At 42.9% G+C, this 56,796-nt stretch carries 61 protein-coding genes (2 of these 61 only partly in view); 23 read left to right on the top strand and 38 right to left on the bottom strand.

From position 1 onward, the window contains the following. Positions 1-830, bottom strand: the 5' portion of a protein-coding gene (locus SLH55_RS08205; RefSeq protein ID WP_320323152.1) for a lipoate--protein ligase. It extends 157 nt beyond the left edge of the window; only the first 830 of its 987 coding nucleotides appear in the window; it begins with the start codon at positions 828-830; its stop codon lies beyond the left edge, outside the window. An 11-nt stretch (positions 831-841) separates the two neighbouring features. After that, entirely contained in the window at positions 842-1,576 is a 735-nt protein-coding gene (locus SLH55_RS08200) for an MBL fold metallo-hydrolase (RefSeq protein ID WP_320323151.1), read from the bottom strand. A gap of 196 nt (positions 1,577-1,772) precedes the next feature. On the opposite strand from SLH55_RS08200, the gene yhfH reads away from it, so the two are divergent. Next, positions 1,773-1,907, top strand: coding sequence for a protein YhfH (gene yhfH / locus SLH55_RS08195; protein WP_079533738.1), 135 nt, complete (start codon positions 1,773-1,775; stop codon positions 1,905-1,907). Between the two features lie 61 nt (positions 1,908-1,968). Here yhfH and SLH55_RS08190 read toward each other — a convergent pair whose 3' ends face one another. From SLH55_RS08190 to SLH55_RS08180, 3 genes are all read right to left on the bottom strand, one after another. Beyond that, positions 1,969-2,721, bottom strand: a complete 753-nt coding sequence (locus SLH55_RS08190) for a FixH family protein (RefSeq protein ID WP_320323150.1) — start codon at positions 2,719-2,721, stop codon at positions 1,969-1,971. A gap of 140 nt (positions 2,722-2,861) precedes the next feature. Further along, positions 2,862-5,060: a YhgE/Pip domain-containing protein gene (locus SLH55_RS08185; protein ID WP_219167027.1), complete on the bottom strand. Its 2,199-nt coding sequence runs from the start codon at positions 5,058-5,060 to the stop codon at positions 2,862-2,864. Between the two features lie 123 nt (positions 5,061-5,183). Next, a complete protein-coding gene (locus tag SLH55_RS08180; RefSeq protein ID WP_219167028.1) occupies positions 5,184-5,756 on the bottom strand; it encodes a TetR/AcrR family transcriptional regulator in 573 nt (190 codons plus the stop codon). A gap of 188 nt (positions 5,757-5,944) precedes the next feature. Here SLH55_RS08180 and SLH55_RS08175 point away from each other — a divergent pair, with 188 nt between their 5' ends. Next, positions 5,945-7,351 carry a LysM peptidoglycan-binding domain-containing protein gene (locus SLH55_RS08175; RefSeq protein ID WP_219167029.1) on the top strand — a complete coding sequence of 469 codons (1,407 nt, stop codon included), beginning with the start codon at positions 5,945-5,947 and terminating at the stop codon, positions 7,349-7,351. A 72-nt stretch (positions 7,352-7,423) separates the two neighbouring features. On the opposite strand, the gene hemY is transcribed toward SLH55_RS08175, so the two are convergent. From hemY to hemE, 3 genes are all read right to left on the bottom strand, one after another. Further along, positions 7,424-8,821, bottom strand: coding sequence for a protoporphyrinogen oxidase (hemY, locus tag SLH55_RS08170; RefSeq protein WP_226676861.1), 1,398 nt, complete (start codon positions 8,819-8,821; stop codon positions 7,424-7,426). A gap of 117 nt (positions 8,822-8,938) precedes the next feature. Continuing rightward, complete coding sequence (gene hemH / locus SLH55_RS08165) at positions 8,939-9,871, bottom strand: ferrochelatase (protein WP_320323149.1); 933 nt, start codon at positions 9,869-9,871, stop codon at positions 8,939-8,941. 89 nt (positions 9,872-9,960) lie between these two features. After that, on the bottom strand, positions 9,961-10,992 hold the full coding sequence (hemE, locus tag SLH55_RS08160) for a uroporphyrinogen decarboxylase (RefSeq protein ID WP_320323148.1): 1,032 nt from the start codon (positions 10,990-10,992) through the stop codon (positions 9,961-9,963). 275 nt (positions 10,993-11,267) lie between these two features. On the opposite strand from hemE, the gene SLH55_RS08155 reads away from it, so the two are divergent. Together SLH55_RS08155 and SLH55_RS08150 are read left to right on the top strand one after the other, a co-directional pair. After that, a complete protein-coding gene (locus tag SLH55_RS08155; RefSeq protein WP_219167032.1) occupies positions 11,268-11,774 on the top strand; it encodes an antibiotic biosynthesis monooxygenase family protein in 507 nt (168 codons plus the stop codon). A gap of 146 nt (positions 11,775-11,920) precedes the next feature. Continuing rightward, positions 11,921-12,496 (top strand): cysteine hydrolase family protein, encoded by a 576-nt coding sequence (locus tag SLH55_RS08150; RefSeq protein ID WP_320323147.1) that lies wholly within the window; start codon positions 11,921-11,923, stop codon positions 12,494-12,496. A 105-nt stretch (positions 12,497-12,601) separates the two neighbouring features. Here the strand turns inward: SLH55_RS08150 and SLH55_RS08145 are convergent, their stop codons facing one another. Genes SLH55_RS08145 through liaF form a run of 3 tightly spaced genes read right to left on the bottom strand, consistent with a single transcriptional unit; the run spans position 12,602 to position 15,149 of the window. Next, the gene (locus SLH55_RS08145; RefSeq protein WP_307513410.1) at positions 12,602-13,255 is read right to left on the bottom strand and encodes a response regulator; all 654 of its coding nucleotides are present in this window, start codon (positions 13,253-13,255) and stop codon (positions 12,602-12,604) included. A gap of 20 nt (positions 13,256-13,275) precedes the next feature. After that, positions 13,276-14,304 (bottom strand): sensor histidine kinase, encoded by a 1,029-nt coding sequence (locus tag SLH55_RS08140; RefSeq protein WP_257474847.1) that lies wholly within the window; start codon positions 14,302-14,304, stop codon positions 13,276-13,278. A gap of 32 nt (positions 14,305-14,336) precedes the next feature. After that, a complete protein-coding gene (gene liaF / locus SLH55_RS08135) occupies positions 14,337-15,149 on the bottom strand; it encodes a cell wall-active antibiotics response protein LiaF (RefSeq protein WP_219165663.1) in 813 nt (270 codons plus the stop codon). A 245-nt stretch (positions 15,150-15,394) separates the two neighbouring features. Here liaF and SLH55_RS08130 point away from each other — a divergent pair, with 245 nt between their 5' ends. Then, positions 15,395-16,792: a hypothetical protein gene (locus SLH55_RS08130; RefSeq protein ID WP_219165664.1), complete on the top strand. Its 1,398-nt coding sequence runs from the start codon at positions 15,395-15,397 to the stop codon at positions 16,790-16,792. 40 nt (positions 16,793-16,832) lie between these two features. Here SLH55_RS08130 and SLH55_RS08125 read toward each other — a convergent pair whose 3' ends face one another. Continuing rightward, positions 16,833-17,426 carry a phosphatase PAP2 family protein gene (locus tag SLH55_RS08125; protein WP_219165665.1) on the bottom strand — a complete coding sequence of 198 codons (594 nt, stop codon included), beginning with the start codon at positions 17,424-17,426 and terminating at the stop codon, positions 16,833-16,835. A gap of 97 nt (positions 17,427-17,523) precedes the next feature. Here SLH55_RS08125 and SLH55_RS08120 point away from each other — a divergent pair, with 97 nt between their 5' ends. Next, entirely contained in the window at positions 17,524-18,726 is a 1,203-nt protein-coding gene (locus SLH55_RS08120; protein ID WP_307513413.1) for a M20 family metallopeptidase, read from the top strand. A gap of 39 nt (positions 18,727-18,765) precedes the next feature. Here the strand turns inward: SLH55_RS08120 and SLH55_RS08115 are convergent, their stop codons facing one another. The 4 genes from SLH55_RS08115 to SLH55_RS08100 form a co-directional block, all read right to left on the bottom strand. Next, positions 18,766-19,173 (bottom strand): DoxX family protein, encoded by a 408-nt coding sequence (locus tag SLH55_RS08115; protein WP_219165666.1) that lies wholly within the window; start codon positions 19,171-19,173, stop codon positions 18,766-18,768. A 129-nt stretch (positions 19,174-19,302) separates the two neighbouring features. Continuing rightward, positions 19,303-20,007, bottom strand: a complete 705-nt coding sequence (locus SLH55_RS08110) for an EcsC family protein (RefSeq protein WP_219165667.1) — start codon at positions 20,005-20,007, stop codon at positions 19,303-19,305. 67 nt (positions 20,008-20,074) lie between these two features. Next, complete coding sequence (locus SLH55_RS08105) at positions 20,075-21,304, bottom strand: ABC transporter permease (protein ID WP_320323146.1); 1,230 nt, start codon at positions 21,302-21,304, stop codon at positions 20,075-20,077. Beyond that, positions 21,294-22,037 (bottom strand): ABC transporter ATP-binding protein, encoded by a 744-nt coding sequence (locus SLH55_RS08100; protein WP_219165668.1) that lies wholly within the window; start codon positions 22,035-22,037, stop codon positions 21,294-21,296. The genes SLH55_RS08105 and SLH55_RS08100 overlap by 11 nt, the downstream gene beginning before the upstream one ends. Positions 22,038-22,868: 831 nt before the next feature. Here SLH55_RS08100 and SLH55_RS08095 point away from each other — a divergent pair. Continuing rightward, positions 22,869-23,291, top strand: a complete 423-nt coding sequence (locus SLH55_RS08095) for an HIT family protein (protein ID WP_219165669.1) — start codon at positions 22,869-22,871, stop codon at positions 23,289-23,291. Between the two features lie 172 nt (positions 23,292-23,463). Further along, on the top strand, positions 23,464-24,000 hold the full coding sequence (locus tag SLH55_RS08090; protein WP_219165670.1) for a tryptophan transporter: 537 nt from the start codon (positions 23,464-23,466) through the stop codon (positions 23,998-24,000). Between the two features lie 58 nt (positions 24,001-24,058). Here the strand turns inward: SLH55_RS08090 and SLH55_RS08085 are convergent, their stop codons facing one another. Beyond that, on the bottom strand, positions 24,059-24,253 hold the full coding sequence (locus SLH55_RS08085) for a hypothetical protein (protein ID WP_219165671.1): 195 nt from the start codon (positions 24,251-24,253) through the stop codon (positions 24,059-24,061). Between the two features lie 166 nt (positions 24,254-24,419). Here SLH55_RS08085 and SLH55_RS08080 point away from each other — a divergent pair, with 166 nt between their 5' ends. Together SLH55_RS08080 and SLH55_RS08075 are read left to right on the top strand one after the other, a co-directional pair. Continuing rightward, the gene (locus SLH55_RS08080) at positions 24,420-24,791 is read left to right on the top strand and encodes a YtxH domain-containing protein (RefSeq protein WP_219165672.1); all 372 of its coding nucleotides are present in this window, start codon (positions 24,420-24,422) and stop codon (positions 24,789-24,791) included. Between the two features lie 353 nt (positions 24,792-25,144). Next, complete coding sequence (locus SLH55_RS08075) at positions 25,145-25,720, top strand: HTH-type transcriptional regulator Hpr (protein WP_219165673.1); 576 nt, start codon at positions 25,145-25,147, stop codon at positions 25,718-25,720. Position 25,721: 1 nt separating this feature from the next. Here SLH55_RS08075 and SLH55_RS08070 read toward each other — a convergent pair whose 3' ends face one another. After that, a complete protein-coding gene (locus SLH55_RS08070; protein WP_219165674.1) occupies positions 25,722-26,051 on the bottom strand; it encodes a DUF1878 family protein in 330 nt (109 codons plus the stop codon). Positions 26,052-26,235: 184 nt separating this feature from the next. On the opposite strand from SLH55_RS08070, the gene SLH55_RS08065 reads away from it, so the two are divergent. Both SLH55_RS08065 and SLH55_RS08060 read left to right on the top strand, forming a co-directional pair. After that, positions 26,236-26,772 (top strand): DUF3267 domain-containing protein, encoded by a 537-nt coding sequence (locus SLH55_RS08065; protein WP_219165675.1) that lies wholly within the window; start codon positions 26,236-26,238, stop codon positions 26,770-26,772. 212 nt (positions 26,773-26,984) lie between these two features. Further along, positions 26,985-27,164, top strand: coding sequence for a hypothetical protein (locus SLH55_RS08060; protein WP_034763303.1), 180 nt, complete (start codon positions 26,985-26,987; stop codon positions 27,162-27,164). A 329-nt stretch (positions 27,165-27,493) separates the two neighbouring features. Here the strand turns inward: SLH55_RS08060 and SLH55_RS08055 are convergent, their stop codons facing one another. The 3 genes from SLH55_RS08055 to SLH55_RS08045 all read right to left on the bottom strand — a co-directional run bounded on the left by SLH55_RS08055 (position 27,494) and on the right by SLH55_RS08045 (position 27,974). Further along, complete coding sequence (locus SLH55_RS08055; protein ID WP_079534381.1) at positions 27,494-27,589, bottom strand: YjcZ family sporulation protein; 96 nt, start codon at positions 27,587-27,589, stop codon at positions 27,494-27,496. Positions 27,590-27,717: 128 nt separating this feature from the next. After that, positions 27,718-27,801: a YjcZ family sporulation protein gene (locus tag SLH55_RS08050; protein ID WP_032089274.1), complete on the bottom strand. Its 84-nt coding sequence runs from the start codon at positions 27,799-27,801 to the stop codon at positions 27,718-27,720. Positions 27,802-27,887: 86 nt separating this feature from the next. Then, positions 27,888-27,974, bottom strand: coding sequence for a YjcZ family sporulation protein (locus SLH55_RS08045; protein ID WP_034763301.1), 87 nt, complete (start codon positions 27,972-27,974; stop codon positions 27,888-27,890). Between the two features lie 187 nt (positions 27,975-28,161). Here SLH55_RS08045 and SLH55_RS08040 point away from each other — a divergent pair, with 187 nt between their 5' ends. Next, positions 28,162-29,115 (top strand): peptidylprolyl isomerase, encoded by a 954-nt coding sequence (locus tag SLH55_RS08040; protein ID WP_219165676.1) that lies wholly within the window; start codon positions 28,162-28,164, stop codon positions 29,113-29,115. Between the two features lie 51 nt (positions 29,116-29,166). Here SLH55_RS08040 and SLH55_RS08035 read toward each other — a convergent pair whose 3' ends face one another. The 7 genes from SLH55_RS08035 to SLH55_RS08005 all read right to left on the bottom strand — a co-directional run bounded on the left by SLH55_RS08035 (position 29,167) and on the right by SLH55_RS08005 (position 38,686). Beyond that, the gene (locus SLH55_RS08035; RefSeq protein ID WP_219165677.1) at positions 29,167-29,346 is read right to left on the bottom strand and encodes a sporulation YhaL family protein; all 180 of its coding nucleotides are present in this window, start codon (positions 29,344-29,346) and stop codon (positions 29,167-29,169) included. Between the two features lie 118 nt (positions 29,347-29,464). Beyond that, positions 29,465-30,406, bottom strand: coding sequence for a 3'-5' exoribonuclease YhaM (gene yhaM / locus SLH55_RS08030; RefSeq protein WP_219165678.1), 942 nt, complete (start codon positions 30,404-30,406; stop codon positions 29,465-29,467). A gap of 200 nt (positions 30,407-30,606) precedes the next feature. After that, a complete protein-coding gene (locus SLH55_RS08025) occupies positions 30,607-31,836 on the bottom strand; it encodes an MFS transporter (protein WP_374939746.1) in 1,230 nt (409 codons plus the stop codon). A 112-nt stretch (positions 31,837-31,948) separates the two neighbouring features. Further along, positions 31,949-34,918: an ATP-binding protein gene (locus SLH55_RS08020; protein WP_320323145.1), complete on the bottom strand. Its 2,970-nt coding sequence runs from the start codon at positions 34,916-34,918 to the stop codon at positions 31,949-31,951. Next, complete coding sequence (locus SLH55_RS08015) at positions 34,915-36,123, bottom strand: metallophosphoesterase family protein (protein ID WP_219165681.1); 1,209 nt, start codon at positions 36,121-36,123, stop codon at positions 34,915-34,917. The genes SLH55_RS08020 and SLH55_RS08015 overlap by 4 nt, the downstream gene beginning before the upstream one ends. A gap of 420 nt (positions 36,124-36,543) precedes the next feature. Then, a complete protein-coding gene (locus SLH55_RS08010; RefSeq protein WP_219165682.1) occupies positions 36,544-37,794 on the bottom strand; it encodes an ABC transporter permease in 1,251 nt (416 codons plus the stop codon). Next, on the bottom strand, positions 37,787-38,686 hold the full coding sequence (locus SLH55_RS08005) for an ABC transporter ATP-binding protein (protein ID WP_320323144.1): 900 nt from the start codon (positions 38,684-38,686) through the stop codon (positions 37,787-37,789). Before SLH55_RS08005 ends, SLH55_RS08010 begins: the two co-directional genes overlap by 8 nt. 173 nt (positions 38,687-38,859) lie before the next feature. Here SLH55_RS08005 and SLH55_RS08000 point away from each other — a divergent pair, with 173 nt between their 5' ends. Then, positions 38,860-39,045: a YhzD family protein gene (locus SLH55_RS08000; protein WP_219165684.1), complete on the top strand. Its 186-nt coding sequence runs from the start codon at positions 38,860-38,862 to the stop codon at positions 39,043-39,045. 98 nt (positions 39,046-39,143) lie between these two features. Here the strand turns inward: SLH55_RS08000 and SLH55_RS07995 are convergent, their stop codons facing one another. From SLH55_RS07995 to SLH55_RS07970, 6 genes are all read right to left on the bottom strand, one after another. After that, a complete protein-coding gene (locus tag SLH55_RS07995) occupies positions 39,144-39,938 on the bottom strand; it encodes an enoyl-CoA hydratase (RefSeq protein ID WP_219165685.1) in 795 nt (264 codons plus the stop codon). Positions 39,939-40,056: 118 nt separating this feature from the next. Continuing rightward, entirely contained in the window at positions 40,057-41,670 is a 1,614-nt protein-coding gene (locus SLH55_RS07990; RefSeq protein ID WP_320323143.1) for a long-chain fatty acid--CoA ligase, read from the bottom strand. 189 nt (positions 41,671-41,859) lie between these two features. Continuing rightward, entirely contained in the window at positions 41,860-43,356 is a 1,497-nt protein-coding gene (locus SLH55_RS07985; protein ID WP_219165687.1) for a coproporphyrinogen III oxidase, read from the bottom strand. 125 nt (positions 43,357-43,481) lie between these two features. Beyond that, on the bottom strand, positions 43,482-44,354 hold the full coding sequence (locus SLH55_RS07980) for a Cof-type HAD-IIB family hydrolase (RefSeq protein WP_320323142.1): 873 nt from the start codon (positions 44,352-44,354) through the stop codon (positions 43,482-43,484). 435 nt (positions 44,355-44,789) lie between these two features. Then, positions 44,790-45,143: a YlbF family regulator gene (locus tag SLH55_RS07975; protein WP_034763247.1), complete on the bottom strand. Its 354-nt coding sequence runs from the start codon at positions 45,141-45,143 to the stop codon at positions 44,790-44,792. 86 nt (positions 45,144-45,229) lie between these two features. Then, positions 45,230-46,369, bottom strand: a complete 1,140-nt coding sequence (locus tag SLH55_RS07970; protein WP_320323141.1) for a DUF445 domain-containing protein — start codon at positions 46,367-46,369, stop codon at positions 45,230-45,232. Positions 46,370-46,501: 132 nt separating this feature from the next. Between SLH55_RS07970 and SLH55_RS07965 the strand changes: the two genes are divergently transcribed. Genes SLH55_RS07965 through SLH55_RS07950 form a run of 4 tightly spaced genes read left to right on the top strand, consistent with a single transcriptional unit; the run spans position 46,502 to position 51,481 of the window. Then, positions 46,502-47,815: a YheC/YheD family protein gene (locus SLH55_RS07965; RefSeq protein ID WP_320323140.1), complete on the top strand. Its 1,314-nt coding sequence runs from the start codon at positions 46,502-46,504 to the stop codon at positions 47,813-47,815. Positions 47,816-47,829: 14 nt separating this feature from the next. Then, positions 47,830-48,921, top strand: a complete 1,092-nt coding sequence (locus SLH55_RS07960; RefSeq protein WP_219165691.1) for a YheC/YheD family protein — start codon at positions 47,830-47,832, stop codon at positions 48,919-48,921. Continuing rightward, complete coding sequence (locus SLH55_RS07955) at positions 48,921-50,294, top strand: YheC/YheD family protein (RefSeq protein WP_219165692.1); 1,374 nt, start codon at positions 48,921-48,923, stop codon at positions 50,292-50,294. Before SLH55_RS07960 ends, SLH55_RS07955 begins: the two co-directional genes overlap by 1 nt. Further along, positions 50,291-51,481 (top strand): YheC/YheD family protein, encoded by a 1,191-nt coding sequence (locus SLH55_RS07950; protein WP_219165693.1) that lies wholly within the window; start codon positions 50,291-50,293, stop codon positions 51,479-51,481. Before SLH55_RS07955 ends, SLH55_RS07950 begins: the two co-directional genes overlap by 4 nt. 37 nt (positions 51,482-51,518) lie before the next feature. Here the strand turns inward: SLH55_RS07950 and SLH55_RS07945 are convergent, their stop codons facing one another. Beyond that, positions 51,519-51,917, bottom strand: coding sequence for a ferritin-like domain-containing protein (locus SLH55_RS07945; RefSeq protein ID WP_060670520.1), 399 nt, complete (start codon positions 51,915-51,917; stop codon positions 51,519-51,521). A 126-nt stretch (positions 51,918-52,043) separates the two neighbouring features. Between SLH55_RS07945 and SLH55_RS07940 the strand changes: the two genes are divergently transcribed. Both SLH55_RS07940 and SLH55_RS07935 read left to right on the top strand, forming a co-directional pair. Next, entirely contained in the window at positions 52,044-52,253 is a 210-nt protein-coding gene (locus SLH55_RS07940) for a YheE family protein (protein ID WP_206852824.1), read from the top strand. Positions 52,254-52,333: 80 nt separating this feature from the next. Then, on the top strand, positions 52,334-52,513 hold the full coding sequence (locus SLH55_RS07935) for a hypothetical protein (protein ID WP_219165694.1): 180 nt from the start codon (positions 52,334-52,336) through the stop codon (positions 52,511-52,513). A gap of 293 nt (positions 52,514-52,806) precedes the next feature. On the opposite strand, the gene SLH55_RS07930 is transcribed toward SLH55_RS07935, so the two are convergent. Beyond that, positions 52,807-53,067: a metal-sensitive transcriptional regulator gene (locus tag SLH55_RS07930; protein ID WP_206852827.1), complete on the bottom strand. Its 261-nt coding sequence runs from the start codon at positions 53,065-53,067 to the stop codon at positions 52,807-52,809. Positions 53,068-53,215: 148 nt separating this feature from the next. Here SLH55_RS07930 and SLH55_RS07925 point away from each other — a divergent pair, with 148 nt between their 5' ends. Both SLH55_RS07925 and SLH55_RS07920 read left to right on the top strand, forming a co-directional pair. Then, positions 53,216-54,133, top strand: coding sequence for a PucR family transcriptional regulator (locus SLH55_RS07925; RefSeq protein WP_219165695.1), 918 nt, complete (start codon positions 53,216-53,218; stop codon positions 54,131-54,133). A 97-nt stretch (positions 54,134-54,230) separates the two neighbouring features. Next, complete coding sequence (locus tag SLH55_RS07920) at positions 54,231-55,328, top strand: ABC transporter ATP-binding protein (protein WP_219165696.1); 1,098 nt, start codon at positions 54,231-54,233, stop codon at positions 55,326-55,328. Positions 55,329-55,376: 48 nt separating this feature from the next. On the opposite strand, the gene SLH55_RS07915 is transcribed toward SLH55_RS07920, so the two are convergent. Next, positions 55,377-55,556, bottom strand: a complete 180-nt coding sequence (locus tag SLH55_RS07915) for a hypothetical protein (protein WP_206852833.1) — start codon at positions 55,554-55,556, stop codon at positions 55,377-55,379. A 364-nt stretch (positions 55,557-55,920) separates the two neighbouring features. Between SLH55_RS07915 and SLH55_RS07910 the strand changes: the two genes are divergently transcribed. Continuing rightward, entirely contained in the window at positions 55,921-56,139 is a 219-nt protein-coding gene (locus SLH55_RS07910; protein WP_034763234.1) for an alpha/beta-type small acid-soluble spore protein, read from the top strand. A 99-nt stretch (positions 56,140-56,238) separates the two neighbouring features. Here the strand turns inward: SLH55_RS07910 and fumC are convergent, their stop codons facing one another. Further along, a protein-coding gene (gene fumC, locus SLH55_RS07905; protein ID WP_219165698.1) for a class II fumarate hydratase crosses the window boundary here: on the bottom strand, positions 56,239-56,796 show its 3' end. 828 nt of this gene lie beyond the right edge of the window; the window shows 558 of its 1,386 coding nt (coding positions 829-1,386); its start codon lies beyond the right edge, outside the window; the stop codon is at positions 56,239-56,241.

Here is a 56,796-nt window from a genome sequence, read left to right as displayed (position 1 = left end):
CCGTAGATTTTACAGTTTTCGATTTTACCCTTGTTCACTTCAAGACGGACATCAATGGACCCGACGGGGAATCTGTGAGAGTGCTGAAGATTAAATTTCGGGGATTTACCATAGTTCCAATCCCAGTTTTGATAGCGCTCTTTTGAAAGTGCATGGATGTTCTTCCAATCTTCTTCCGTCAGGACATATTCTTCTACGTCGCTACCGTCAAAGATAAAATCGAGAAGGGTAGAGCGGAACTCTTCTATCGTCATTTTTTCTGAAAGGAATTCCGAGATATTGGCCACGCGGCTGCGGATCGATTTAATCCCTTTTGATTCAATCTTGTCCTTTTTCACCCGCAAAGCTGACACGACGTTTTCCATTTCAGAATCAAATAGGAGCGTTCCGTGACTGAACATGCGACCTTTCGTGGAGAACTGGGCGTTACCGGAAATCTTCCTGCCTTCAGCGATAATATCGTTACGACCGCTAAGCTCTGCCTTTACTCCGAGCTTATGAAGAGCTGTTACAACAGGCTCAGTGAATTTTTTAAAGTTGTGGAAGCTCTCTCCATCATCCTTCGTGATGAAGCTGAAGTTCAGATTCCCTAAGTCATGGTAAACAGCTCCCCCACCGGAAAGGCGGCGAACGACATGGAGTCCTTGTTTCTCCACATAATCCGTGTTGATTTCCTCAACTGTATTTTGATTTTTCCCGATGATGATGGACGGTTCATTGATATAAAATAATAAATAACTCTCATTAATATCTAAGTTCTTCAGTGCATATTCTTCAATAGCAAGGTTGATCCTTGGATCCGTGATTCCTTTATTATCGATAAATAACATCTTTCTTCCTCCTATATCTCTACTACCATATCTTTTTTCGCTAACAGTACCTCACCCTTATAAAGGGTACTCGCTTCCGTTACCAGCTGATCCAGCTCTCCGAAATGGGGTAAATGGGTCAGTATCAGCTTTCGTGCATTGGACTCTTGAGCTAGGTGACCTGCGTCAAGACTCGTCATATGACCAGCGTTTGAAGCATCCATTTCCCCATAAAAATTACACTCACACAGAAGTACGTCTGCATCTTGACCGAATGAAACAAACTCCTCACTAAAGGCAGAATCTGCAGTGTAGAACAAGACTTTTCCGTCTGCTTCGATCCTCATTCCGTAGCATGGAACGGGATGCCTGGTCTTCACAAATGTTACTGTGAAGGGGCCAACCGATAATGAAGAATCTTCCTTATATTCATGGGCTTTCATTAAATCTTTATATGTAATCGTTTCAAAGCCCCGTTGATCTTCTCTGTGGGCATATACCGGTAGTGTACCTTTATTCTTCCCAAGGAAGTATTGAATCAACAAAGCGTGTTGTAGTACACCGATATCTGCCACGTGATCCGGATGATAGTGGGATACGAGGATCGCATCCAGGTCTGTTGCCTCTACGTGATGCTGCAGGTGGGACAGTACACCACTGCCACAGTCAATAAGCAGGTTATAGCCATTATGCTGGAGTAAGTACCCGGTGCTTGCTTCTCCTGCCTTCGGATAGCCGCCCCATTGCCCAATTACGGTTAGCTTCATGTTTGAACCTCGCCTTTCACATTAGTATGTACCCCTACTATACTTCATTGTGCCTATTTTTTCATTTTTTTCGCCCATTTTAGAATTAATTGTTGACGAAACTCATACTGTTATAATACAATAAAATAAATTAACACATCAGTTATATAACACGAACAATTGATGGGTGAATACAAATTTACGGAGGGTGATGAACATGGTAAAAAATATTGTTGAGTTCTTTCGAAATTTGCCGCCTAAGTCTTGTGCACAGTGTGGAGATACAATTGAGGAGCAGCATGAGTGCTACGGCATTTATTGCGAAAAATGTACGACTGACTACGAATATTAAGAAGCTGGTTATCAAGGGGTAATAAAAAGGATGCTCTTCATAAAGAGCATCCTTTTTATGTTTATTGTACTTCTACTGTTTCCATTGTGTGTTCGTGAATTTCTTCTCCCTTGGTGACATGCACCTGTACATTATATGAACCTTTTTCCGGGAAAGTATAGGAGCCACTGTATTTGCCGGCCTCACCTGGAGTCAGATCCACCCACTCATGTTTCTCCTGGTCTTCTTGATAAATTTCAAATCGAACTTTGGCATCTTCCAATGGTGCTTCTTCATTTTCAACATGCACCATCATTTTTGCTTCTTCACCTGCTGTAATACTGTCAGGCTTCATCAGGTGAATGGACACTTTACTTTCATGGTCGCCATGGTGGTGATCGTCCCCGGCTTCCTCATGTTCCCCTGCTTCTACTTCGCCGATCGCAATTTCTGTTTTAGGCATCGTATGCATGTCTCGTGCGGTCACATGAACCTGTACGGTATACATGCCGTCTTCTTCAAACGTCTTCTCAGCCTTGTATACACCACCTTTATCGTGCTTCGCTTCGATCATTTCACTTTCTTCTTTGTGATCATTTTTCCAAATTTCATATTTCACTTCACCGGCATCCTCGACGTTCTCATCACCTTGTGTGACCTTCGTGGAAAGAGAAACGGTTTGACCCTTCTCCCCCTTTTCAGGTACGTCTAATTTTGCCTGTATTGGTTCTAATTTCTCCTCGTCCTTCGCTCCGTTATCCTCATTTGAATTACCGCATGCAGCGATAAATAATGCAAGAAGCCCTATAAGCATAAACAAACTTATTTTTTTCATGATTGATCCTCCTCATATCTTTCAGTGTATAACCATTATGTACCTCTCCCCAATTAGTATACACGTTCATGTTTAAGAAGGGTTTGTCCATTTTATGAAGAAAAAACGGTAGATGTGTGTGACATCTACCGTTTTTTTCCTTATGCTTCTACTGTTTTTGTATATTGTTTCTTGAACAGCCCTACAAAGAACACTGCCGTCAATGCGACGAATACAATGAAGTATCCCAGCAGGATGAAGAGGTTTTGCCACATGAAGGCAAAGTCTCCGCTTGAAATGACCGCTTTGAACGCTGATACCGAATATGTCATCGGTAACAGTGCACTGATTGGTTGCAGTGCAGTCGGAATTAATTCGAGTGGGAATGTACCCGCACTCGTTGTCAATTGCAGAATCAAAATGATGATGGCTACGAATCGTCCCGGATCACCTAGTATTGTAACCAGCATCTGAATTAACGCCAGGAATGTGAGACTCGTAATAATAGTAGAAAGTAAGAATAATGGTACACTTTCCACTTCTAGACCCAATCCAAAGAGTAAGATCGCCGCTGCAATGAGTGATTGGATGATCCCTACTGTCGTAAGGACAGTAAATTTACCCATGAACCAGCTTACTCCGCTTGATGGGCGGTCGGATGGTTCTCGGAGCGGATACACAATTGAGATCAATAGTGCTCCTACAAATAGTCCAAGAGACAAGAAATAAGGAGCAAATCCTGTTCCGTAGTTTGGAACATGATTGATTTTCTCGTTTTTCACATCAACCGGTCCAGCCATCATGTCGTACGTATCATCATCGGCTTTGACACTGTTGGCTTCTTTGGCTGCGTCCTTTAATTTCGATTCGTATTCCGTTGTACCGTCAGATAGTTTCGTTGTTCCATCCGCAAGCTCTGTTGAACCATCCGCAAGCTTTCTGGAACCGTCGGCAAGCTTAGTGGAGCCGTCATATACCTGGTTAAGACCTGAGCTTAGTTCATTCGCCCCTGAAGCGAGACCTACCGTTCCCTGGTATACGTCTCCAAGTTTCTGATTTAATAAACCGTAGTTTTCCACCACTTTATTTTGACCGGCTACAAGCTGATTAGAACCTTCATCCAGCTGAGCTGATCCTGTTACAAGCTGATCGACCCCACCTTGTAGTTTCTTTTGACCTTCGTTTAATGCACCAATTCCCCCGGCAAGAGAATTCGCTCCTTTTTGAAGCTCAGTGGCACCATTGCTTAAAGCTCCAGTACCTGTTTGAAGTCCCGATGCACCCTGCTTGATTTGATTGATGGCAGCCTTTAGTTCGGCCTGCTTTTCTTCAGGCAGGCTTCCCATATATGGAGCCAATTCATTCTCAAGCTTAGTGGCTCCTGCTCCGATTGCCTGAGCCCCGGCTTGTGCACTGTCCGCTCCGCCTTTCAGGTCACCAATCTTTTCAGCCAAGGTTTGAGACCCTGCCTGCAGTTTGGCTGTATTGTCTACTGCACTATCAAGTCCTGCATCCACCTGTTCCAAACCGGCCTTGCTTTTATCGATTCCGGCAGCAAGGGAATTCAACCCGGTTTGAACATCCTGCGTTCCTTTATATAATTGCTGTGATTTATCCTTCATGACCCCAACACCGTCAGATAGTTCCTGAGAACCTTTTGCGAGTTTCTCTGCACCGGCACGGGTCTTTGCCACACCGTCTGTCATCTCGACGTTCTTTTCAGCAAGGACTGCTAAATTGTCTTTTAGCTTTTTGGCACCTTGAGAAAGATCAATGGCACCATTGTTGATTTCGCCCGCTTTATCGCTGGCGGTCTGGAAACCATCTCCCATTTCCTGAATCTTCTCAAACATCGTTTCAGCATATGTTTCTGAAACGGATTTAGAGAGACTGGCTTTGATTTCTTTCATTGCCGTATCCCCTATTTGAGCAGATAAGAAATTAAAGCTTTCATTTGGCACATATTTCAGAGAAAGCTTCTTAGGACTTTCTTCTAACAATGTTGTACCATTTTCAGAGAAATCCTCTGGAATCTCCACAAGCATGTAATAGTCCTGCTTCTCCAGATTCTTATAACCTTCCTCTTTATCTACGAAGTGAAAATCGAATTGATCGCTATCCTTCAACTTATCTACAAGATCCGATCCGATATGCAATTCCTTTCCGTCAAACTCCGCGCCCTGATCGCTGTTGACAACGGCCACGGGAAGGTCGGAAAGCTGCTCGTATGGATCCCAGAATGCCCATAGGAACATGCCGCTGTATAGTACAGGAATAAAAAGAACGGCTAGTATTGGAATGAGCAGCTTCTTGTTGCGAAAAATCGCTTTGAATTCTGAACCAATAAATGATTTCTTCATGTTTACCTCCTACTAATTTTTAAAATGGAACTATTGACCAATAAGTTCAAACGGTCATAAAGGAGTAAAAATAAATGACTATATTATTCAAATGGTCATTTATTACCAAAAATGAAGGATTATCTAATTCGATAACCCCTTTATGATGTAAAGTTCAAACAAGTTGGCAATTTCATCTTTATCCAGTGGACCATGGGTACGTTCCCAATCAAATATCAAGGAAACATATAGCTTTAGTAGTACAAATGCAGTCATTTCCGGATTGCATGGCTTGATCGCTTCTGAGGCAATGGCCTTTTCTATCCGGTGACTAAGGAATTTGATCACTACTTTCTCCATGCGATCGATCACTTCGGATACTGCAGGCGTCCCCATTTCGCGGGCTTCCTGGTATAATTTAATGGTGAGCTTATGCTCTTTTCTAAATTCGAGCAAACGAAATAGTGCAGCATGAACATTTTCTGAGAATGTTGCATCTGGATCGATGACTTCTTCTGCTTCATGGGTCATTTCCTTAATGAGCGATGAGACAATCTCATCGAATAATTCTTCCTTGTTTTTGAAGAACGTATAAATGGTGCCCTTTCCGACGTTTGCCAGTTTAGCTACTTGATCCATCGTCGTGGCTTTATAACCAAACAAAGAAAAAGAATTGGTAGCAGCCTCGAGAATTTGTTTCTTGCGATCAATCGCCATGACTTCACTCCTTCATATGACCGTTTGACCAAATTTGTTATTTAGTCATTTTGTTAACATTGATAAATTTATCACATCTTTAATCATTACACAAGAGATATTTTTCAGTTTCTAAAGCCAAGGATCCTTCATATCGAATGAGCCCTCTTGAATAGGCTATAGGTATAAGGTTTGTAAGGAGGTGCAACATGAATATTTACGTAGTGAAAAGCGGCGATTCACTCTGGTCGATATCGTCAAAGTATGGTGTGGATGTAAACCAGATCGCTTATGGAAATCAGTTGAAGAACCCGAATCTACTTATTATCGGACAAAGTCTTCTCATCCCTGAACCATTAAAGGAGTATATTGTGCAGCCTGGGGACACGTTATATAAAATCAGCCAAAAATATCAAATCAACATGGACGAATTAGAAGCATTCAATCAAATCTCTGACCCGGCGGCACTCTTTGTCGGACAGTTGATCGTGATGCCGGCATTCATTCATAAAGTCAGACCCGGCGACACTCTTTACACCATTTCTTATAATTATAAAGTCCCCATGCAGCAGATATTAAATGCAAATGCCATTTCTAATCCATCCCTTATTTATCCCAACCAGGAAATTAAAATTCCGAATATGAGACCGATGATTGAGGTAAATGCCTATACGACCAGAACGGATGGGCAAGGTATAGCTGAAGTGAATGGATTGGGGAGCTATTTCACTTATCTGGCTCCATTTACCCACTCCATAACGAGTGAAGGCTCTATCACAGAATTGAATGATACGGGTCTTATTTCAGCAGCCAATAATCAAAACGTTGAGCCACTATTGGTATTGACAAATTATGTGGATGGAAAATTCAACTCTGATCTCGTCGCAAAGGTATTGAGAAATGAACCTCTGCAGAACACATTAATTTCGTCCATCGTGAAGAAAATAGAAGAAAAGGGGTATAAAGGTCTTAACATTGATTTTGAATACGTTTATCCAGAAGACAGGGAAAATTACAATTCCTTTTTAAGAAGGACCGTAAAAGTTTTAAAGCCTAAGGGCTATTCTGTTTCAACAGCCCTTGCACCCAAAATTAAGGGCGACCAAAAAGGGTTGTTATACGAAGCCCACGACTATAAAGCTCACGGAGAAATCGTAGACTTTGTTGTCCTCATGACGTACGAATGGGGTTGGGCTGGGGGTAAACCATGGGCGATCGCTCCCATCAATGAAGTCAAAAAAGTACTGGACTATGCCGTGACCGTCATTCCTCGTAAAAAAATCCTCATGGGGACACCCCTTTATGGACGTGACTGGAAAGTACCATGGGTTGATGGAACCTTCGCAAAAACCGTCTCACCCCAGGGTGCCCTGGATTTGGCGAGCAAATATGGTGTACGCATTCAATATAATGACCAGTATCAATCCCCCTTTTTCAATTACTGGGATGAAGGTGGTCAGCAGCACGAAGTTTGGTTTGAAGATGGAAGAAGCATGCTGGCAAAGCAAAGAGTACTTGACGATTATGGGTTAAGGGGTCTAAGCTACTGGGTTCTCGGTTCAGCCTTCCCACAGAATTGGCTGCTCCAGCATTCAAGGTACCAGGTCAGGAAGTAAGATCCCTCATTCTATGAATAGTACCCTCATACCACAAAAGACAAAAGACCACCAGTTTCCCGGTGGTCTCGTTCATTTTAAATAATCCAGCACTTTTAAAACGGTCTTTTCTCCCTGACCGATACAATCAGGTATGCTTAACCCGTCATAAGAACTACCGGCGATAAATACTCCCGGGAGACTCTCTTCTGCTTTATCATACATTTCCCGGATCCGCTCCCGGTGGCCAACCGTATATTGCGGCATGGAGTTTTTGTATCTGGTGACGATTGTGAAATCCGGCTGTCCCTCAATATCCATTATCTTGCTCAAATCATCCATGACGATTTGCTCGATGTGATCATCGGATAAATCCACGATGGTTTCGTCACCGGACTTACCAAGGTAGCAACGCAATAGTGCTTTTCCTTCCGGAGCCGTATGTGGCCACTTTTTATGCGTCCATGTCCCAGCAGTCAAAGAGTAATCGCTGTTCCTTGATACAAGAAATTCTGTACCGGCGATATCCTTTTTTATAGCCTCCTGAGAGAAGCCCATTGCAACAGTAGCAACGGATGTAGCCGGCATGGCCTTTAAGAATGATAAGAATGGATAGGATGAAAACATGGATTGTAATACATGATGCGGGGTGGTGACGATAACGCTGTCGGCTTCCATCTGCTCCCCATTTGTAAACGTAATCGTATAATCATTTTGGGCTTCTTTATCTATGCTCGTTACTTTCATGCTTTTGTAAACCGTATTCGGTTCAAGCTCTTCTTCCATGGCATCGATGAGGGATTCGAGTCCTCCGGTAAAGGTCAAAAAGTTACCTTCGATGTTAGAGTCTGCTCCTTGTCCGCTCTTTTTGATGCCGGCAATCAGGCTACGATGTTTTTGTTCTATTTCATAGAGTTGCGGGAATGTTGACATTAAGCTTAATTGATCGATATCCCCTGCGAAAATACCTGTTAAGAGAGGTTCGATCAAATGGTCGACGACTTCATCTCCCATTCTCCTTCTGAAGAATCTTCCCAGGGACTGATCTTCACTGTCTTGTGAGCGGGGAAGAATGAAATCTGCTGCAGCCCTCATTTTTCCTGATAGTGAGAATAAACTTGTTGTGATGAAAGGGGCGATTTGAGTTGGAATCCCTACAATGGATCCACCTGGTATGGGATACAGCTCACCACCGGCTATCACATAGGACGTGCCCTTGCGATTTCGAACGAGTGTGTCCTCTATACCCAGCTTTCCCGCCAAGCGGGAGAGTTCCGATTTGCTCGATAAACAAGAGTCCGGCCCTTTTTCGATAACATAGCCGTCCTTCTTGAAAGTCTGGACCTTCCCACCCAGTCGATGGGTGGCTTCTACAAGCTTCAATTCAATGGGAAGATTCCTTTCTTTGATTTCTTGTTGCAAATAGTAAACCGTCGTTAATCCGGTGATTCCCCCACCAATGACTACGACCTTTTTGGTTTGTGGTTCCAACACGTTCATCGCCTTCTTTAACAAAATATCTTTAATCCCGTTAATAGAGAAGGACTAAAGCTGTGAGCATGCACCCAATTGCTTCAGTCCTTCCTGTGTAGCCATAAAAAAGAGAAATTATTTAGTAAGGTGTTTCAACACGACTTCTGCCATGGCATCAATGAATTCAGGTTTGGCATTTGGCATTCCAGGGCGATAGTACGAAGCTCCAATTTCATCTGTCACGACTTTGCACTCATAATCATTGTCATAGAGAACTTCAAGATGATCAGCAACGAACCCTACCGGTGTGTAGACAAAGGTAGTATATCCTTTCTCCTTATGAAGGTCCCTTGTCAGGTCCTGCACGTCTGGGCCGATCCATGGATCAGGGGTGTTCCCCTCACTTTGCCAGCCTACAGCATATTCTGTCACACCCGCTCCCTCTGCAATCATCTTTGCTGTTTCCTCTAATTGCATCGGATACGGGTCACCTGATTGCAGAATACGTTCAGGCAAGCTGTGAGCAGAAACAATCAGGACTGCTTTACTGCGCTCATCATCGGACATTCCTGCATACGTTTCTTTCACGCGATCCACCCAATATTGAATGAATTTGGGTTCATCGTACCAGCTTTCAACAGAAGTAATCTGAGGTCCTCCCAGCTTTTCAGCCGTTTCTTTGGCGCGGCCATTGTACGATTTAACACTGAACGTTGAAAAATGCGGGGCCAAAACGATGGAAATCGCTTCTTCAATGCCGTCCTTATGCATCTGCTCGACAGCGTCTTCGACAAAAGGCTCGATATGCTTTAAGCCCAGGTACATTTTGAATTCTATGTCATCTTGAATACTGTTCAAATGTTCTTCGAGACTCTTCGCTTGATCAAGGGTGATTTTCGCCAGAGGGGAAATCCCGCCGATTGCTTCATAGCGCCCACGGAGATCTTCAAGCAGTTCACTGGAAGGGACTCTTCCGTGGCGGATGTGTGTATAGTAGCGTTCCAAATCTTCTTCTTTATATGGCGTTCCATAGGCCATCACCAACAGGCCCATTTTTTTCTTTGACATATACTTCACCTCATTATCAGTTTCATACATTCCATTATTGTGCCATGTTTTCCTGATAGAATCCATGTACAGGCTGTTGTGAATGTGCTCTATCTGGCACTGTATTCATGTACGAAGGCTGCCAGGCGCTTTAATGTATCCGGATTCACTTGTGGGAAAACCCCATGCCCCAAGTTAAAGATATGACTAGGAAGCCCCATCCCCTGATCCAGGATTTCTTTGGCTTTTTCTTCAATCACATTCCACGGAGCCAACAATATCGCAGGATCAAGATTCCCCATGACCGTTTTCGAGATACCTCTGTCCCTTGCTTCTGTAATAGATAGTCGCCAATCAAGGCCAACGACATCAATCGGAAGATCATGCCATTCATTCGCCAAGTGACTTGCGCCTACACCAAACATGATCAAAGGAACGTTCTCTTCCTTCAGTTCATTAAAGATTCTTTCCATAACAGGCTTGATGAACGTACGATAATCCTGCACATTCAACGCACCGACCCAAGAATCGAAAATTTGGAAAGCAGATGCCCCCGCTTTGATTTGAGCTTTCGCATACGTAACGGTCATTGCTGCCAATTTATCCATTAAAGCAAACCAGGCTTGAGGTTCTGCATACATGAATGCTTTTGTTTTATTATAATTCTTGGAAGGGCCGCCTTCAATCATATAGCTTGCCATTGTAAACGGGGCACCGGCAAAACCGATTAACGGAACGGATAACTGTTCCTGAGTCAATAATTTGATCGTGTCCAGTACATAAGGGACATCCTGTTCAGGATTGATTTCTCCCAGTTTTTCAACATCTGCCGTGGTACGGATCGGGTTGTCTATGACAGGGCCGATACCTGATTTAATCTCTACATCCACCCCAATCGAAGGGAGCGGTGACATGATGTCTTTATAAAGAATCGCAGCATCGACGTTATATTGTTCGACCGGCAGTCTTGTGACATATGCACAAAGTTCGGGTTGATGCGTAATTTCAAATAGAGAATATTTCTCCTTGATTTTACGGTATTCAGGCTGTGAACGACCCGCTTGTCTCATATACCAAACCGGAGTATAGTCCGTATTTTCTCCCCTTGCCGCTCGTAAAAAAGTATCATTCATCTGTTTCATACCTTTGTTCGTCCACCTTTCTATGTAACTCATTATTCCCATTGTAAACTAATTTGAGTAGATTCTAAAATTGTCTTATTTATAATATGACCGTCCGAATTGTAACCCTTTTAAACTATAGACGTTTTAAGGAGAATTGTATAGCTATCATGGGAAAATGTCATAAATTTGCCGATTTTCGAAGAAGGAAGAAAAAATATCCATGAATCATGTTACATGAGAGAAAGAAAAGGGAAGAGTATAATAGAAGTGACTAATTTGTTGAGGTGATTTGGATGAAGTTATATATGACGACGGGTACACATGATTTCCTTCAAAAAATAATGGATCAGCATCCTGAAGAAACAATGATGTTGATGCAGGGGGAAGATGCACTGCTTTTACACGAAACAAGCGGAGAAAGTGTGTTTGAGTCTCCTCGAAGCTATGAGGTTGTCGACCAATCCGGCACACTGGAAAGCAAAGGGTATGTTGTATTCAACAATATTCCTGTATCAGACGAAGGCAGACCGCTTTTTGAATACCGCTTTAAAAACCGGGCCGGTTTAATTGAAGAAGTTGAAGGCTTTACAGCGATTCGAGTTCTTCGCCCTTTGGACAGCGATACATATGTAATCATGACCCTGTGGGAGGATGAAAGAGGTTTCCTTGGATGGCAGGAATCCAAGCAGTACGAGAAAGCCCACGCTAAGCGGGGGACAGAAGAAGGAATTGATAATCAAAAGGACATCTTCCCACGTGCTTCCTATGTAAGTAAATATTATGTTTCAGGTCAATCCTGAAGAAAAAGCTGCCTGACATTGGGCAGCTTTTTCTTTTTTCAATCTTTACAATTGCAGTGAGGGTGTACATACATAATTACAAATAATTAACAGTATACTTTATCGTATTGGTCATGGGCATCCTGAATGAAAGGAGAGGAGTTCCAATGAGTCAAACATGTCTGCTATTAATTGACTTTCAAAAGGCTTATAGAGATCCTTCATTAGGAAAACGAAACAATCCGAATATGGAAAAGAATGCATATCAACTGCTTCAAGGCTGGAGAGAAAAAGCCTGGCCGATTGTGCACGTTCAGCATTCTTCTCTCGATATGGAATCACCATTGCATTCAAGTTCCGCAGGATTCGATTTCATGGAGAATTTCCACCCTTCCCGGAATGAAAAACACATCATCAAGCATTTCACCAGCGCCTTTATCGATACGGATCTGGATTTATATTTAAAGCGGGAAAAGTATGAATCTCTTGTAGTCATGGGGTTCACCACCAATCACGGCATATCCAGTACCGTTAGAATGGCAAATGACCTGGGCTATGATGTAACCGTTCCTTTTAATGCTACTGCATGCTTTGAAACATACTCGTTTGACGGTTCGTTATTTTCAGCTGAAATCGTTCACGGCCTGTCACTGGCAAATCTCCACCATGAATTTGCCACCATCTCTTCCACCGAATCTCTGTTGTCAACGCGTTTAAAATTAAGCAAGCCGGTTATTTTTTAATTTTCGTATCTGTTCTTGCAGAAGGGGCTTGGTCAAAGGGAATGATATCATTCCCTTTGACCAAGCCCCTTCTGCATTACTTAATGATTCATCACTCAACACTGCCTACTCTTTTGCTTCCGACTTATACAATATCCCGTTTCGATTTGCATAGATGGCTGCCTGGGTGCGATCTGCAACCCCAAGCTTACTCAGAATATTACTCACATGGGTCTTGACGGTCTTGATCCCGATAAATAACTCTTGAGAAATTTCCTGATTCGTCATCCCTTCGCCCAAACATTTTAGAACATCCATTTCCCTTGAGGTAAGATCTTCATGAGGCATCTTTTCCTGAGGACGAAAACGATTCATCATTTTATCGGCTACTTTTGAGGCAATAACGGATTCACCTTTTACCGCTTTATAAACCGCTGCTGCTACTTCTTCGGCACTAGCCGTTTTCAATAAATAACTATGGGCACCCGCTTCAATGGCGGGAAACACTTTTTCATCATCATAATAGCTTGTCAGGATGATAATCTTACAGGATGGATGAAAAGATAGAATCTTCTTTGTAGCTTCAATTCCATTGCCATTCTCCATTAGTAAATCCATTAGTACTACATCAGGCATATAAAGCTTAGCAAGCTGGGCAGCTTCATTTCCACTCTTCGCTTCTCCAAGAAAGTCGATTCGTTCTTCAGTCAACAGATAGGTTTTCATACCCAAGCGCACCATTTCGTGATCATCTACAATCATAACTCCTATCTTATCCAATTGTGCTCTCCCCCTTTAAGTCAAACCGGAATCCTCAGATCGATATACGTTCCCTCTTTTTCTTTAGATCGAATCTGAAATAATCCTCCTATTTCCTCAGCCCGTTCCCTCATCGTCTGTAGACCGTAGGATGTCATCTTGCTTTCCTTCAAATCAAACCCTTTCCCGTTATCGCTTATGTACAGTGTAATATATCCTCCCTTTTTCTCCGTGGCAATCTTCACCTTTGTAGCCTCTGAGTGACGAAGGATATTAGAAAGGCTCTCCTGGATGATCCTGAACATATGCGTTTCGGTCCCTTTCGACAGATCTTCGATTCCCTCGAGGGTGGCATCGATTTCGATCTGCGTTTTTTCCTTCAATTCCTTTATCAATATGGATAACGCTTCCGCAAGACTTTCACCTCTTAAGTCGATGGGACGCAGATGAAGAAGAAGTGCTCTCATCTCACCTTGTGCTTTCCCTGCAATGTCAGCTACTTGCTTCACAATGATTGCTACTTTTTCAGAATCTTTACCAATGCTTTTTTGTGCCGCGGAAGAAAGCATATTTAACGCAAATAATTGCTGACTGACGGAATCATGCAGGTCCCTCGCAAGCCTTTGACGTTCTTCCATGACCGCAGCCTGATGGGCCTGATCAGCAAGTTCTGATTTTTCATCAGCTAGCCTCTGAAGTGATTTCACCTGTTCCTGAATGAATACGGCGAGCTGGTTCAACTCATCCGATAAAATCCCAAGCTCATCATGCTCAAACCGATCGACCCTTGCGGAGAATTTCCCACTTCGGAGTAGCGTGACGAAGGTAGATATATCATCGATCCTGCCTTTGAACGTATAGCCTGTACGAAATCCGAAATAAATGCTTAAAAACAGTAGAATGATTCCCATCCAGAGGGTCATATAAATCGAGAGTTCGAGAGATATACTCGGATCCTCTGATAAATACAGATAGACTTGCAGTGATATAAAGCACAATAGAATGGCCATGACGGACATCATTAAAAAACTTTTGAAGATCCAATTTCGAATATTTGAGGACTTTTCCAAGCTCTTCCCTCCTTATTACGAATTCGCTATCTCTATATACGGGTAATCCGTATCGACCCGATTTTCACATCGATAGATAGTTTGATTTTTTTACTTGCCTCTTCATATTCCGGTGAACGGTAATACAATTCTGATCGTATATCGGCAGATTTCTGATCAAACAACTTTACATCCCCCACCTGGACCTTAAGGGTGATTTCCACCGGTACATTTTCCGGTATGATCATCTTCACATCACCAATCCACCCTTTGATGCTAATAGGCGTTTCCCCTTCCGGAATGAAAGCCTTACTGAAATCGAAATAGTAATCTCCTATGGCATTATAAAGTCTCATATTTTCAAGAGGCCAATTTGGTTCGGCAAAGCGTACATCACCGACGATGAACCCCCTGTTGATTTTATTTTTCTTCTGCAGGATCTTCTCTCCCAACGGTTGATGTTCATCGTGTACTTCCGGGATCTCATCGAAAGGATACTCACTACTTATACTTACTTTGATCGGTTTATTCCTTACAACCCTGTGAATGGCGATGGCGATAATGAAAATCGGCCAAAGTTTCCACCAGTTTTCATAATCGAATTCGACCAAATCATACGCGTCCAGGATGATTAATGCCCCCAGCGCCAGACTAAACAACCCAAATAATAATTTTCCGAAGCTTTTCTTCAGAAAGCTGTCCACTGTCCACTTCAATCCCAGCAGTATGAACAAAATAGGAATAATATTGACAAATATCTGCGTTATTTCCAAGGAAATGACACCTATATTCAATAGTAATAACAACAACCCTATCACCATTAACAAAAATGAGAAAAACCATTGTTTTCTTCCTTTATACCTCATACGAGCACCACCTTCACATCACTTATTAGATTCGCTATTGTCCTTTGCAATTCCTGTTATTCCTTTCATTATAAAGTCATTCCCCCGATCGTTTGACGAGCATGGGCATGATTTCACCTCAGTCCACAGACGGAAAAATGTTTTCTTACTGAATCACACCTTACCTCCCTTTTCATAATCTATAGTACAGATCAGGGCAAACGCCTAAGGTTTGAGGAAGGATATATAGAGGAGGTTTTTTTCTGATGGGGATTGATCTAACGGCTCTTCATTGGATTTATTTGGTTTTCATAGGATTGATCATACTTTTTATGGTTTTCCGTAAAGACACAACGATTGTATGTATTCTGGGGATTTTTAGTATTGCCTTAGTGGCAACGGGTTCCTTAAGTGGATCGATCAGCAGCATATTTAATAGTTTCATATTTGCCATCACTGAATTGCTTTCTACGATTCTCGTCATTTCCATCATCGTTGCCATGAGTAAAGGACTGACGTCAACCGGGATAAATGATGTAATGATTCGGCCTTTCACCAGGTTCATTCGAACCCCTGCCCTAGCCTACTGGACCATTGGCCTGGTCATGATGTTCATCTCCTGGTTCTTCTGGCCATCTCCGGCAGTCGCTCTCTTAGGGGCTGTGTTGGTACCGGTCGCCTTGAGGGTAGGATTACCGGCACTTGGCATTGCCATGGCGATGAACTTATTCGGTCACGGAATCGCCCTTTCAGGGGACTTCGTCATACAGGCTGCACCTAAGCTGACTGCAGATGCTGCAGGTATTCCTGTTTCAGAGGTTATATCGGCAAGCATCCCTCTCATTATTGTCATGGGTGTCGTCACCACTGTTACGGCATTCATTTTCCTTAAACGGGATATGAAAAAAGGGATACTCAAGGTCGATCCCAGTTCACTGACGACTATTGAGCAAGGACAGGATTCTGCACTTGACCTGTTATCATCAGGATGGAAAAAGGTCATTGCGATTCTTATTCCGGTTTTGTTCGCCCTTGATATTACAGCCATGGTCCTCTTTGATCTTCAAGGCGGGGATGCAACAGCCCTCATCGGCGGAACGTCTATCGTCATTCTTCTCTTGATTTCATTGGCTGCGTATAAAGGAAAAGGATTGGAGAAAACTACCAGCTTCATGATAGACGGATTTCAATTCGGCTTCAAGGTATTTGGTCCAGTGATTCCGATTGCTGCTTTCTTCTATTTAGGGGATTCCGGATTCCAAACAATCATTGGCGATTTCCTCCCGTCGACGTCACATGGAATCGTAAATGATCTCGGGGCATCCCTCGCTGCCGCTGTCCCACTCTCAAAGGCAGTTGGTGCCATCACCCTGACATCAGTCGGTGCCATTACGGGACTTGATGGGTCGGGGTTCTCGGGAATATCTCTTGCTGGTTCCGTAGCCAATCTATTCGCAGAAAGCATCGGGTCCGGTATCGCCACTCTCACTGCCCTTGGGCAGGTGGCAGCCATCTGGGTCGGTGGTGGCACCCTTGTCCCATGGGCACTAATACCTGCAGCCGCTATCTGCGGAGTCGACCCATTCGAACTCGCCAGACGAAACCTGCTCCCCGTTGTCATCGGTTTAATCGCCACTACAATCGTGGCTATGTTTTTAATCTAAATATTAAGGGACGGACCTTGGGTTTAAAGGTCCGTCCCTCCTAGTTTCCTGGTCTCTTCTCGTATAGGAATATACATAGTACAAAAAAGGAGTATCCAAGCAGGAAACCGGCGGCAACATCCGACGGATAGTGGGCCTGTTCCACTACTCGGCTAAAGCCTGTAAATAGAGAAATGATCACTGCAAAGGTGAAAATCATAATCTTCATTCCGACTGAAGAAAGCTCTTTACTGATGAAATAAGCGATAACCAGTAAGAAAACCAACCCAACCATGGCATGACCGCTCGGAAAGCTGAACCCCTCTTCTCCATGAGAAAAAGGCGGTCTTTCACGTCCCATCAAGCCTTTGATCAGTTTATTCAATACGTTGCTTCCCGCTACCAACACTACAACGGTGATGATTCCGACAAAGTCCTTCTTGACCCACCAAAGAAATAAAATTAATGCAATGGATCCAATACCTATGACCATCTCAGTTCCAATCACTGAAAACAGTTTCAGAAAATGCAGTTTGTTCATATTCGTCAGCAAGTACTCTTCTCCGATTATGTCCATTTCGTGATAAACAAAATGAGCGATGGTCATAAACAATACAAATGAGATAATAGCTGTTATGTAATGTATTTTCTTCATCAAATTCCCCCTTATTTCATTATAATTAATCACTTCTACCTGCATGATTAGTGTTATAATATTCGTAATATTCACCAAACATTAGGAGGTTCTGCACTTGCTGAATGAATTATATCAGAAATTAGATGAACGTTGGATTGAAATGGTTAAAATCAGGAGATTCCTTCATCAACATCCGGAATTGTCCTTCCAGGAAAAAAACACGGCAAAGTATATTGCAGATTATTACAAAGACATCGGCATCCCCGTTAAGGAACAAGTCGGCGGAAACGGTGTCGTAGCGAGGATTGAAGGTGCTCTCCCAGGCAAGACCGTAGCTCTCCGTGCAGACTTCGATGCCCTTCCCATCCAGGATGAAAAGGATGTGGAATATCGCTCCACCGTCCCGGGCGTCATGCATGCTTGTGGACACGACGGACATACTGCCACACTGCTTGTACTCGGGAAAACCCTTCATCAAATGCGTGATACCCTATCAGGAACGGTGGTCCTCATTCATCAACACGCGGAAGAATATGCGCCAGGCGGGGCAAAGTCCATGATCGATGCAGGCTGCCTTGACGGAGTGGATGTCATTTTCGGAACCCATTTATGGGCTACAGAACCGCTTGGGAAGGTACTTTACCGGACAGGTCCGATCATGGCTGCAGCCGACCGTTTTGAAATCGTGATCAAGGGATCCGGGGGGCATGGGGCACAGCCTCATAAAACAAAGGATTCCATTGTGATCGGTTCTCAAATCGTTTCAGAGCTCCAGCAGATTGTCAGCAGAAGAGTGAACCCAATTGACCCTGCCGTCGTGACGATCGGCTCATTTATGGCCGATAATGCATTCAATGTCATAGCTGATTCAGCTAAGTTGATCGGTACCGTCCGCACTTTTAATCCGGAAGTAAGGGACTTTATCGAAGAAGAAATCGAGCAGATCCTGAAAGGTGCGTGCATTTCTGGCCGCTGTGAATATGAATATGTGTATGACCGTGGGTATCCTGCGGTTGTCAATCATTCCGAGGAGACGGAACTATTCATCCAAAGTTCCGATTTAGTGGATGAAGTCCATACCGTGGAAGAAATCGAAATGCAAATGGGCGGTGAAGATTTCGCTTTTTACTTGGAACATGTGAAAGGTACCTTCTTCTTTACAGGAGCCAAGCCTGATCATGTGGATGTTGCCTTCCCTCACCACCATCCTAAATTCGATATCAATGAAAAAGCGCTGTTGATTGCTGCAAAGTCACTTGCAAGTGCCACACTTCACTTTCAAGAGAAACATGCCGTATCAGAAACAGTGCAGAAATAACCCAAAAAGGAACGGGCACATGCACCCGTTCCTTTCTTCTTAATAAAAACGATGGTTCTGTTCAATTTTACTGACTACCAATACCCACCAGATCAAGAGTGGCTGGAATAATAATCTGATCCAAAGCAGCAGTTGATTCGCTTCTTCCTGTCCAGGTGCAGGAATGCCTTTAATCGCTGCGTATATATTTGCAGGAAAGACAAGGACTAAGTATATTGCCGTTACAATTCCTGTTTTTTCACGGGTTTTAGGAATCAGTAATAATACAGCCAGGATAAATTCAATGATCCCTGTGATGTAAACAAGCTCTTCTCTTAAAGGAATGAAAGCTGGGATCATTTCCGCAAATCCCCGAGCTTCGATAAAATGAAATACGCCTGCTAAAAAGAAAAAGAAGGAAAATAATATGAGCCCAGCGATCTTCAGTGCTTTTTTCTTTTTATTCATCTATTACTCACCTCACAATGCAACTCTACTTTTTCACTATACACGAAGTTATGCCGAAAATAAAAAAATGGATCTGACATCGGCATGAACAAAAAAAATCGACCATGAAGGCCGACCTTCTTTCCGATACTATTCTAATTCATTAAAGAAGCGAATCCGATAAGCAAATTTTGCCACCTCACCAAGCTGATCCAACAGCTGATAATTCGCATAAGCTCCCACCACTGCCCCGACGCCCGGGATGAGCTGGAGCATTTTCACAAAATCGATGTAATCCCGGTATTCCTGTTGAAAGGTTTTCCAATCAAGTTCCTTCAGCTTTTCTTTTTCTTCCTCCCAATTTTCTATTATACGAAGAACTTCCTTCTTGTGAGAATCACTTGAAAATGCAAGCTGAAAGACATACAGCAGGAATAAACGTTCCTCGTATTGTTTCGGGTCATACCCATGGATCAGGGAGCATTCGCTTAAGAACTTCATTTTAATGGATAAGAGCAGCGGAAAATCTGCCAATCCAAGGAAGATTCCGCCGGCACCGGTACCTGCCCCTTCAATCGTTGCAGCCTTCCGGTAAAATTCCAATCGCTCTTTCATCAGAGCTTCCCGTTCCAAAAGGCCCGGCATACACGCAATTGTGTGGAGGGAAACCCATTCGCTCCCTTTTAACGTTACCTGCACCATTTTCTTGATGCTTTCGGTTACCACTTTATGGGCTTTTTCGGGTATCCATTGATTCACTTTCGTTTGCGCCTGTTTGGAGACCCTCTGAAAAATGGACGATTTCCTTATATATCTACGTTTCCAGGACTCGAGTTCTTCTCTTTCATGGTTCACTTTAGAACCACCATCCTTTTTTATTTGCCTTCACTCATTATACGTTCATCTTACTGCTGCCGTTTCACTAAAACAGGGTTTCCTCCATTTTCTTTAACCGCTGCACCACGTAGAAGTGACTGAAGAAGATGGAAAAGGTCAAACCGGCAAGCAGTGTGATCAGCCCCGGAAGCCATTCTCCTCTAATAAAGAGTGGCAGAGAAAAGATAATTGCCTGAATCATCATCGACTGACTCATGATTTTCTGAAAGGATGTTTTTTTCAATTCTCTTGATACAGGATAAATGAGAACCAATATCTTATAATCAAAACGTTTGAATAAAGGGATCATTTGAAAAGCCGTCAAATATAGAAACACCAGGGCCGTAAGAATACTGAAGATGAATGATGCATTTGAATAAATCAACAATACTCCTATAAGGGTCAATCGAATATATAGACCTGAGTATTCACTTGTTCTTACAAGCGCCCGAAGATATAAATAGCGATACGTTGACGCTTGCGAAAATGGAGCCTTCACAAGCCAATCAAGCCATTTTCTTCTGTGGACCTTCCCTTTCAGTTTCGGTACATCTGTAAACATATTGGCAATCCGATATAAGATCAGCATACGCTGCTCTTCAAGATTGATCAACAAGTCCCATTTAAGATTTTTTTCCTTCGTGGATTGATGAAAATAAAATGCATATACGAGCATCAATATTGCCACAACGATGGTCATCCATAGGACAGCTCCTGATAAAACAAGGAAAACAAGTGTACTGCTCAACAAAAAGCGGACCAGACTATCGATCCAATGGGCTTCCTTTTCTTGAAACTTTAGCATGAACCAGCGAACATAAAGGTTCCACACCTTAATGGCCAGGATTAGGGCAAGCAATGGAAAGAAGCTTGAGAAGCTACTGCCTGATACCGCAACATACATAGGCATGAGAGCTGCCAGCACTAGCAATTGTATATATGATTGAAACATGAAGCTAATCCAGATGCATTTGTTAAAATAGCTTGTTAATCGTCCCTCCAAAGGCAATAGAAATACAGCATCCGCTTCCCGGAGGAATGTGTATACCGGACTCCAAGCCAATAAGAGCCCAAGTACGAGAGCCATGATCAAAGGTGCAGGAAAAGTGGGATCAAGAGTCTTCACCCATTGATTATATGTAAATGCCGCACCTCCCAAAGCAAAGATCAGCACGAATAACAAATGGTCATTGAACATGTACTTCAAATACTTCTGAAGCTCCTGGTTATACTCTACAACCCGTTTCTTCCAGATGCTTTCCACATTATTCATCATGGGTTTCTTCCTTTGTCAGCTGGATATAGATATCATCTAATGTTGCCTCAGGCATGGCAAACTCCCTCTGAAGCTCATGAAGCGTACCCTTTGCCCGGATTTCCCCTTCATGAAGGATGATGAAAGAATCGCAATATCTTTCTGCCGTTGCGAGTATGTGGGTCGACATAAGGATGCCTGCCCCGTTCTTTTTCATTTCCTGCATCCAGTCAAGCAATGACTGAATCCCGAGTGGATCCAAACCTACAAAAGGTTCGTCGATAATGTAGAGTCTTGGCTCGATAAGAAACGCGCACATGATCATAACCTTTTGTTTCATCCCTTTTGAAAAATGGGCAGGGAACCAGCTCATTTTCTTCTCCATCCGAAAAGCCTTTAGAAGCTTATCGATTCTTCCTTTATATTCGGACTCTGACAGCCCATATGCCATCGCCGCAAGCTTCAAGTGTTCCTCCAGTGTTAATTCATCATATAAAATCGGTGTTTCAGGTATGTATGAGAATTGCTTGCGGTATTGGTCGGCATCCCGCTTCAATGTATGTCCATTGATGGAGACCTCACCTTGCTTTGCCTCCATCAGACCAATGATATGTTTAATGGTCGTACTCTTCCCCGCTCCATTCAACCCGATCAACCCGACAATTTCATTCGATTGTATCGAGAATGAAATATCCTTCAATACCGGCTTCCTTGTATAACCGCCGACAAGATTCTTGATTTCTAATAATGACACGAGCAGCAACGTCCTTTCTCTTCAACGTATTATTTCTATTTTACCAAAATTTCAGGGTGAAGGCATGTTTTAATAAGGCTGTTTTCGTAACCATTGTTGCTTTTGGATGTAGCGAGTGGCGGTTGATTTCCGATATGACAGAGCAGAGCACCCACAAACCTCTGTCCACAAGAATTTATGCGAAAACAGCCTTTAAATAAAGTAACTTTCCATATTTTAGAATTCATAACCATCCTGCCTTCTGCACAACATAATATCAGAAGGGGCCAGCAATAAGAAAAAGGGGATGGTTGTTAAAGACCAGCTAACCGATTTCACTATTGTTTGCGACTTGAAGGATTCGTCGTCTTCTATAGTGAATGACACACTCACCATATTCATTTGATCAAAAAATTGATAAATGAGGTGTTTGTTAAAGCACATTTTGACTGAATCAACTTACTTTAGTAGCTTACCTTAGCTTATTAGATAAGGGGATGGTCAGTTTGCACAGAGTCATTCATGTTACCAGCGATTTACACATATCATCCTTATAGCAAATGAGGTGTTTGTCCAAGACGGCATACAGATTCTATTGTCTTAATTGCTTAAATAGCGAAAAGATAAGGGGATGGTCGCATTGAACAATTTTCATTCTAACCCAGAATGGTACACTTTTCGAAGCTACTAGCGAATGAGGTGTTTATCAAAGAGAATGAAGCCTGACATTTAAACCTTTACAGTATTACCCCTTCTAAGAAGAGAGGCAGGAAAATCGTTCCTGTCTCTTCTTCATTTATTGTCCTATTAATGATAAAATACATACACCATTACTGAAAGGTGGAAATGATTATGAGTGATTGTATTTTTTGTAAAATCATCGATGGAGAAATTCCGGCAATGAAGGTCTACGAAGATGATCACGTCCTTGCTTTTCTTGACATCAGCCAGGTGACGAAAGGTCATACTCTCCTTATTCCTAAGGTACATAAAGAAAATGTATATGAACTGACACCGGATATCGCAAGCCACCTCTTTTCTGTTGCACCGAAGATCGCAAACAGCATCAAGGCTGAATTCAATCCGGTTGGAATGAACCTGTTAAGCAATGCAGGTGAAGAAGCGGGACAATCCGTCTTCCATTTCCACATGCATTTCATTCCACGCTATGGAAATGGCGATGGCTTCGGAGCCGTTTGGAAAACCCACAATGACGATTACAATCAAGAAGATTTGAAAGAGATTGCAGATTCCATCGCACAGCACCTATCATAAATTCGACAGCCCGCACCCTTATCGATGAAGGATGCGGGTGTTTTTTCAGAAAATTAAATCTTTGACACCCATTCACTATGTGTTATAATGTACCTATCTTTTCGCTGATGGCAACAGTGCACATCAGGAGAAGCAAAATACAAAGTATAGTTTAGTTGAGGAGAGATGAGAAATGAATACAAAAACACTTGTATCCCTATCCTTATTAGTAGGGATCGGGGCTGTCCTGCACACAGTGATCCCGGGAATTTTCTTAGGAATGAAACCGGACATGATGCTGACGATGATGTTCTTAGGCATTATCCTGTTTCCGGCAAAGAAAAACGTATTGCTATTAGGTTTATTAACAGGAGTCATCTCAGGACTGACAACACAGTTCCCTGGAGGATTCTTACCAAACCTGATTGACAAGCCGGTTACGGCATTCGTTTTTTACGGATTATTCCTTGCTACAAAGAAGATTACCCGTTCATTAGTAGGCGCTTCTGTTCTAACCGCTATCGGTACACTCGTATCAGGAAGTATATTCTTACTTTCTGCATATATCATCGTTGGTCTGCCTGGAGCTTTCTTCGCTCTATTCGCAGCTGTCGTACTTCCGGCAACACTTGTGAATGCTGGAGCGATGTTCGTTGTGTATCCGATCATCAACGGTATCTTAAAACGTTCATCCATTCGGGAAGCTGTCACAACCGAACAGCTATCCTAATAGAAATAGAAAAGCCCTCCGGCTTGTGCATTGTCACTGGCCGGGGGGCTTTTTTCTATTAACCTGCCGCAAACCAGAACAGGATTCCTATCAGAAAGGTGATCAAGCCACCGGAGCCCATAATGGTAGCGCGTTTTTTCAAAATATTCTTAGGAGGATACATACCAGGTCTTTGGATACTGACAAAGTTATACACCATGCTTAAAAATAAGACGACACTGAGAGCAAAGAAACCAAAGATTATTCCGTCCATTCTTTTAGAACCTCCCCCTCTCACCACTCCTTACCTTTATTTTTATGCTGTCAAGTGGAGGGTTATGAACCGACTTGTTTCAATCTGCTTCAAAAGGGAAAAGGAAAATACATACTGATTGTAGAAGTATAGTATTATAGAAATAGAAGAACGAGGTGAAAACATAATGAACAAAAAATCCTTAGCATACGGATTATTGATCGGCGGGGTGGTCGGAGGAGTCGCTTCTCTTCTTACATCTCCCTCATCCGGTAAAGAGATCCGTGCACAAATCAAAGACAAGAAAGACGATTGGACGGGAGTCATCGAAGAAATGAAAGTCCATATCAGTGAATTGAAAGAGTCCATTGGGACATTGTCCCAGGAAGGAAAAGAAACCGTCCTTCAGCTTTCCAAGGACCTTCAGGCATCCTTCAAACAGTGGCAGGCTTCAACTGAGCCCAATAATCAACGTCTTCAGGAAGAAATCCAAAGTATCCAGAAAACCATTGAAGAGCTGGAAAATTCCATTAACTCAGCCAATACTCCGAATCAATAATGGTATCCCCCGTTTAGCCTCACTCCATTTTGGATGAAAGGCTTGCGGGGAATTCTTTTTTTATTAACTATGATTTTTTTCAATATAGTGATTCCCCCTTTAAATCCCGTCCTTACAGCATTCGAACGTCTTTCTCTTTCTGTTTTACGATAGATACACCCACCAGAAATTATATACTTCGAAAAATTTTGTCAATTTAGCCTTTATTAATTATTACTTTATTGGCATAATAAAATATAAGCGCTTTCTTTTTTGATAATCGTTAAGGCGTATCCTTTGGAACTGCTTACAACGGGACAAATTCAGAACAGCTTATATTAAAAAAAGATTTTCTAGCAAAGTGGGTGAATGAGATGAAGGAAAGAGAATTTACTTTGAAAGAGGCTATGCTCTTCAGTCAAAGAATGGCCCAGCTTAGCAAAGCGTTGTGGAAAGCCATTGAAAAGGATTGGCAGCAGTGGATCAAGCCATATGACCTGAATATCAACGAACATCATATTCTCTGGATTGCGTATCATTTAAAGGGAGCTTCCATTTCAGACGTGGCTAAATTCGGGGTAATGCATGTATCAACAGCTTTTAACTTCTCAAAGAAATTAGAAGAACGGGAACTTCTGGAGTTTTCCAAACGGGAGAATGATAAGCGGAATACGTATATTCAACTGACGGATAAAGGGGAGAAAATCCTCCTCGATTCAATGAAGAATTATCAGCCTGAAAGTCACTCTATCTTCCAGGGGGTGTCTCCTCTACGGGAGTTATACGGAAAGTTTCCTGAAATGATCGAAATGATGACCGTCGTCCGGAATATTTACGGAAATGACTTTATGGAAATATTCGAAAAATCTTTTCACAATATAGAAAATGATTTTTCTGATGATAATGGTAAGCTCAGTGAACTTTTTGAAGATGAGGAAGAACTGGCTTAAATTATAAGCTCTTCCTCAATTGGTACATCAAAGTGGGGTAAATGTTTTGAACAAGGCAGCTTTGGACAACTTCATGCACATCGAGCTTTGCATGAAGTCCTTCTTCAAATTCCTTAAAAAGCGGAGTATTGTACACGAATCCTTCCGCTTTTTGTTTTTTAAGCTTCATGCTCAATCTATCACAAGTAACGAAGAACTCCCCCACTTCCTTCTCCGACAGTCCGCTACGGATAATTAACCTGTGAAAAGGGAATCCATTTTCAGGTATCATTTCAGCCATCAACCTTTGATGATACTCAAGTTTCTCTAGTCGTTTCATTAGTTCGTCCATATTCATCACCCACAAAATTTCTCATACTCTTATTGTACAAAACTATAACATACCTGTCGCCTCAAATACCCCTCAAAAAATAAGAAAAAAACCTTCCAAAATGTATTGATTTTTTCCGGCAATCGTAATAAAGTATGTAAAGCACTTAATTAACCACTATTCGTCTAATGGAGGCGATTTTTTTATGCATTGCTGGAAAACAATCAATCTGGAAAAACAATTTGGGTTTTACCGAGTCTTTTTACTTTCTTCCATTATCATGATGATGGTATTCTCATTAATATACGTACCAATTAATTTACTATTTCCGAGTTCATTCTATGATAATCACTTCCTTGGATTCTTCGTGGGATTGATGAGCATATATCCATTGCATAAATTTTTTCACATCGTGCCAATACTGCCCTTTGTGAAGAAAATAAAATGCAAATGCAACCGTAAAATGTATTTCTTGCCGATCCTGTCGATTAGAGTGGATCAGCCGATATCAAAATACCGTTACCTGGTCGCGCTGGTGGCCCCGTTCTTTGTCTTAAACAGTATATTGTTATATGGGTGCTTTCATTTTCCACATTACTCGCATTACTTTACGATGCTCCTTGCCTTTCATTCAGGAATCTGTGCCATTGACTTTATTTATGCAAGGCAATTGATGAACTCACCTAAGAATGCATTGATCGAAGAAAATGAAGACGGTTATGAAATATTGATTTATCAGTAAGGATGATGGATGGCCATTGAGGGGCACTCTCGATGGAAGAAGTCATCCTTCTCATTTTTTATGACGCATTCACACTTGGCCGCTTCTTCCGGCGTGAATCTTGTATATGCGAAAAAAGCTTCATTTACAAGAACCAGGCAACACTCTTGCTACCATTTAGGGAAATAATTTGGTAATGTATAGTCTATAGGAGATAACGGGGAGGGGTTTGGATGATCTCCATGTTTTTAGTGTTTGCAGTTTTCATCTTATTTTATATAAATAAAATGACAAACGCATTATGTTTACAAAAAGAAATACCTGAAGAGCGCCAACCTAAGGTGTTTAGAACCATCAATATCCTAATCACCATACTACTGGTCTCTTCGTATATAGAAATTCTGTTTACATAGAAGGAAGAAAAGCGGAGGCGGCTTGGGCAGCCCCGACAAGCATAACTGGGAAATCCCTGAAGGCGCTCTTTGCCTTTGGGGATTTTTCAGTTATGACCTCGAGGGGCTAGCCGCCGGAGCTGGACAATCAAAAGCGGAGGCGGCTTGGGCAGCCCCGACAAGCATAACTGGGAAATCCCTGAAGGCGCTCTTTGCCTTTGGGGATTTTTCAGTTATGACCTCGAGGGGCTAGCCACCGGAGCTGGACAATCAAAAGCAGAGGCGGCTAGCCCCGAAAATGTAAAAGCAGATCCGAAAAAATTCGGATCTGCTTTTTTTATCTATTCAAATTAGCAAACGTATGCTGCACCAATGATGATTAACAAAATGAATAAAACTACGATTAACGCGAAACCTCCGCCGTACCCGCCGCAAGCACCTGACATATGCGCTTCCTCCTTTCATGTATGAAAAGCATCTACAGATGAATATGAAGCAAAAGGGGCCAGCCTTTCGTTAGGTATTGCCCCCTCTTACAGTCTGTATCCGGTAAAGTTAAACTCTGAGGCTAAAATTATAGCCATGCTGCACCCACAATGATTAATAGGATGAACAATACTACGATTAACGCGAAACCTCCGCCGTATGCATTACCCATAACTTTCCACCTCCTTTGAAGCGCTACTTTATCTTATTCAAGTTAGCTGCCATTTGTTTTAGGCTAATGTCATAAATTTAAATTTTTTAGTAAATATATGCGGCACCAACGATGATTAATAAGATGAACAGCACTACGATTAACGCGAATCCGGAATTGTATCCACAGCTCATATTTATTACCTCCTTTTCTCTCTTCGCTCTTATCATATGAAGGAACCTAGGAAATGGGTGTGTAAAATGCCCATTTTTCTGAAGATTAGTTTGGAAAATATTTTTTTTCATGGAAAAAGTGTGTTATAGTATGTTTTGTAGAAATTTGACAAGCCACCAAACGAATATAGTGTAGGAGTTGGTCACCATGAAAAAATGGATCATTTCAGTATCACTGGCTGCCGGAGTGGTAGGACTCGCAGGATGCAGCGGTGACGGTGCTGATGGAAACAGTGACGTTGTTGCAACAACCAAAGCCGGAGACGTAACAAAAGATGAACTTTACAAATCAATGAAGCAAAAATTCACTCCACAAATGGAACAGGCCCTTCAGGAACTGGTTTATACAAAAGTCCTTGAAGAGAAGTATGATGTGTCAAAAGAGGAAGTTGATGAAAAGCTGAACGAAGCGAAAGATCAATTGGGGCCTCAATTCGATATGTTCTTACAACAATATAACCTGGACGAGAAGTCGTTCAAGCAATACTTAAAACTTCAACTTCTTCAAGAAAAAGCCGCTATTTCCGATGTGAAAGTAACGGATAAAGAAGTGAAGGAATACTACGAGAAATGGAAGCCGGATATTAAAGTTCGCCATATCCTTGTAGAAGATGAAAAAACAGCCAAAGAGGTTAAACAGAAGCTGGCTGATGGTGCAAAATTCGAAGATCTTGCCAAAGAATACTCAACAGATCCGGGTTCTGCTGAAAATGGCGGAAGTTTAGGATGGGTAGACTATGCTGGCCGTCAAAACTTTGTTCCTGAATTCTCAAAAGCTCTGGACACTCTTGAAAAAGGCAAAGTGAGCGAGCAGATCAAGACAGAATATGGCTACCATATCATTGAAGTGACAGATAAAAAAGAAAAGAAATCCTTTGACGAAATGAAAAAGGAAATCGAAAAAGAACTGAAGCTTTCCAAAGTGGATCCTCAAAAAATCCAGGAAGCCATGAAAGCAGAGATTGAAAAAGCTGATCTGAACATCAAGGATAAAGATCTGAAAAAGTCATTCGACCAGGTATTGAATCCTCCAGCAGCACCTGAAGGCGGCGAAACACCTGCACCTGAAGGCGAAGCTCCTGCAACAGACAAAGCTGAATAATCAAAAAGGACGGAAGGCTACGCAAGCCTTCCGTCCTTTTTAATGATGACATTATGATGTCAGTTGACGTCTCTTTTCTTTTTCCTCTTCCATCCGGTGTATATAAACTTCTCCCTCTTTTTCAATCCACTCATCTTCCAGCGTCTTCTCTTCCTTGGCCGATTTTATCGTCATAAAGGCACTACCGAAAATTCCTGCTACAACCAGATACATCCAAATAGGCAATGTCATTTGCTTCATCTCCTTATAGGTTTGTCCTCTTTAATGAACATTATATGAGGACAAGGGAGAAAACATGACCGCAAGATGGAAAAAAGAACCCGATCATAGGACCGGATTCTTGAAATCTTTATTTATGAAACGTGGGTTTATAGAATGAACGATTATCAAGTGCGAATACTCTTTCCGTGTACTCTCCAGGCTTCACCCGTTGGAGTGCACGATCGAGCATATTCATCTTCGCATCTACATTATCGATATAGTGAAGAACCTCCGCTTCACGGATAAGCGGCGGCTTCGGACTTCCCCACTCGGCCTTTCCATGATGGCTAAGGACGAGATGTTGAAGGATCATGACCTCTTCTCCTTCAATGCCCAGTTCATCTGCCGCTTTACCTATTTCATTCACCATGATGGAGATGTGTCCGATCAAATTCCCTTCAATCGTGTACGTTGTGGAAGTTGGTCCTGACAGTTCAATGACTTTCCCAAGATCATGCAGGATCACCCCTGCATACAGAAGATCCGAATCAAGGGAAGGATATAGTCCTGCAATGGCCTTGGATAAATCAAGCATGGATACAACGTGATACGCAAGACCCGAAACGAACTCATGATGGTTCTTTGTAGCTGCCGGATATTCGAGGAAAGGCTTCTGATATTTTTTAATCAGGTGTCTCGTGATGCGTTGAATATTCGGGTTTCTCATTTCAAAGATATACTGTGTGATCTTACTCGTCATTTCATCTATGCTCACAGGAGCGGTTTCAAGGAAGTCTGAAATGGCATATCCATCCGCTGGTGAAGCCGGTCGGATCTGCTTGATTTTAAGCTGATTCTTTCCACGGTAACTATGAATATCACCAACGACCCTTACGATCGTTTCAGGCTGATAAGCCTTCTCATCCTGCTCGGAAGCGTCCCAAAGCTTTGCTTCCATGTCTCCGCTTTTATCTTGCAGGATCAACGTTAAAAACGGCTTTCCTGTATTTGTCGTGCCTTTTGTCATTTGCTTGATTAAAAGTGGTAAATCGATGGTCTCACCGACACTGAATTGTGTGATTCCTGTCATATCTTCTCCTCCGTCCAACTATAATAGTAGTTCCAGTATATCATATTTTAATGTGTAAGAAGCGTGGAAAGGGCTAGTGGTCATGTCAAAATTGGTTGTCCCAGGTTTCGGCGCCGAGTCATAGAATGACGCCAACCATTAAAGGTCCGTCCCTCGCATGATTACAAAAAAGCCGCCTCAACTGATGAGGCGGCTTTATGTTAGTTCACTAATTCTCTTTTTTGTTTTTTACTGATCCAGACTTTGGTGGCTAGAAGGCCAACCAGCATGATGAATGCACCAAAGTAGTAAGGGATATGGATATCCCATTCAAATAATGTGCCTGCAAGCAATGGGCCAGCTACGTTCCCTAAACTGAGAAACGAGTTATTCAGCCCCATCACGGTACCCTGCCTTTTTCCGGCCAACTTAGAAATCAGGGAATTCAGAGAAGGCCGGAGCATGGAGTTTCCGATAAAGAAGACCGCCGTCGTTAAGAGGACACCGGTAAAATCAGTGGCAAAGTTCATGATGATAAACCCTACTGCACTCAAAAGTAATGACCAGGTCACTACTTTTTCTTCTCCGAACCGTTTTGTCGCCCTCCCCACGCCGACTCCCTGGACGAGGGTACCTATGATACCGATTATTAGTATGATGATCCCGACCTGCTGTGGCCCATACCCGTACCGCTCCAATGCATAGTAGCTGAAGATCGATTGAAAGTTGGCAAGTCCGAAGCTCATGATGAACACGAGGATCAATAGGAAGCCAACCGGACTCATCACGGCATTCTTCATGACAACGAATCGATTTTCCCGTTTCTCATCCGGATCATATGTCCTTTTTTCCTTCGGATAGGATTCCGGTAAAATGATGACCGAAACGATGGCTGCTATCGATGCCGCCACACCAGCAAAGATGAATGGATAAGAGAGATTGATCTCTGCCAGCCATCCTCCGATTCCTGGTCCTATAACGATACCGAGCCCCATGGCGGCTCCAAGTATACCCATTCCCCGGCCACGATTATCTTCATCCGTGACATCGGACACATAGGCCATGGCAGTCGGCATTAATGCTGAACCAAAGACCCCGGCCAGGATCCTTGATAGAAAGAGCATCCATAATCCCACGGCAAAAGCGAAAATGAATTCAGCGATGGCAAAGCCGATCAGGCCGATGGTAATTAAAGGTTTCCGTCCGATCCGGTCGGATAAACGACCCCAAACTGGTGCAAATAGGAACTGCATAAAAGCAAATACAGCCACCAAAGCTCCGAGGGTCTGGGCATCGGCATTGAATTTTTCTACGTAGAATGGCAGGATCGGAATGACGAGGCCGATTCCAACCATAACGATGAAAAGGTTAAAACTAAGTAACGCAAGTGGACCTCGATTCCGTTTCCACCCTTTTGATTTTGTCATTGATGTATTCCTTCTTTCTGGCACTCATTTCTCTCAACACTCAGATGTATGGTTATAACGGATTGGATGCCCAAAACAAACTCCTTGTATATTGTAACCAATAAAGGATACTAATGCTAATGGAAATCCATTTGATTCATGTAGTCCTGATGGATTCGGTACGCTCTAATTTGATCACCTCATCCTCAAGGAACGACTGTTTAATATGAGGGTGGCAGGTGAAAAATAACACCTGGTGGTCCGTTGCCACTTTTCTCAGGAGTCTAAGAAATGCCTGTGTTCTGTTCAGATCAAAGTTGACTACTCCATCATCAATCAGAACAGGCAAAGAATATTTGTCACCCATTGTTTGAATAAGAGCGAAGCGGATCGATATGAATAGCTGCTCTTTCGTTCCCTGACTGAGCTCGACTGCATGAAAGACGATCCCATCCTTCCTCTCAACTTTGACCATTTCATCTTCCAATAAGAAAACACGGTGATAGTGCCCTTCCGTCATTTCTTTGAAGTTTTCTTCTGCAAGCTGCATGACTTTTGGCATTTTGGTTTTCTGATACAGGTCCATGGTTTTCTTTAAGGAGGCCCCAGCCAATGTATATTTGGACCATTCAAGGGCAAGTTCCTGAAGCTCGGCTTTTTTGCTTTGGAATTCTTGAAGGATAGCAGAAAAGCTCTTTCCTTCCTCTAATGTTTTGATTTCATATGAAAGGGAGGCAAGCTCTTTTTGACTTGCAGACAGGTTGCTCGAGAGACTTTCAATGGATTGTACGACTCTGGTCAATTCCTTCCTGCTTTCTTCCATTGATTCAAACTCCATGAACGAGTCGAGGGTCCTCTGGGGCAATCTTGTTTTCAGCCCCTTATATTGAGAACAGAGCTCGGTGAGTTCCTCTACCCGGAGGGCCATCTCCCGGAATTCCACTTCACCGGTACAGCCTGCTTCCTTGATAAGGACCAGAATGTCATCTTGAATCTTTCTGACTTCATTAGTAAGCTTGTCGATTTCCAAGGACAAAGGTTCTAATTCCGCGGCAATATTTTCAGTTACGAGCTGACGTTTCTCTAAATCCTGTATGATTCTTTCCATTTGAATCAAGGCTTCGTCCATTGTTGTGAACGGGAGTGAGCGGCGGTGGAACCATTTCCGGCACTCTTCTTTGTATTCATCCAACTTCCTTGCAGTATAAGCCTCTTCTTCAGATAAATGGATAAACGTTTCATAGTTGGAGACTAATTCTTTCATTTTCGCAAAAGCATCACGGAGCCACTTCCAATGGAAATCCGCAGGCAGGCATAACTCCCTTTTCAGGTGAGTCAGCCTTTCTTCTCCCAGGGCGATTGCCTTCTCATTCTCTTCCTTCCTCTCATGCACTTTCTGCATTTTCCTTTCCTGCTCTTCTAATGAAAGGATGCGCTGTTTCCATTCGTTTCGGTATTCCATTTGTTCTTTGAAGCTTTGTTCCGCCAACTCATGAGATACATACTCCGTCTCTCCTTCCGGTTGGAGCTCTTTTGCCTTAGCCTTAAGTTTATTGATGGTGAGGGATTCATTGTGGAGGTTCCTCCGTGACTGTAAGCCTGTTACTCCTACTGCAATCAGAAACAGTAAGCTCATCCCTGTCACAATCCAACTCCCCGACAAGATCCCCCACGCACCCAGTCCTAATAAAATCAGAAGTAATCCACCGCTTATTAGCATCTGATAAGAGAAAGAAGCTTTTTTTCTACGATAATTTTCTTCTGACTCTTTGACTTGCATGTTCATCCACTTCATCTGTTCCCATGTGGATTGCTTTCCAGAGTCTGCTTTGACCTTCCGTTGTAACTCTTGAAATTCGTCTTCTTCCATCAACTGGTTTTCCAGAAGTTCGCATTTTTTTTCGATAGCTTGAAGCTCTTCTGCTTCATCGTCTTGAAGTTTATACAAACTCTCACGCTCATGAAGGAGTTTCGATTGGCGCTCCAATGCTTGATGGATGTTCTCAGACATCATAAGGCTTGTATTCAGTGCAGGGATTTCTTCCATCTCGATATGCAGTCCCAATTCCCTGATCGTGTCCTTGATTTGGCTTTGCACCATTTTCAGTTCTCTGCCTCGCTCACTGATTTCTTCTCTCCATTTTAGGTAAAAAGTTTGCTCTGATAATACTTTTTCTATAAATGGAATATCCTCTCTCAAGCTCAGATCGAGATCTTCCTCTTCTAATTTCTGTTTGAGTTTTGCTTGTTTTTTTATAAGGGTTTCAAGGTAAGCGGACGTTTGTCTTTCCTCCACTTTCATCTTGTTCAGTCTCTCTAAACCTTTAGCAGGGAATTCAATGCCTTCTAACTGTGAAATGCGTTCTTCCACTTCTTTGAACTGAATAAGGGTATCCCAATTTTCACTAACGGAAACCAGATTCCCCCTTTTTTCAGAGAGGATCTCCTTTTCCTTTTCCATGGAGGAAATGTCCGACTCCAATGATCGGCGTCTGGCTATGAGGGGCATGTACTGATCATTTTTCTCCTTTTCTTCCCTTACCTGCTTTTCAAGCGCCTTTAATTCGGATAATGCCTGATTGATCTTTGGTTTTCTGCCTGATTTCTTAAACAGCTGCTCTCTTTCTTTCTGCCAATCCTGAGCAAGCTTCAATAGGAGATCCGTCCCTGATGAGCCTGCTGTGAAGAGATACCGGTTCAGTTCTTCCTTTTTGAGGCGCTGGATGTTTTGAAGGCCATCCAAGTTGAAGGAAAATATGTTTTGATAGGTGGTCCGGTCCATTTTACCGAGCAAATGTTGGAGGGATTCTTCTCCTTCCATTCTCCCGTCTTCAAATTGGACGGTAACGTCACCAGAAGCCTTCCCTTTGATACGCTCGATGCTTACCATTCCCTGACCCTCGATTTGACATAGGATTTTCCCGCCATACTCTGTCGATGATTTCGGAACGTATCTCAATAAGGTTTGCTGTTTCGTTGGAAAACCGAATAGAATGCTGTGAATGAATGACATGATTGTCGATTTTCCTGCTTCGTTTTCTCCGTAGAATAATTGAAGATCGCTTAGCGAATAATGCTTGTTTACTATTTTTCCATATCCGTAAATATGAAGTTCTATCAATTTCAATTTCGATCACCACCGCTCAGTAAGTGCTTCGCTTCCCGTTTTAAGGAACTCTTTTCATCTTCTTCCAAGGGGGACAGAAAGCGATAGATGGACGGATGCTCATACAGTTCTGCCATGGCTTCCTTCCATTCTTCTCCTTCCATGCTTTCAAGGGTTAAGATCACTTCCTGTATAAATGGATCCTGTTCCCTGAGACCCGATGTACGAGAAGACAGGCGAATGGAGTGAACCCATCTCAATACCCCATGGCTTTCAAAATCGGACTGAATCGCCTCAAGAAGCTCGCCATTCTCGATCCTGTTCCTCATCTCCCAGGGCAGTGAATCTTCATCTGTAACAACGATTTCAATTAAACTTTCACCACTAAGAGATTCCATTGCCTGTTGAATCCGCTGAAACACCTCACCAAACCGCTTGATACCTTGTAGGGAGACAGTACATGTTTCCCATAACAAGTCGTGGGTAGCTATAAACGACAGCTCTGTATGATGCCCATCCAATACGACTTCATAACAGCCTTTATCACCCTTTTCCTTGCGGTGCCTTCCCTGAATGTTTCCGGGATAGACGATAAAAGGTTCTTCATGTAAGATACGCCGTTCATGAATATGCCCAAGTGCCCAGTAATGGTAGTTCTTCTCCACCAGTTCACCTATCGTAAAAGGGGCGTACGTCTCATGAGACGAATCGATGCTCCCTTCACTTCCATGAAGGACTCCTATCGTGTAACGCCCGGCAACCGCTTTGGGGTATTCCCCGATTCTTCTTTCTCTAATATGCCTTGACCCATAGCTGAAGCCTACTATATCCACTGTTTCACCATTCTTGGTGATGAACTGTTTCACTTCTGTATTTTCGTGAAATATATGTATATTATCCGGCATATCAAGCTCTAAGCGATGGCTTCCCAGGTGATCATGGTTCCCGTGCACGACATAAACAGGAATATCATTTGAATCCAGCAGATGAAATTGTTTCAATAATTTTGCCTGAGCCCTTATGCTCCTGTCTTCTTCATCAAACAAATCCCCGCTGATGATCATAAAGTCGATTTGCCTTTCAATTGCTTCTTTCACTACTTTTTCAAAAGAAGCAAAGGTGCTATTATGTATTCGTTCAAACACTTCTTTGGGTAAATGTTTCAGTCCCATAAACGGACTGTCTAAATGTAAATCTGCTACATGAAAAAATCGGATACTCCCCATGAAGCTCCCTCCCTGCACTACGAATATACGTTCTTATATTCCTCCATTATATCCTAAAACCGGTGAACATTTCAGTATGTATTCATAATTTAGCTTTTTAAAGAAAAAGAGGCTGGGACATAACTAAATCTATACACTCTAAAGACGAACAATGAGATTACGTGTTACACCGCTGTTGATTTCCGTGCAAGACTTCGCTTTCCTCGGGCGGAAGGCGAGCCTCCTCGTCGCTGTCGCTCCTGCGGGGTCTCACCTATTCCGCTTTTCCCGCAGGAGTCTTCGTCTTGCACTCCAATCAAAAGCTAGAACCTGCTTAATACAAAGATTATAAACATTAAAAATCCGAACGAGTTAGATTTTCATCAAATCACTCGTTCGGATTTTTCTTTATCTGAAACCCTTTTGTCCCAGCCTCTTATCTTATTTCTTCGATGTAAGATCGATCGCTTTCTTAATATCTTTATACGAATTGGATTTACCGTACAGAAGGACCCCACCTCGATAAACGCGTGCACCGAAAACACCCAACAGGACGATGGTCAAAAGAAGGAGCACAATCCCGATGATTGGTTCATACAACGGCAGATTCAACATACCGACCCGGAGGAACATGACCATCGGTGTGAAGAAGGGGATATAAGACGTTACCGTGACAAAGCCTGATTCCGGATTCCCGAGGCCAAACATCGAAATGAAGAATCCGATCATGATCAGGAAAGTCATCGGCATGATCATCTGCTGGACATCTTCGATTCGGCTCACAAGTGATCCCAATAAGGCTGCAAGGGTTGCATACAGGAAGTACCCCAGCAAAAAGAAGACAACGGCATAAATGATGACACTTACTGATAAGGATTCAAATCCAAATCCATCAAAGAATCCTCCTACCAGTTCATCCTTCTTGCGGATCAGGGTAAAGTAGCCTACACCAAGGATAACTCCCAATTGAGTCAAACCTGCCAGACCGATCCCGATGATTTTCGCAAACATTTGTTTCACTGGTGACACACTTGAAATGAGGATTTCCATGACCCTTGAACTTTTCTCCGTCGCGACTTCCATAGCCGTCATATTGGCATAAGCTATGACAGAGAAATAAATGAAGAATAATAGCACATAAACAATGCCTCTTGCCTGACTCAATTCTTCCTCCGATTTGGCACCTTCAACGAGGGCTTCTTTCTCGAATTCAACCGGGCCGCTTAACAGCGAGAGCTCTTCACCTGAAAGTTCCAGCTTACTTGCGGCTTGGGCGGATTTAATATTCTGCAAGGCGATCTGCAATTCTCCCGTTACTGCAGACTCCGATAATGAATTGGATTTGTACAGAGCTTTCGGCAGTCCGTCCCCATTTTCGCTTAATAACAGTAAACCTTTCAGCTCTTCTGACTCAATCTTCTTCTCCAATTCTTCCGTTGACCCAGAGGAAGGTACTAACTGAATCTCACTATCCATTGTCTCCAACTGCTGAACGAGTGGGTCATATAGCTTACCCGTTTCGTCCTGAACCGCTATCTTGCTTCCTTCATCATCGGTGAAGCTTGAGATCACACTGTCGAAATTGGCCAGCAGTACAAGGGCTGCGGCAATGATGACCGTTGAAATGATAAAGGATTTAGCCTTAAGTTTTGACATATACGAGTGACCCAGGATCAAGAAGAAATTATTCATAAGAGGTTCCCACCTTTTCTATAAAAATATCATTCAAGGACGGTTCCTCTAATTCGAATTTACGCAGGAAACCTTTTTGTACGACATCGTGGAAAACTCCTTGTGCTGCTGTCTCCGATTCCACCTGCAGAAGGACACCTTCGGTTGTTTCTTTAAGCTTCGTCACGCCATGGAGGTCTTTTAGATACGTCAGATCAAAATCTGCATGGATCACTACATTCTTCTTTCCAAAGGAACGTTTAATTTCCTTCAGACCACCATGCACAACCGGACGTCCTTTATGCATGATACACAGACTCTCACAAAGTTCCTCCACATGCTCCATCCGATGACTTGAAAATACGATCGTTGTCCCGCTTTTCTTGATCTCCCTGACGGCGTTCTTCAATAACTCAACATTCACCGGATCAAGACCGCTGAATGGTTCGTCCAGTATTAAGAGTTTCGGCTTGTGGATGACCGAGGCGATGAATTGTATTTTCTGCTGATTTCCTTTGGACAGCTCCTCGACTTTCTTGTTAAGGTACTGAGGAACATTGAACCGCTCCAGCCAAATGGTTAACTCCTTCAGGATCTCTCTTTTCTCCATTCCCCGAAGACGTGCCAGATAGACGATTTGATCGCTCACCTTCATCTTAGGGTAGAGTCCTCTTTCTTCCGGTAGATATCCGATTTCAGGACTGGTGGAATAATCAATCCCTTTCCCGTTCCACGTAATCCTGCCTTCTGTTGCATCCAACAATCCCAACACCATTCGAAAGGTCGTCGTTTTCCCGGCGCCATTCGCTCCGAGGAATCCAAACATCTCACTCGGGGGGATCTCAAGTGACAGCTCATCTACCGCTGTAAAATTCCCAAACCTTTTGGTTACCTGTTGTATTTTTAAACTCATGTTTCGCTTCTCCCTCCTGTTGCGTCATCCTTTTCTCTAGTACTCTACGATTTCATCTAGAAAAGGTTTCATTTTCCACCCTTTTTCATTATCAAACAATTTAGACTTCCCAAAAAAAAGATAGTATGAAAAAATATAGTAGTACATTATTTTAATACAAAGGGGTATTAACAATGAAAGTATACAAATTGACAGTATTTGAGAGTGACGGAAAAAAAATACTGGATGAATCATTCGAAGCTTCATCTGACAGCGACGCAAAGAAAATGGGCGAATCGATGCTCGAGGAAAAAGGATACAGCGAGCACACACATCGCTGCACATCCCCCCTCGGGAAACTGTTATTGTTTCACGTATAAGATCTTTTTTGCATTACAGGCGTTTTTGTCTGTGATGCATTTTTTTATTGTGTATTACGAAAAAAGGAACCTACCATTCAGGCAGGTTCACATGTATTTCATTCACCCTTGAATTGGGGTCTTCTTTTTTCCACGAAAGCTTGAATGCCTTCTTTATGATCGGATGTTTGGCGCATGAGCCACTGACCTTCCTTCTCCAGATCCAGTGCATGCTGCAACCTTTCTTTGTTCAGGGCTACATACACTTCTTTCGTTTTCAACATGGCTTTCGTCGGCGCACTTAATACCTGTTTGGTATATCGCGCTATCCCTTCCTCCAATTTACCTGAAGGAATGGCTTCATCGACAAGGCCTTTCATCAAGGCTTCCTGCCCTTCAAATACTTTGCCGTTCCATATCAACCGTTTTGCTTTATGTGCTCCCAGGCGCTCTTCCAGAAGGAAATGACTGCCCCCATCAGGGATCAAGGCAATTCCGATAAAGTTCATGGCAAGCTTGCTGTCTTCTTCACACAGAATATAATCCGAAGCCAGTGCGAGACTCAGTCCAAGCCCCGCAGCCGCTCCGTGGATGCCTGTCAGGACCACTTTCGGCATTGAGTATAAAGTCATCACCAGTTCACTAATTGTATCCATAATTCCTGAGAACTGCTCCTCGCCACTTAATTGGAGCATGGACTTAATATCTCCCCCGGAAGAAAACCCCTTTCCTTCCCCCGTCAGGATCAACAAAGAAATCGATGGATCACTCTTCACCTCTTTAAGGGCTGCCAGCAGCTCTTCCATAAGACGAGCGTCCAATGCATTCAGGGACTGAGGCCGATTCAATAATAGCCTCGCCACTTTCCCCTCTTTATGTAATTTTACTGTTTCATATTGATTTGACACTGTCAAAATAATCCCTCCCCTTTCTATTATCATAGCGCATGTCTCTCATTACAGGAATGTTTTTTTAGAAAAGTGCAATAATTCAAAAGAGAGACCGGCATTCAGCCGACCTCCCCCCGAATACTCAAATTTGCTTTATTTGATCTTGAACCTGATCCCGGAGAGCTCTCTTTAAAAATTTCCCCACTGACGTCTTTGGAATTTCTTCAAGGAACAGAATCTCATCCGGCAGCCACCATTTCGCAAACTGCGGTTTCAGGAAATCCATGACGTCTTCCTTTGTCACCATTCCTTTTCCGGATTCCTTTAGGACAACACAGGCAACCGGCCGTTCCTGCCATTCTTCGTGCGGCACCGCAACGACAGCAGCTTCAAAAATATGCTCATGGGCCATGAGGGCATTCTCTAGATCCACAGAAGAAATCCATTCCCCACCAGATTTGATGAGGTCCTTTGTCCGATCCACAATCTTAATGTATCCCTCTTCATCAATGGTAACGACATCTCCCGTGTACAGCCAGCCATCCCGGAATGCATCCTTTGTTCTCTCATCTTCATAATATTCCGAGGCAATCCACGGTCCTCTTAATGCCAGTTCCCCCATTTCGACACCATCCCAGGCTACCTCACCGTCTTTGCCGACGATTTTCATATCCAACCCCGGTACAAGGATTCCCTGCTTTGCTTTCAGTTCGAGCTTATCTTCAGCTGAAAGATTATCATGATAGCTTTTGGAAGAAGCAATGACAGCAAGCGGGCTTGTCTCGGTCATTCCATATGCATGCATGAACGGAATGCCGAACTTCTCTTCAAATGTTCGAATCATGCCTTTAGGCGCAGCTGATCCCCCACATAAAATCGAGCGGAGACTGGAAAGATCGTATTCATTCTTTTCCAATTCATTAAGAAGCCCAAGCCAAATCGTTGGAACGCCTGCTGAAATGGTCACTTTTTCATCCTGCATGAGCTCTGCAAGAAGTCCCGGGGTGAAATATGGTCCGGGAAGAACCTGCTTCGTGCCGAACCACACCGATGCAAAAGGCATTCCCCATGCATTCACATGGAACATCGGTACCACAGGCAGGGCAACATCTCTTTCACTGACTCCCGTCGTATCAGCGAGGCCAAGAGCCATTGCGTGCAACACAATCCCTCTATGAGAATAAATGACTCCTTTAGGATTACCGGTCGTAGCTGAGGTGTAACACATTCCTGCAGGAGAATTCTCATCAATGTCTGTACGGAATGGGAAAGTCGGGTCCCCCTCATCCAATAATCGTTCATAATGATATACGGGCTCCAGAGTCGTCTCGGGCAAATCCCCATCGGTCATGACAATGAATGCTTTGACTGTCGGGATCTGGTCTTTGATTTTTTCAATGAGTGGAACGACATCAGGGTCTATGAGCAATACTTGATCCCCGGCATGGTTGATGATGTAAGAGATGTGCTGTGGCGATAAGCGGATGTTGATCGTATGTAGGACAGCTCCGCTGCACGGAATGGCAAAGTACGCTTCAAGGTGACGGTGATGATTCCAGGCAAGCGTCCCTACTTTATCCCCTTCTTCGATTCCTAGTTTTGACAAGGAACTTGCGAGTCTTCTCGTCCGTTCAGCCCACTGTTTGTATGTAAAGCGGGTTATGCCGGACTCTGTACGGGAAACGATTTCTTTCTTAGGAAAATACTTTTCAGCTCGTTCAATCATTTGTGTCAAAAGCAGAGGTGTTTGCATCATACTCAATCTCTCCCCTCAATATAGTAAGCGCTTCCAATAAGTGTTTGATTTTCTATGTCTATCTAACTAATTCTCTCCTTTCTTTAATTATTCCTTTTAGTATTATCGAAAAATTCGGGTAATGACCGAGTAGGTTGTATGAAAAAAAAGGGTGTCCCTTTAGCATAAGCTATCAGGGCACCCTCTTTGTTATGAGAATAAGTCATTTAATATCTTAATTTTCTTTTCAGTATACTCCTTGAATCCAAGATTATAGGCATTCGGTTCTTTCGGATTGGCAAAATGCGTGATCTTACCAGTCTTCGGATCAATGAATTTACTTGCCGCCCCGCAGCCGATGCCGATGATCGTTTGGACTTCTTCCATGATCATGATGTTATAGATGCTATCCTGTCCGGGAAGGGCATAACCTACGTTCTCTAAGTTACCAAGGATATTTTTTTGACGGTATAAATAGTAAGGTTCATAGCCGTGTTCCTTTGTCCACTCTTCAGCAAGGTTCATCATCTTCCCAATTTCATGCCGGTCAGCTACTTTGTATTTGTCTTTGTTCTTCGTCATTTCAGACGCTCTTTTAAAGGACAGAGTATGAACTGTCAACGATTCCGGCATGAGCTTCTCGGTTTCATCCAATGAGTGCTGAAGTTCGGGAAGCTCTTCACCGGGAAGTCCGATGATCAAATCCATATTGATATTGTTCATTCCCATACTGCGGGATAAATGAAACTTATCAATGGTTTCTTCTACTGTGTGATGACGGCCGATCGCTTTTAACGTTTCCTGGGTGTACGATTGAGGGTTGATGGAAATCCGGTCGATATTCCACTTGTTGAGCACCTCTAATTTATCCTCGGAAATCGTATCGGGTCTTCCTGCCTCAACTGTCACTTCCCTTACTTTATCGACATCAGGGAAGGATCGGTACATCTCTTCATACAGAGCATCCATTTCTTCTGCCGTGATGGAGGTTGGGGTACCGCCGCCATAATAAATGGTCGTTATTTTAATATTTTTTTCCTTCATCCAGCGTCCCATTTCCTGGATTTCGTAGTGAAGTCCTGCAAGGAACGAATCGACACGACCTTGTTTACCCAGTATCGCGTATGCAGGAAAAGTACAGTAAGCACATTTGGTCGGGCAGAACGGGATACCAATATAAATACTCACTTCATGCTGAAGATCATAAAGATCCGGCACGACAGAAAGCTGACGATCGACGATGTTTTGCATAAGATCGATCTTTTCATCTGTAATGAGGTATTCTTTTTTCAATTTTTCATGGATCTCCTCTTTTGGGACCCCGAGCTGTGTCTGCTTATGCAAGAGCTTCGTCGGCCGGATACCCGTTAAAATCCCCCACTTCTGCCTGATTTCAGTCAGATCTTGAAGAACATTTAAATAAACATGGGAAACGGCGGTTTTCAGTTGTTTAAAGCGCTCTTTCTCATTTTCATACGGAGTCCACTCATGTTCATAATGGGCACTGTACGATTGTACTTTTGAGGATTCCGTTAATACGGCTGCCGCTTCTATTTTTTCAGCTGTAGAAAGTTCTATATGGACTTGAAGGTCAGCATTGTCACATGAACCGAAATGAACCTGAGTCTCTTCAAAGAATAAATTGGCTATCAATCGCAGGGGGCGTTCAAAACGCTCATCCTCGATTCCTTTTATCAAAACATTCACGTTGTAATCACCTTTCACAAAACTAATAAGCTTTTATAAGTGTACAGAAAGGGGTGGGAATGGTCAATGGTCGGTACTTTGGCATTATAAAAACAAACCCCCGCATTAAATGCGGGGGCCTTTCATTACGATTTTATGATATTCATTTTTTTCAGGAATGGGATGGGATGCTGTTTTCGAAACAGCTCAGTCACAAAGTACGGAATCCCTTTTTCAACCTGGCTGCGGGTGATCCAGTTTGCCGCAGCCCGTACTTGGGGAGGGGAATCTCCCATAGCGACGCCAAGCCCTGAGCATGTCATGCAATCGATATCATCTATACCTGAACCGACCATCACGATTTGATCCTTCTTCACGCCGAGCCTTTCAGAAAGATACATCAATCCACGGAGCTTGGATACACCCTTCGGCACGATATCCAATTTATAATCAGATGTCGGAATGGCATCCACTTCTTCATACATACCTTTTAAAGAAGCGACAACATCCCATACATCCTCCCTATGTTCCATGACTACGGAGATTTTTGGTACAGACATCGGATTCTCCAAAAGATGATCGCTTACACGGTCTACAAACTGTTTACTGTAAAGTAGTTTCGATTCCCGTTGCCATGAAACCTTTGCCATCTCCCTGGCCTGTGTATTGGCTTTTCCTACGATGGAACGCTTTTCATGGGAAAGGTGTATCTGGCTTGAGAAGCCTTCCAGAAATTGAACAATTTCATACGTAATATCCTCGGCAATCTTTTTCACATACATCGGCTTTTCAAGCTCTCCAGCGATATAAGCTCCACTATGTGTCACGATCGGACTGTCAAGCTTCAGGGCTTTGGCAACTTTTTTTGCGGATGCAAAGCTCCTGCTGGTGACCAATGTGACCGGAACCCCTTTATCTTGAACGTACTCAATTGCTTCCTTCGTTTCCTTCGCAATTTTTCCGTTTTCATTCACGATGGTGCCATCAATATTCAAAGCCATCATTCGATAGATCATCATTGGTGTCCCCCCTATATGTTGTCTACTCCCTTTCTTTACTTTTATGAAGGAGGATAGACAAATATGACAAGGAGCGGGATAGGAAATGATGCCCCCGTCATAAATGGAGGCTTGGATCGTTGAACAGCTTAGAAAAAAAGGGTTGAAACTGGGGTTAAGGGAAATTCCATTACGATATTTCTTATATCGGGACATTTGGAGAATGTATATATGTTTGACGGGACGTTAATTGCGTCATTTTGGGGCTTGATTGCGTCATTTTATTATTAATTGCGTCATTTTCAACTTAATTGCGTCATTTTTTATTTTAATGCGTCATTTCCGACCTTAATTGCGTATTTTTAACAAATATTGGAAAAGCAATCACCAGAACCAGACAACAACCAATAAAAAAACCGACTCCCCATTAGGAAGTCGGTCCCTATTCAACACTTATTATTTTTGCATAGAACCGTAAAGCTCTTCAAGCGGCTTCATGATGACTTTGTTTAAGTCATTGATGACCATGCTCATGCGTTGCTCAGCTTCCATGAGCTTCGCGATTTTCTCATGCTGTTGAACAAGTTGAGCTGTCTTTTGAGCCTGCTCCACTTCTTCCTGAGAGATTTCTTCACCGCTCATTTGTTTTTGTTGAAGTGTCATTTGAATGTTTCTGAAGTTTTCAAACATCTTGTTAGCAGATTCGTCATTGTTTACTTCATCATACATTTTTTTCAGTTGTAGAAATTCATCGCTTTGACGCAATGCACTTTCTAATTCGTTTGCTTGATCGTATAAGTTAATAGCCAAAATACGTACCTCCTATAATTTCACTCTCCCTCACTATAACAAACAATAGTGAGGATTTCTAGGAAGGACCCTTAAACGAGCGTAAATCAGGATATCAATAGAGCGATAATACCTTGGATAATCCCGATCACTCCCCCGAGCAATGCCCCGAGATATGTGATCATCTTGAATTCTCTACGTGAAATGCCAAGTACAAGTTCTTCCAACCTGCCTACTGAGAAGGATTCTACCTGCTCCTGCACGATTTGCTGAAGATGCATCTTCTCCATCAGGTTCGGAATCTTCCTGGATAAGAGGTCCGTCCCTCTATCCACCCATTTAGGGAGCTGGGTTTGGAAGAAGGCTTGCTTGTGCGGCTCGAGCCAGTGGCTGAGCGGCTTGGATAGATGTTCTTCGATGTTGACGAGTTTGACAATGGAGGTTTGGGCCGTCATGATCAAGTCTTCTTCAGGCAATCGGTCGATGAATTCTTCCAGTTTCATCTGTTTCAGCTTCGACCACTCTTTCGTCAAGAGGTTAAACAGGATTTCCTGTGTTCCTTCATGCTTGATGAACTTCACGATTTCAGGTTGTACTTTATCCGCAACCGACGTGTTGCCTAAGAACATTCCAAGCATATTCCCCAGCATACCGCGTTCCTTCAGGAAATCGTCGATCATGATTTTCACTTTCATCTTTCCTTCCGGGCTCGTGAAATAAGTTTCCGCCCGGCCTGCGATGAAGTCAACCAGTCTTGGAATATTCTCTGCCACTTTTTCCTGCCACTTTTCAGGGAGAGCTTCTTCAAGGGTCTGGGATGTATAGGATGCTTTTGCATCCTTGATTTTGACAGCGATCCACTCCTCAAGCCATACGTTTAACCGCTCAGAAGATACGGGGACTTGCAGGATGTCCATCCATTCGTTCACCGTTTTATCCGATGTGAATACCGGTTGCAATTCTTCTGATAGCCAACGAGTCACATCTTTTTGAAAATCGTCATTCATCACTTTTTTCTGAAGACTTTCCGGTGTGATTAAATGGTCCACCACCATTTTCCCAAGCTGTTCCGCCAATTCCCCCCGGCGCTTCGGGATCAGCCCAGGTGTGAAGGGAACTTTAAATTTCCCGATATAGTATGCCCGATACGGCCTAAATAACATTTTTATCGCCAATGAATTGGTGACTCCTCCAATGAGGGCACCGACAATGACCATGAATAATATGAGGATGAAAGCATCCAGCATGAGTGCACCTTCCTTTTCTACTTCTTTCGTTTGAACATTTTGCCCATGTTTACATAGTATGCTATATCAACATTAGCCCAATAAATCATTATAGAATCAATCTTAAGGGTTATGCAAACGGGGAATGCTCTGATGAAAATAAAATGTTCATTTATTTCGCGTCAGAATTCAAGTGGCCATCATCATTTATATGTACCTGAAAAAATGATGGATCGCCTATCACTTAAACGGCACATGACGTTGAAATGCGGAAATTCCATGCTCGGAATAACATGTTTAGAAACAAAAGCCGATTCATTACAGATTATATTGGATACGGCCGATACATTATTCGCATCTCTACCTAATATAGAAAATATATGGATATCCATTGATGTAAGGAAAGCCATCATTCATGTGGGACCGGTTGTCGCCCTCTTAATCAATCAATCCATTCAATCACACTCTTTAAAAGAATATTTTACAGAGTGTCAGAGCTGGTTTCAACGAAAAGGTGGATTTTTCTACCTGCTTCCCCTTTCCTCATTCGTGGAGAATGGCGCCGAAGGTTACATTCAAAATGGGAATGAATGGGTGTCGTCAAAGGTCCCTCTTCCCCATGTAATTTACAATCGATGTCATTCAAGAAAAATAGAGAGGTCCCCTTCCTTTCGAAGTGCTCTTTCACGCTCTCTGGACCAGGATATACAGTTGTTCAATTCACGCTTTTTGGCAAAAGATGAAGTCTACAATGTTTTAAAGAACAGCCCTGTCCTCAATCCTCATTTACCTAAAACCGTGCAGGGTTTGAATTCACTGGAGGAAATGCTTACAGAATATCAAGATGTATTCGTAAAAGGGGTTCATGGAAGCAAGGGTCGTTACATTATGCGCATCAAGAAAATAGACACTGGTTTCCTCATGAGGCAAAACTCATTTTCATCAGATACGATGATCACATTCCCATCCTACTCAGCTCTTTACAAACAACTCCGTTCCTGGTGCAAGAGTGCCTATTTGGTTCAGGAAACAATCCCCTTTCTGACAGTTGAAGAACAGCCATTAGACTTTCGCTTCCTATGTCACATGAATGGAAACGGTGAGTGGGTTCTGGTTTCGTCTGTGTCGCGGATCGCTGCACACGGACAATTCGTTGCAAATGTGGACCAGGGGGGCCGTATTGAAAAACCCCACATAGCATTACAGCGTTTTTTTTCGCCACAGAAAAGCAGGGAGATCCTGAAAGAGATGAAGGGATTATGTATCAGTGCCTCAAAACTATTAGCAGATAGCGTCGAAGGGCATTTCGGAGAATTCGGTATCGATGTGGGTATAGATGAAAGCGGAAAGCCATGGTTGATTGAAATCAATTCTAAGCCTTCTAAACGAACTTACTTAGAGAGCGATCGAATCCGTCCGTCTGTTAAAGCTCTCTATGAATATGGTTTCGCCAAATGGACTGAATAAGGAGGATACTCTCGATGAATCACTCACTGGGCATCATGACCCTTGTACCACAGGTAACGAACGAATATTTCCTTGAGATCGCAAACCACTCACTTTCCTATCCAATTGACCTTTATTTGTTTTCCCCACAGGGAATATCTCCTTTAACCGAAACGGTGGAAGGACATCATTTCGACAGGGTGGCGGGAAAATGGGAAAAAGACGTCTTTGATATTCCCGATTTCATCTATGATCGGACGTATTATCAGCATGATTTAAGGTCCCGCCAGGCGAGAGCCGTCGTACAATGGATGAAGAATCAGAAGCATATCCGGTTCCTCGGATATGGATTACCAAATAAATGGCATTTATATGAAAAGCTAAGTCAAACGTCCCTTTCTCCTTATATTCCTGAAACCTTTTTAGTATCCGATGGACCGGAGTTACTTAATCTCCTGTCAGAACGCAAAGATATCATCATTAAACCAGTGGACGGTGCTCACGGATTCGCCGTTTACCATCTTGAGGCTGGCTTAGATGAAATCAAAGTCCGGACAACTAAGAAGCACGGAATCATCGAACAATCTTTCCAGAGCGACGAACTTTTTCTAAAATGGGCAGAGCACATCCTCAAACAGCATACCTTCATTTGTCAGAACAGGCTTCTAAACCATACAAAGGAAGGATCTCCATTCGATATGCGCATCCTCTTGAATAAAGATGGGAACGGGGAATGGAGGGAATTTCAGCGGGCGGTCCGTGTTGGCGAAGCAAACGGAATTCTGACGAATATCAGTCGGGGTGCTTCCTATCTTTCCTGCAGTGACTGGAAGTCTACCCATGATTCGGTTTCATGGGACTTTATCGAACAGGAACTACTGTCAATTTTAGAGCATATTCCGATTCTCCTTGAAGAACAGTTTTCTCCCCTGTTTGAAATTGGTGTCGATCTGATCATCGCACAGGATCAGTCCCTTTGGATTCTGGATATGAACTCTAAACCGGGACATAAAGTAGTGAATAGCCTTCAACCTGATAAGCTTTCAGATTTATACAGAGCACCTTTGGAATATTGCACATTTCTATCTTCACAATCTCTTTCATCCTTAAGACGAGGTGATTTCTAATGCTTCATACGTTCAAAGTTGAACAGTTTCAAGATGAAGAATGCATTTTCTACCTCCCTTCCGGCTTCAGACTCGACGAAGATACCTTGCCCCATACAGTGATACTTGGGACTAAAAGGCAATCCGCCAAATGCAAACGCCATCCGAATGGCCGTAATGTGATCGGGATCAGCACAGCTTTGGCTAAGAACATACACCTTCCATCAAAAGTGGATTCTCTCTCCCTGTTCTGTAAGGACGAATGTGTATATGCGGGGGTACTGATCGGCATATTCACGGCTGGATTTACAAGTTTCCGATTAAGTCCTATCGGCCAACGCTCACAGTTCTTTCAAAAGTTGCTATCCGTACAATCTTCATTAGGGGTTATCCCTTTTGTGTTTGGAGAAAAACATATTGACTGGGAAAACGGACTGGTAAAAGGGTTCTTCCATTTTGGAGAAGGATGGGAAATCGAAGAAATCCCGTTTCCCAACGTGATATATGACAGACTTCCGAACAGGAGAAGTGAAAAAAGAAAAACCTACCAGAGTCTGAAGGAAAGGTTGCAGAGAGAGTATGGGATCCCTTGGTATAATCCCGGATTTTTCAATAAACTCGATCTTTTCGAGAGATTGGAAAATGATCAGACCGTGCACAACTTCCTTCCCGAGACCATGTCTTTCCAAACATTAGATGACATAGAGCGAATGCTCTCTGACTATCATCATATTTATCTTAAACCCAAAAATGGAAGTCTCGGCAACGGAATTCACAAAATTACGTATAGCCGCTCATCCGAAGAATATTATTGTCGCTTTAGAGATCACGATCATAAGAACCGATTACTTAAGTTTGATAGCCTTGAGCGTCTCTCCAATACGGTATTCAAAAACAGAAACCTTGAAAACTTCATCGTCCAACAGGGAATTTCCTTACTGAAAGAGAATGGGAGGCCGATCGATTTCAGGGTCCATACGAATAAGGACGAAGAAGGCAACTGGCAGGTCAGCGCAATGGCCGGGAAAGTTGCTGGATCAGGAAGTGTGACGACACATGCCAATAATGGTGGCGTAGTGAAGGTTCTTTCAGAGCTTTTCCCTGATGAAAGAGAAAGGCAGATCATTGAAGATGGATTAATAGATGCCGCTTTATTGTTATCACATGCAATCGAGGAAAATCTGGAAGGATATATTGGAGAAATCGGATTCGATTTCGGCGTGGATGACAACCATCATATATGGATGTTTGAAGCAAATTCAAAGCCTGGCAGATCGATATTTTCACATCCTGAATTAAAGCGTCATGATTTATTAACAAGAAAGCTTGCCTTATCATTTGGGATCTTTCTTACTCAACAAACCGTGCATCATCCCGAGGAAATGATTCAATGAAAATCCTTTATGATCGATCAAAGAGGACCTTTTTCCACGCGCAGGAAGCCATTACGACATATGGATTTGCAAAGAATTCCTTTCTGCTTTCTTCTAAAGATTCTGATCAATGCTATACATTTGAAGTCTCAATCGGTAAGAATACTACGGCAATCCCCTTAATCGGCATTGTCTCGAGTAAAGAAGGCAGCAGCAAATACAGGGGAAACTTTGAATTATTCCGATCGATTCAACAAGACGTGGAAAAAGCCGGCGGAATCTGTTTCGTCTTTTCACCGCAGGATGTCTTTGGGGATACTATATGGGGAATTGTATATCATCACTCTCTGCACAAATGGGTCAGATGCCTGTTTCCGGTTCCGAACGTCATATATAACAGGGTCCCGTCACGGCATACAGAACAAAACCAGTCTTATGAAAAACTTCTCCATTTCATTAAAAAGCATGACATTCCTTTCTTCAACCCCCATTTCTTTAATAAATGGGAGATACATGAGATCCTTTCTAAAAATGAAGGGCTAAAGTCGTATCTGCCGGAAACCAAACTGGTCAGGGACGAAGAAGCCTTTTCGGACTTCCTGACAACCCACAAAAAAGTGTATGTGAAACATTCCCTATCTTCACAAGGAAAAGGGATCAGGCTAATCGAAATCGATCAAAAGGGACGGATACTATGTAAAAGTGTAAAGAAATTGGAGAGATTTGCATCACTTTCACGTCTGCATCAAACATATCAGGAATGGTTTACAGATAATCTTTGGATCATGCAGGAAGCCATTCCTTGTAAAACGCTCCATGATCATCGATTTGATTTTCGCATACTAGTCCTCCATACCGGGGAAGCTTTCAGGTTGATCGGCATCGGTGTCCGCATGTCACAACGTCAGGAAGTGACGACTCATGTGCCTGCCGGGGGAAAGATCATTTCATTGAAAGATGTGGCAGATGCAGAAACAAAAAAAGAAATTTCCCGACTCGTTCATATTTGCGGAGAAGAGCTCGCCAAAACATTCGGCTATGTCGGGGAATTTTCCATCGACTTGGCTCCGAGGGAACAGGGTGGCTTCGTTTTATTTGAAATCAATTCAAAGCCCATGAGCTTTGATGAGATAGAAATCGAAACGAACAGGAGGAAGCAGCTTGTCCGGACGTTCCTCACTCTCAGCGCGAAAAACACGAAAGGTTGAATCATCGTGGAGGACACAAGGTTCAACCTTTTTCTAATTACCGTAATGAGTTATAGATGGTTGAAAATCTGGTGGCATGTTCCTGTTCATCGGTCATAGCAATAAAGAGAGGTTTATATGCCTGCTGATTCGGAATCTCAAGGAGCATATCCCGGTAAAACTCCGCCCCTTCGAGTTCATCCTTCAGTGCACGGAGCACCCCTTCTTTAAAGGTGGTAAAACCCACCTTTTCTTTCTTATGTTCATAATACTCACCCGTTAATAGATAATGGAGGTATTGAAACATTTCATAATGCTCTTTTTCGTCCTTTTGTGCATGTTCAATAAACTCAACATATAATGGGTTATTCGTACGGGCTTTTAACTCTTTATAAAAATAATAACCTGTCCATTCATCACTTATCGCCTTCTCTAAATCACGGATAAACGAATTCATCCTTCGTCCCTCCCCTCTCTCTTCAGTAAATTCTATTAGAGGAGCCATCCAATTATGATACATTTCACGGTATGTCCTACACAGCAATCGGTAAAACGTTTACAATATGGATGGAGGTGAAGAACGATGATCCAACATTTTCAATATCAGAACATGTTCGAGAATAAGCAGCTTCCCGGCTGGACATTTTCCTTTTACTTCAGCGGGACGAAATACACAGGGGCCTACCATAAGGACGGAAGAATCGAATGGACTGGACACATTCCCCCGGGTGAACATGAAGATACACTTAAGAAGCAGCTCCATGAACTGATGCTTTTCCATGTGTATGAATAATAACCCTACATAGATTTTCAATTCTTCTTATGTATAACTTCGGCTTCCTTTCTAAAACTAAAGAAAGGAGGCTGATGAACATGAAAAAAGACGATCAATTCCTTCCGGATACCAATTATGAAGGAAGAGAAAAAGCATTCCTCGATGTCGACCGCTTCATCAACGAAGGCATGTCCGGAGGTTCCGTCCACATGAGGGAAAACACCACCAATATCGAGGAAGCGATCGAAATCACGGACTACGAAGAACCACCGAAGTAGAAAAGCGGAAGGGGTTCGCCCTGAGGCGACAAGCATAAGGCGAACTAACCGGAAAGGCGCTTTTGCCTTTTTGGTTAGTTTGACTTATGACCTCGAGCCTCAAGCCCCTGGAGCTGGACAAGTAGAAAAGCGGAGGCGGCTTGGGCAGGCCCGACAAGCATAAGACGAGCCAACCGGAAAGGCGCTCTTTGCCTTTTTGGTTGGCTTGACTTATGACCTCGAGGGACTAGCCGCCGGAGCTGGACAAAAAAGCTGCCCATCGGGAACTCATCCCTTAAGGCAGCTTTTTACATTTATCGGCTTCTGACCAGCATATTGACAGCTTCTTGAATCGCATCTTCGGCTTTGATACCTTCTTCTTCTGATTCACGTATGCAGGCTTCCAGGTTTTTCGCCACTATCAGCCCGATCGTACGGTCAACGGCAGTGCGAACAGCGGATAATTGAGTCACAACATCCTTACAATGTTTTTCATCCTCCATCATTTTCAAGACACCCCGTACTTGACCTTCAAGACGTTTCATTCGATTTGTAACTTCTTTCGTATATTCCATTCAGGACACCCCATAAGAATTTATTCATTCTACAATAGTATTAAATAAAGTGTATTTTTGCAATGATGCATACTTTGATTAGTTGAGCTATTTCAGTACAATATCATTATAACCTTTTTTACTATAATAATGAACAAAGAGGGATCACATGTTTACACATTTACGTAAAAAATACCCCGGTATCATTATCCAGCACCATTATCCTACTAGCCTTGAATCCAATAAGGTTTGGTTTACGGACGAGCGAGAGGATGAATATGCAGGAATTGATAAATCAGAGATCTCACAGGGGGAACTGGATTTATTAAATTGCCTGTTCCGAGAGGTGGAAGCCCCATCTGTCAATGTGAATGATTCTTCCGAGTCCATAGAGTGGTATAACTATTTACTGAAGAATGGGCCGATGCCTTCTACATATAGCGGAGATTTTCGCGTCATTCAATTCAGTATGAAGGAAACTCAGAATCAATTCGAGCTGAAAGAAGCGTTTCAGCATTTATTCCCCCACGGGACCATCCTTGTTTTTCATGCCGATCGCATGGGACTGATCATTGAAGAGAAAAGCGAATGGGTATTGGATGAGGAGCAGCTGCTGTCGATATCCCATGTGATTGAAGCGGACTTTTTCGTCAGCCCTTCTTTTTATATCGGACAATTTCACGAATTGAATGCTGGATTCCCTGCTTTCTTCGCCCATGAACGGGAACTGTTTTCATTTTCCAAAACGATCCAGAAGCAGGCATTCATTCAAACATCGGTAACGGTCCTGCCTGAGTTCGCCCTCCATCACCTTCCAAAGGAATGGGAGGAGCATCTGTTTAAAAAGGTCGTTGACACCTTTAGGGAAGACTCCGAACTGATCCATACCGTGAAGGTTTTCCTTGAAAATCAATCCAATATCAGCCAGACCGCAAAGAAATTATTCATGCATCGAAATAGCGTCCAATACCGGATTGATAAATTCATTGAAAAAACGAATATTGATATAAAAAGTTTTCAAGGTGGGATTCTCGCTTATTTTGCCTGTTTGAGCTTCCAATCTGACAACTTGCCCAATAACGATTAAGCAACTTTGTGCAGGTTGACCATATTCTTTTGAATCCGCTTTCTCTACAATGAACACATAGATGAAAACGATTGCAATTTGAGGAGGAGAATATAATATGGCTGAATTAAAACTTGAACATATTCACAAAATTTATGATAGTAAGGTAACGGCTGTAAATGATTTTAACCTGCACATTCAAGATAAAGAGTTTATCGTATTTGTAGGGCCATCAGGTTGTGGGAAATCCACTACCCTGCGGATGATTGCGGGACTTGAAGAAATTTCAAAAGGGGATTTCTCCATTGACGGTAAGCGCGTGAACGATGTTGCTCCAAAAGATCGTGACATCGCCATGGTTTTCCAGAACTACGCCCTTTACCCACATATGAGCGTATATGATAATATGGCATTCGGCCTTAAATTACGTAAGTTCGATAAACAGGAAATTGATCGCCGAGTACAGGAAGCAGCTAAAATCCTTGGTCTTGAAGCATTACTGGACCGTAAACCGAAAGCATTATCAGGTGGTCAGCGTCAGCGTGTGGCCCTTGGCCGTGCGATCGTACGTGATGCGAAAGTATTCTTGATGGATGAGCCTTTATCCAATCTTGACGCAAAGCTTCGTGTACAGATGCGTGCGGAAATCGCTAAGCTGCACCAACGCCTCCAAACAACGACGATTTACGTTACACATGATCAGACAGAAGCGATGACAATGGCTACACGCATCGTTGTCATGAAAGATGGAGTCATCCAGCAAGTGGGATCACCTAAAGAAGTATATGATAAGCCGGAGAACGTTTTCGTTGGTGGTTTCATCGGTTCCCCTGCCATGAACTTCTTCCACGGTTCCCTTGAAGATGGGAAGTTCGTTATCGGAAAGACGAAAGTCTCTGTACCTGAAGGGAAAATGAAAGTGCTTCGCGAACAAGGTCATGTAGGCAAGAGCATCATTCTTGGTGTGCGCCCTGAAGATATTCATGATGAGCCACTCTTCCTGGATACGGCTGAAGGTGCGAAAATCACTGCTAAAATCGAAGTATCCGAATTAACAGGTGCTGAAACGATGCTTTACTCTCAATTAGAAGGACAAGAGTTTGTCGCACGTGTTGACTCTCGTACTGATATCGTTGCAGGTCAAACGATTGATCTTGCATTCGATATGAACAAAGCTCATTTCTTTGATTCAGAATCTGAGTCAAGAATCCGATAAATAAATAAGAAAATGGCGCACCCCTAAGAAAGGGATGCGCCATTTTTATTAAAACTCCGTCAGATCTATACTTTTCCCCTCTTCTTCCCCACACCTGATGCATGTAAAGAGGTGAAGACAGGTATCAGAACAGCTGCTATTCGGAATGCCATCGGCTAACTGTACATGCTGTATATCCATATACGCACTGTACTCATCATAAAAATCATAATATCTTCCCTGATCCATTGTAGAGTCCCCGCACTTCTTGCAAAGCCCTTTATATTCAACGATCCCGTTACATAATGCGCAAGCTTTCATGCTGTGTCACCATACTTTCAATCTAATTCATTGTATAGTGTTATCCTTTTTACATTCACGATGATTTATGTAGAAAACTTGCAGGGATTTAAAAGGAATAAATTCCCTGTGACCACCCTGAATATAATTCTTAGGAAAAACCATAATACCTAGTAACAAGGCAGCAACAAGCCTTCTCTAAACCTCGCTGGGTTACGCCATATATAGATGGTCGCTCATGGAATAGCGGGCTGGTGCAACTCCAGCTGACCCAACCAAAAAAATCTTACACATTTTAAGGAGATGACAGATTATGCAACAGCAACAATCTCGCAGCAATTCATCTAACCAACTAGTAGCTCCAGGAGCTCAACAAGCAATCGACCAAATGAAGTACGAAATCGCTTCTGAATTTGGCGTACAATTAGGACCAGATGCAACAGCTCGTGCTAACGGTTCTGTAGGTGGAGAAATCACAAAACGCCTAGTTCAAATGGCTGAACAACAAATCGGTGGCGGGTACCAAAAATAATTAGCAATTTCATATGAATGGATTAAGCCCCCGGTCATCTTTCCGGGGGCTTTCATGTTGTCTGGCTAGGAATTGACTACTAGACATCAGTTCTTACAGTCACGTATTATTGACCATATTTGCAGGGTTGATCCATTGATCATATTGTTCTTCCGTGAGGTAACCTGATTCAATGGCTGCTTCTTTTAAGGTGGATCCATTTAGGTGGGCCTTTTTCGCAATCTCGGCTGCCTTTTCATATCCGATGTGTGGATTTAAAGCCGTCACAAGCATCAATGATCGTTGCACAAAGTCTTCAATCACCTCAGTATTAGCTTCAAGCCCCTTCACACATTTATCATTAAAGGATTTGATTCCATCGGTGAGAAGGCGGACGGATTGAAGCATATTATAAATGATAACCGGTTTGAACACATTCAATTCAAAGTTTCCCTGGCTGGCTGCAAATCCGATTGCTGCATCGTTTCCGAAGACCTGCGTCGCAACCATCGTCACGGCCTCACTTTGTGTAGGATTCACTTTCCCGGGCATGATGGAACTTCCCGGTTCATTAGCAGGGATCGAGAGTTCTCCGATACCGCTTCGGGGACCGCTAGAAAGCCACCTGACATCGTTGGCCACTTTCATTAAATCTGCGGCTAACGCCTTAACCGCACC

The sequence above is a fragment of the Rossellomorea sp. YZS02 genome, from assembly GCF_033963925.1.
Lineage (GTDB): Bacteria > Bacillota > Bacilli > Bacillales > Bacillaceae_B > Rossellomorea.
This window is presented reverse-complemented; position numbering and strand designations above follow the sequence as displayed.

What these genes read in the sequence shown, in the direction of transcription:
- SLH55_RS08200 (WP_320323151.1), bottom strand. Translation starts at nt 1,576, where the DNA reads ATGAAGCTAACCGTAATTGGGCAATGGGGCGGCTATCCGAAGGCAGGA.
- yhfH (WP_079533738.1), top strand. Translation starts at nt 1,773, where the DNA reads ATGGTAAAAAATATTGTTGAGTTCTTTCGAAATTTGCCGCCTAAGTCT.
- SLH55_RS08190 (WP_320323150.1), bottom strand. Translation starts at nt 2,721, where the DNA reads ATGAAAAAAATAAGTTTGTTTATGCTTATAGGGCTTCTTGCATTATTT.
- SLH55_RS08185 (WP_219167027.1), bottom strand. Translation starts at nt 5,060, where the DNA reads ATGAAGAAATCATTTATTGGTTCAGAATTCAAAGCGATTTTTCGCAAC.
- SLH55_RS08180 (WP_219167028.1), bottom strand. Translation starts at nt 5,756, where the DNA reads ATGGCGATTGATCGCAAGAAACAAATTCTCGAGGCTGCTACCAATTCT.
- SLH55_RS08175 (WP_219167029.1), top strand. Translation starts at nt 5,945, where the DNA reads ATGAATATTTACGTAGTGAAAAGCGGCGATTCACTCTGGTCGATATCG.
- hemH (WP_320323149.1), bottom strand. Translation starts at nt 9,871, where the DNA reads ATGTCAAAGAAAAAAATGGGCCTGTTGGTGATGGCCTATGGAACGCCA.
- hemE (WP_320323148.1), bottom strand. Translation starts at nt 10,992, where the DNA reads ATGAAACAGATGAATGATACTTTTTTACGAGCGGCAAGGGGAGAAAAT.
- SLH55_RS08155 (WP_219167032.1), top strand. Translation starts at nt 11,268, where the DNA reads ATGAAGTTATATATGACGACGGGTACACATGATTTCCTTCAAAAAATA.
- SLH55_RS08150 (WP_320323147.1), top strand. Translation starts at nt 11,921, where the DNA reads ATGAGTCAAACATGTCTGCTATTAATTGACTTTCAAAAGGCTTATAGA.
- liaF (WP_219165663.1), bottom strand. Translation starts at nt 15,149, where the DNA reads ATGAGGTATAAAGGAAGAAAACAATGGTTTTTCTCATTTTTGTTAATG.
- SLH55_RS08130 (WP_219165664.1), top strand. Translation starts at nt 15,395, where the DNA reads ATGGGGATTGATCTAACGGCTCTTCATTGGATTTATTTGGTTTTCATA.
- SLH55_RS08125 (WP_219165665.1), bottom strand. Translation starts at nt 17,426, where the DNA reads ATGAAGAAAATACATTACATAACAGCTATTATCTCATTTGTATTGTTT.
- SLH55_RS08115 (WP_219165666.1), bottom strand. Translation starts at nt 19,173, where the DNA reads ATGAATAAAAAGAAAAAAGCACTGAAGATCGCTGGGCTCATATTATTT.
- SLH55_RS08105 (WP_320323146.1), bottom strand. Translation starts at nt 21,304, where the DNA reads ATGATGAATAATGTGGAAAGCATCTGGAAGAAACGGGTTGTAGAGTAT.
- SLH55_RS08095 (WP_219165669.1), top strand. Translation starts at nt 22,869, where the DNA reads ATGAGTGATTGTATTTTTTGTAAAATCATCGATGGAGAAATTCCGGCA.
- SLH55_RS08090 (WP_219165670.1), top strand. Translation starts at nt 23,464, where the DNA reads ATGAATACAAAAACACTTGTATCCCTATCCTTATTAGTAGGGATCGGG.
- SLH55_RS08085 (WP_219165671.1), bottom strand. Translation starts at nt 24,253, where the DNA reads ATGGACGGAATAATCTTTGGTTTCTTTGCTCTCAGTGTCGTCTTATTT.
- SLH55_RS08080 (WP_219165672.1), top strand. Translation starts at nt 24,420, where the DNA reads ATGAACAAAAAATCCTTAGCATACGGATTATTGATCGGCGGGGTGGTC.
- SLH55_RS08075 (WP_219165673.1), top strand. Translation starts at nt 25,145, where the DNA reads ATGAAGGAAAGAGAATTTACTTTGAAAGAGGCTATGCTCTTCAGTCAA.
- SLH55_RS08070 (WP_219165674.1), bottom strand. Translation starts at nt 26,051, where the DNA reads ATGGACGAACTAATGAAACGACTAGAGAAACTTGAGTATCATCAAAGG.
- SLH55_RS08065 (WP_219165675.1), top strand. Translation starts at nt 26,236, where the DNA reads ATGCATTGCTGGAAAACAATCAATCTGGAAAAACAATTTGGGTTTTAC.
- SLH55_RS08060 (WP_034763303.1), top strand. Translation starts at nt 26,985, where the DNA reads ATGATCTCCATGTTTTTAGTGTTTGCAGTTTTCATCTTATTTTATATA.
- SLH55_RS08055 (WP_079534381.1), bottom strand. Translation starts at nt 27,589, where the DNA reads ATGTCAGGTGCTTGCGGCGGGTACGGCGGAGGTTTCGCGTTAATCGTA.
- SLH55_RS08050 (WP_032089274.1), bottom strand. Translation starts at nt 27,801, where the DNA reads ATGGGTAATGCATACGGCGGAGGTTTCGCGTTAATCGTAGTATTGTTC.
- SLH55_RS08045 (WP_034763301.1), bottom strand. Translation starts at nt 27,974, where the DNA reads ATGAGCTGTGGATACAATTCCGGATTCGCGTTAATCGTAGTGCTGTTC.
- SLH55_RS08040 (WP_219165676.1), top strand. Translation starts at nt 28,162, where the DNA reads ATGAAAAAATGGATCATTTCAGTATCACTGGCTGCCGGAGTGGTAGGA.
- SLH55_RS08035 (WP_219165677.1), bottom strand. Translation starts at nt 29,346, where the DNA reads ATGACATTGCCTATTTGGATGTATCTGGTTGTAGCAGGAATTTTCGGT.
- yhaM (WP_219165678.1), bottom strand. Translation starts at nt 30,406, where the DNA reads ATGACAGGAATCACACAATTCAGTGTCGGTGAGACCATCGATTTACCA.
- SLH55_RS08015 (WP_219165681.1), bottom strand. Translation starts at nt 36,123, where the DNA reads ATGGGGAGTATCCGATTTTTTCATGTAGCAGATTTACATTTAGACAGT.
- SLH55_RS08010 (WP_219165682.1), bottom strand. Translation starts at nt 37,794, where the DNA reads ATGAATAATTTCTTCTTGATCCTGGGTCACTCGTATATGTCAAAACTT.
- SLH55_RS08005 (WP_320323144.1), bottom strand. Translation starts at nt 38,686, where the DNA reads ATGAGTTTAAAAATACAACAGGTAACCAAAAGGTTTGGGAATTTTACA.
- SLH55_RS08000 (WP_219165684.1), top strand. Translation starts at nt 38,860, where the DNA reads ATGAAAGTATACAAATTGACAGTATTTGAGAGTGACGGAAAAAAAATA.
- SLH55_RS07990 (WP_320323143.1), bottom strand. Translation starts at nt 41,670, where the DNA reads ATGATGCAAACACCTCTGCTTTTGACACAAATGATTGAACGAGCTGAA.
- SLH55_RS07980 (WP_320323142.1), bottom strand. Translation starts at nt 44,354, where the DNA reads ATGATGATCTATCGAATGATGGCTTTGAATATTGATGGCACCATCGTG.
- SLH55_RS07970 (WP_320323141.1), bottom strand. Translation starts at nt 46,369, where the DNA reads ATGCTGGATGCTTTCATCCTCATATTATTCATGGTCATTGTCGGTGCC.
- SLH55_RS07965 (WP_320323140.1), top strand. Translation starts at nt 46,502, where the DNA reads ATGAAAATAAAATGTTCATTTATTTCGCGTCAGAATTCAAGTGGCCAT.
- SLH55_RS07960 (WP_219165691.1), top strand. Translation starts at nt 47,830, where the DNA reads ATGAATCACTCACTGGGCATCATGACCCTTGTACCACAGGTAACGAAC.
- SLH55_RS07955 (WP_219165692.1), top strand. Translation starts at nt 48,921, where the DNA reads ATGCTTCATACGTTCAAAGTTGAACAGTTTCAAGATGAAGAATGCATT.
- SLH55_RS07950 (WP_219165693.1), top strand. Translation starts at nt 50,291, where the DNA reads ATGAAAATCCTTTATGATCGATCAAAGAGGACCTTTTTCCACGCGCAG.
- SLH55_RS07945 (WP_060670520.1), bottom strand. Translation starts at nt 51,917, where the DNA reads ATGAATTCGTTTATCCGTGATTTAGAGAAGGCGATAAGTGATGAATGG.
- SLH55_RS07940 (WP_206852824.1), top strand. Translation starts at nt 52,044, where the DNA reads ATGATCCAACATTTTCAATATCAGAACATGTTCGAGAATAAGCAGCTT.
- SLH55_RS07935 (WP_219165694.1), top strand. Translation starts at nt 52,334, where the DNA reads ATGAAAAAAGACGATCAATTCCTTCCGGATACCAATTATGAAGGAAGA.
- SLH55_RS07930 (WP_206852827.1), bottom strand. Translation starts at nt 53,067, where the DNA reads ATGGAATATACGAAAGAAGTTACAAATCGAATGAAACGTCTTGAAGGT.
- SLH55_RS07925 (WP_219165695.1), top strand. Translation starts at nt 53,216, where the DNA reads ATGTTTACACATTTACGTAAAAAATACCCCGGTATCATTATCCAGCAC.
- SLH55_RS07920 (WP_219165696.1), top strand. Translation starts at nt 54,231, where the DNA reads ATGGCTGAATTAAAACTTGAACATATTCACAAAATTTATGATAGTAAG.
- SLH55_RS07915 (WP_206852833.1), bottom strand. Translation starts at nt 55,556, where the DNA reads ATGGATCAGGGAAGATATTATGATTTTTATGATGAGTACAGTGCGTAT.
- SLH55_RS07910 (WP_034763234.1), top strand. Translation starts at nt 55,921, where the DNA reads ATGCAACAGCAACAATCTCGCAGCAATTCATCTAACCAACTAGTAGCT.